Consider the following 57,671-nt stretch of genomic DNA (forward strand, 5'->3'; position numbering starts at 1 on the left):
CGTTGATGTATTAAGGTTCAATACCCGTTTTTCAACGTAAGGTGTTTTTATTTGTCTCATTTTCTTAGGTCAGTGCGTTTCCCAGTCGTATAAAATATCGGGTCTTTTCTTTCACCGGAGATATTAACCATGCTTAATCCAGTTAAGGTATTCTCCACATCACGCACCGTCTCATATGCCGATGATACAATTTTCACGCCAAACGGCAATTGTTCTTGAATGTGCTCATGCAAAACTGGGTAATGCGTGCAGCCTAAAATGGCCGTATCGAACTCCAAATGTGCAATCGGCTCCAAAGTCCTTTTAATAATTGGTTGAATGTCCGTTTGCTTATATGCCCCACTTTCAACAAGAGGAACAAACTCGGGACAGGCAAGCGGAATAACAACCGTATCTGATGAAATTGTAGAAATGGCGTTCTCATATGCCTTGCTTTTGACTGTGCCTATTGTACCTAATACAACAATTTTTCTGTTTGAAGATACAAGCGCAGCTGCCCTCGCACCCGGTTCAATTACACCTAAGACGGGGAAAGGAAACTGTTCACGTAACATATCCAGCGCCACCGCGGTAGCCGTATTGCATGCGACAACTAGCATTTTGATGCCCATTTTTGCAAGAGCAGAAGCCATTTCCAACGTAAATTCCTTTACTTCTTCAACTGAACGTGGTCCATATGGACAACGCGCATCATCGCCTATATAAATAATTGTTTCATTCGGTAAAAAATGTAATATTTCTTTTACGACGGTCAATCCGCCGACACCGGAATCAATGACTCCGATTGGTGCATTATTCGGGATCTTCAATCCTTGATCATCTCTTTGTGCAGTTTAGTCAACAATCGGGAAAACTCGTTTATTTCTACCTCTGAAAAATCCTCGAGAACTGCATTCAAATATTTCCGACGTTTGTCAATCACTTCTTCGATAATACGTTCACCTTCACCTAATAAGTGGATACGTACGACGCGGCGATCCTGTTCATCACGCACTCTTTTCACGAGTCTGTTGTTTTCCATGCGATCGACAAGATCTGTCGTCGTGCTGAACGCTAAATACATCTTATTCGACAAATCTCCAATTGTCATGTCGCCATGCTCGAACAACCATTGCAAGGCAATGAACTGTGGAGGTGTAATCGTATAATTGCTTAATATTTTTCGACCTTGTTGCTTAATGATCCCAGATATATATCGAAGTTCCTTTTCCATCCGAGCAATGTTCTCGGCACCGTCAAGACTCATTGCGTTATGTTCCGCCACATATACCAGCTCCCTGAAAACGAATACTGTCTACTTATTGTCACCTTTTTCATCATAGAACGCAACAGTTTTAAAAAGGATAATAAGTATATCATGTTTTTTCAGGGAACTGAGCATATACATATATATGACGGTTCATAACGAGTCAGCTATTCAAGGAACAACAATAGATTTGTTAATTCAGTTTCAGTTCCCCTAATCGCAACAATTCGACAATCGCTTGTGCCCTTCCGGATACTCCTAATTTCTGAATGGTATTCGAAATATGATTCCGGACGGTTTTTTCGCTAATGCCGAGCCGTCCTGCGATTTCTTTCGTCGTATGATCATCTACTAATAGATGAAAGATTTCTCGCTCCCTTGCTGTTAGCAAAGAACGGTTTTTCATTTCTCCTGTCAAGACGCGCCCCCTCCTATCCACGTTCACTTTACAATATGTGAAGATGGTTTAGGCTGTGCCGGCTCGTTCATCATTTTACAAGGAAAAACCGGATTTTTGATCGTCTTTCCAAGGAACAGATTTGCCTGTTGTCCTATCGATTTGGACAATCGTTCCCCTTCCCGTAAATGCTATTTCTCCCTTTGCATTTTTCCCCAAATAATGGATGTCGACGGAGCTATTGCCGACAGAGGCCGATTTTACATAAATCGACATTTGTTCATCGAAGAATACTTGTTTCATATAGTCACATTGCAGATCAGCGACGACAGGTATTGTCGTTCCATTCGGATTCAGCCAATCTTGCATATGACCGACGTGCTTTAGATATTCAATCCTAGCATATTCAAAATATGCGAAAGTGACTGTATTATTTAAATGACCATACATGTCCGTTTCTGAAAATCGTACGGTTACTGGTACTGAAAAAGTAAACTCCTCAATCCACTTTTCCATGTTTTCAATATAAGCAATCCTCAACATTCCCACTCCCCTTTTTAAAAATGAATGAACATTCATTCTTTTATTATAGCAAATATGTAGCAAACATCCAATATCACATCAGATTTCCAAAATATATGGCTTATTTCAGGCGAGGGATATCTTTATTGGAAAAAAGAACTGTCGCAAAAAGTCATTTTCGACTTTCTGGACAGTTCTTTCAAGAGATTATAATTAGTCAACCATATGGTCGCTTCCGAAGAAGTTTTTGAACATTTGTACTGTCGTTGCACGGTTCATTGCAGCGATGGAAGTTGTCAAAGGAATACCTTTTGGACATGCGACGACACAGTTTTGCGAGTTACCGCATTCGCCGATTCCTCCATCGGACATAATCGTTGCAAGACGTTCGTCTTTGTTCATTGCACCTGTTGGATGCGAGTTGAAAAGGCGGACTTGTGACAATAATGCTGGTCCGATGAAGTTCGTTTTGTCGTTCACGTTCGGGCAAGCTTCTAGGCATACACCGCACGTCATACATTTAGACAATTCGTAAGCCCATTGGCGTTTACGCTCCGGCATACGTGGACCTTCGCCCAAGTCGTAAGTGCCATCGATCGGAATCCAAGCTTTGATTCTTTTGAGTGAATCGAACATGAATTCACGGTCAACGATCAAGTCACGTACAACCGGGAACGTTCTCATCGGCTCAAGGCGGATCGGCTGTGTCAATTGATCGACTAAAGCCGTACAAGATTGGCGAGGACGTCCGTTGATCACCATTGAACATGCGCCGCACACTTCTTCGAGGCAGTTCATGTCCCAGTTGACTGGTGTCGTTTTCTTCCCGTCAGCATTCACCGGGTTACGACGGATTTCCATTAAAGCGGAAATGACGTTCATATTCGGTCTATATGGAATTTCAAAGCTTTCCATATACGGTTTTGAATCAGGTGTATCTTGTCGCTGAATTTCAAATTTGACCGTTTTACCTGCAGTTGGCTGTTCAAGGACAGCAGTTGTTTGCTCAGTCACTTATGTCAATCTCCTTTCTTCGCTGAATAGTCACGTTTACGCGGCGGAATCAAGGATACATCCACTTCTTCATAAGAAAGGATCGGCGCAGATTTTCCATCGAACTCTGCGATTGTCGTTTTCAAGAAGTTTTCGTCGTCACGATTCGGGAACTCTGGTTTGTAATGCGCACCGCGGCTCTCATTACGATTCAATGCTCCCAATGTGATGACACGTGCCAAGTATAGCATGTTTTTCAACTGGCGAGTGAATGTCGCACCTTGGTTGGACCATTGTTGTGTGTCCACGATATTGATGTTTTCGTAACGCTCAAGAAGCTCTTGAAGCTTGTAATCCGTTTCTTGTAATTTATCGTTGTAACGAACAACCGTTACGTTATCCGTCATGATCTCTCCAAGTTCTCTATGAAGCATGTATGCATTTTCATTGCCATCCATCTTCAACGTTGCGTCCCATTTTTGCTGTTCGTCTTTCACAGCTGCATCAAATAGTGTTGAAGGAAGCTCGTCTGCAGAGCGTTTTACACCACGCATATACTTGACCGCTTCCGGACCTGCAACCATACCTCCATAGATGGCAGATAGCAAGGAGTTCGCTCCTAGGCGGTTCGCACCGTGCTGGGAGTAATCACATTCACCAGCTGCAAACAGTCCTGGGATGCTTGTATGCTGTTCGTAATCGACCCAAAGTCCGCCCATTGAATAGTGGACTGCAGGGAAGATTTTCATCGGCAATTTACGTGGATCGTCGCCAGTGAACTTCTCGTAGATCTCAATGATGCCGCCAAGTTTTACGTCAAGCTCATGCGGATCTTTATGAGAAAGGTCAAGGTATACCATATTTTCCCCGTTAATACCCAATTTCTGATTAACGCAGACATCAAAAATTTCACGTGTCGCAATGTCACGTGGTACTAAGTTACCGTAATCAGGGTATTTTTCCTCTAGGAAGTACCAAGGCTTACCGTCTTTATATGTCCAAATACGACCGCCTTCACCACGAGCAGATTCACTCATGAGACGAAGTTTGTCATCTCCAGGGATGGCAGTCGGGTGAATTTGAATAAATTCCCCATTCGCATATTTAGCCCCTTGTTGATAAACTATCGAAGCTGCGGAACCTGTATTGATTACTGAGTTTGTTGATTTACCGAAAATGATTCCGGGGCCGCCAGTCGCCATTATGACCGCGTCAGCAGGGAATGCTTTAATTTCCATAGACTGCATATTTTGCGCTTTGATGCCTCGGCAAATTCCTTCATCATCCATAATGATTCCAAGGAATTCCCAATGCTCGTACTTCTGAACAAGACCCGCCACTTCATGACGACGAACTTGCTCATCCAATGCATATAGAAGTTGTTGGCCAGTAGTTGCGCCAGCAAAAGCTGTACGGTGATGTAACGTACCGCCAAAACGACGGAAATCCAATAATCCTTCAGGTGTACGGTTGAACATGACACCCATCCGGTCCATCAAGTGGATGATCCCTGGTGCTGCCTCAGCCATAGCTTTGACTGGAGGTTGGTTCGCAAGGAAGTCTCCTCCATATACAGTGTCATCAAAGTGGATTGCTGGAGAGTCTCCCTCACCTTTTGTATTCACTGCGCCGTTAATGCCGCCTTGGGCACAAACGGAGTGGGAGCGTTTTACCGGAACGAGTGAGAACAGGTCAACCCCGACCCCTTCTTCCGCAGCTTTGATAGTTGCCATCAAGCCGGCAAGTCCGCCACCGACGACAATCAATCTGCCTTTTGCCATTATTGTTTCACTCCTCATTTTTTTACATGTTCTGTAATTTATCTACGATCAATTAGACAACAAATGCCAATAGGGCTTGAATGCCAATTACCGATAGTACTAAGAAAGCTAGTATTGTAATGTATGAAACAATTTTTTGTGAGTTTGGTGATTGTGCAAACCCCCAAGTAACTGCAAATGACCAAAGGCCGTTTGCCAAGTGGAAAGTTGCCGCAATAACACCAGCAATGTAAAACACGAGCATAAATGGACTAGACAAAATGTTCGCCATCATGTCGAAGTTCACTTCAGTGCCCAAAGCTTTTTGGATTCTTGTCTCCCAAATATGCCACGCAATGAAGATAACAAGAAAAACACCCGTAATCCTTTGCAATAAGAACATCCAGTTGCGGAAAGTTCCGTAGCGCTGAACATTGTTTTTCGCAGTGAAAGCTATGTACACACCGTAAAACGCATGGAACATCAGTGGAATATAGATCACAAACCATTCCAAGAAAAGAACGAATGGCAAGTTCCCCATAAAGTTAGATGCGTTATTGAATGCCTCTTCACCGCGAGTTGCAAAATGGTTAATAACCAAGTGTTGAGTCAGGAACAACCCAACCGGAATAATTCCGAGCAATGAATGCAGTCGGCGCAAGTAAAAATCTGATTCTCTCGACAAGTCTTTACCCTCCCTTATTTAAGAGATATGTCCGAAATGCGTCGTCACTGTTTGTACAAATGAAGGACGTTGACGGCATGCCTCTTAATGGTACAATATGATAACATGTTCATTGTACTCCTCACTTTTGAGGAGGTCAAGGTGATGTGAGCTTTTTACAGGTCGCTGTCAAAAAGTTCAATCCGCAAACCGATTCTCCCGAAAGGACTGTATAATCGTTGGATAAACAAACATATGAAACTCCGACACGATTAGGATATGAAATCATAAAAGACCATGTGCTCCCGAACATTCTAGGTAAACATGAAGATGAAATCCTCTATTGGTCCGGGAAAGACGTGGCAAGGAAGTTCCCAATCTTCTCAATCGACGAACTTCCCGATTTCTTTCAGGAAGCCGGCTGGGGTCCACTTATCGCCTACGAGGGCAAATCTGCGAAGGACGAGGCAATGTTCATTCTTGAGCAATGCGACGCAACTTTGTTAGAAAAAAGATCTTACCAGCTAGAAGCCGGTTTCATCGCTGAACAGTTCCAAATACTGAATGGCTATTTGACTGAATGCTATGGTGAAAAATTCCCGAAAGAAAAACAAGTCCGTTTTCTTGTGAAATGGGATTTGAAAACAAACGTATAATAGCAATTTGCTAAAATCTCTCTTTCAAAAGAAAAATAATCTAGAGGATTCCTAGAAGAGAAGAAGGGCTCATCGACATTCGATATGAGCCCTTTATTTTTTATCTTCCTTGAAATATTCCATCACGGTCTCCGCAACCTTAATCGGAAGGCCTGCCTCGTTCAATTCGGCTGCAGTTGCTTCCCGAATTTTCTTTATGGAACCGAAATGCTTTAATAATTGCTGTTTCCGCTTCGGTCCGACTCCAGGCAAACCATCCAAAACAGATGTCAATGAATTCGAATCTCTGCGTTGTCGATGGAACGTAATGACGAAGCGGTGCACTTCATCTTGTATCCGTTGCAGTAAATAAAATGCCTCGCTCGTCCGTTTCAACGGCACGACCTCTACCGGATTTCCGTACAGCAATTGAGCCGTCTGATGCTTGTCATCCTTCGCAAGTCCCGCAATCGGGATAGATAAGCCAAGCTCATCCTCAATGATTTCACGCGCAACTTCCATCTGACCTTTCCCACCATCAATAATAATCAAGTCAGGCAGCGGCAGCTGATCTCTTAATACGCGGACATATCGTCTGCGGATCACTTCGCGCATAGCCCCATAATCGTCATGTGCTGCCGCAGTCCTCGTTTTATATTTCCTATAGTCTTTTCGGTTCGGTTTTCCATCAACGAAAGAAACCATCGCAGATACCGGATCGACACCGCCCGTGTGGGAGTTATCAAACGCTTCGATTCGCAGTGGAGTAGAAATCCTCATCGCCTCTCCAAGATCTTCACAAGCCCCGATGGTCCTCTGCTCCTGACGATCAATGAGCTGGAATTTTTCACGCAATGAAATTTGAGCATTTTTATTCGATAATTTCACGAGATCTTTTTTCTTGCCTCTTTGAGGGATGAATACATTCACATTCAATAGTTGTTGAACGATTTCCAAATCGATTCCTTCTGGCAGTAAAATTTCTTTAGGCAGAAGATGGCCGCTCTTTCCGTAAAATTGACCGATGAATGTTAGCAGCTCTTCTTCTGGATCTTGATATAAAGGAAATATGGAAACATCCCTTTCAATCAATTTGCCTTGGCGTACAAAAAATACTTGGACACACATCCATCCCTTTTCAACTGCATACCCGAAAACGTCACGGTCTGTGAAGTCGTTCATCATCATTGTTTGCTTCTCCATGACCGCTTCGATATTAGCAATTTGGTCCCGATATTCCTTTGCCCGTTCGAATTCAAGATTTTCAGCAGCCGCCGCCATCTTTTCCGTTAGCTCTTTTTTCACGCTTTTATATCCGCCATTCAGGAAGCGGCTTATATCGTCCACCATTTCTTTATATGTTTCTTGCTTTATTTCATGCACACAAGGGGCTAAGCATTGACCCAAATGGTAATAAAGACAAACGCGGTCCGGCAACTGATGGCATTTCCGGTAAGGATACAAACGGTCTAGCAGCTTTTTCGTTTCGTGTGCCGCTGTAGCATTCGGATAGGGCCCAAAATATTTCCCCTTATCCTTTTTAAGTTGCCTCGTCACAATCAGTTTAGGATGCCGTTCAGAAGTTATTTTTAAGTAGGGGTACGTTTTGTCATCTTTCAGCATGATATTGTACTTAGGGTCATGCTGTTTGATGAGGTTTAATTCCAATATGAGCGCTTCAATATCAGATGTAGTGATGATATATTCAAAGTCCTCGATTTCTCCGACGAGTCGCTGTGTTTTGGCGTCATGGGATCCGGTAAAATAGCTGCGGACCCTGTTTTTCAATATTTTTGCTTTACCGACATAAATGATGGTGCCTTGACGGTCTTTCATTAAGTAACAACCAGGCAAGTCCGGCAGCAAGGATAGTTTATGCTCTATTTTTTCATTCATCTTCTTCACCTACCAAAAAACCGGGTTCCTCTAAAGGTTCCCGGTTTCAAGTAATCCATTACGCGTGTTTTTCGATCAGTTCTGCAAGTTGTTCTTTCGGTTGGAAACCGACAACTTTGTCGACAATTTCTCCGTCTTTGAAGAGGACAAGTGTCGGGATTGACATGATGCCGAATTCTCCAGCAGTCGCTTGGTTCTCATCGACGTCAACTTTGACGATTTTGGCTTTGCCGTTTAGGTCACCGTCAAGCTCTTCCAATACAGGAGCGATCATTTTACAAGGTCCACACCATGTTGCCCAGAAGTCAACAAGCACGAGGCCGTCTTTTGTTTGTTCTTTAAAGTCTTGGTCAGTTGCATGTGTAATAGCCATTTATTCTTTTCCTCCTTTAGTAAATCCAACTATGATTGCATTATAGCATGTCAAATATAGACGGGCGAAACATCTGCTTCAATTAGGAGAAAGGCTCCCGCTTCCGCAGGAGCCTTTTGCTTATTAATTCATTTTGATTTTCTTGATTTCTTCGATCATCATCGGGATGACTTCGAACAAGTCTCCGACGATGCCGTAGTCTGCTACTTTAAAAATGTTTGCTTCTGGATCTTTGTTGATAGCAACAATTACTTTTGAGTTCGACATTCCAGCCATATGCTGGATTGCGCCTGAAATTCCCGCTGCAATGTATAGATCTGGAGTTACTACTTTGCCTGTTTGACCGATTTGCAACGAATAGTCGCAATAATCCGCATCACATGCTCCGCGAGATGCGCCGACTGCACCGCCGAGTAATTGAGCCAATTCTTCCAGAGGTGCAAAACCTTCAGCACTTTTCACACCGCGGCCGCCAGCGACGACAACTTTCGCCTCTGATAGATCAACGCCTTCCGTCGACTTGCGGACGACTTCGCTAATGACGGAGCGTAAGTTCGTGATGTCAACAGAGACGGAAGAAACGTCACCGGAACGGTTTTCGTCTTTTACAAGCGGCTCAATATTGTTCGGACGAACTGTGAAGAATAGAAGACCTTCTTTAATTTTCACTTTTTCAAATGCTTTACCGGAATAGATCGGACGGACGAATACCGCGTCATCGCCTTCTCCTTCGATTGATGTCACATCGGAAATTAAACCTGAAGCTAGTTTACTAGCAATCTTCGGAGATAGATCTTTCCCTAATGAAGTATGACCGAACACGATTGCGTCTGGTTTCTCTTGCTCATAGACAGCCATGAATGCTTGGCCGAATCCGTCTGATGTATAATGTTTCAAATGCGGATGCTCCACAGTGATGACACGATCCGCACCGTATTTGATCATCTCTTCCCCTAATGTTTGAACTGAGTCGCCGAATAGCAAGCCGACGATTTCCCCGCCGTCTGCTACTGTTTTCGCAGCTGCTATTGCTTCGAATGAAACGTTACGCAATGCCCCTTCACGAGCTTCACCAAGTACTACTACTTTTTTAGACATATAGAGTCCCTCCCATTACAATATGAATACACTATGAATTCAATCAAAGCACTTTGGATTCTTTATTAAGAAGTTCAACGAGCTCTTTTACCTGATCGGCCAAGTCTCCTTCTAGGATGCGACCTGCAGCTTTTTGAGGCGGAAGATAGATTTCAATTGTTTCTGTCTTAGCTTCCACATCATCTTCATCAAGGTCCAAATCATCCAATTCCAGTTCTTCAAGCGGTTTTTTCTTTGCTTTCATGATGCCTGGCAAAGATGGATAGCGAGGCTCATTTAATCCTTGTTGTGCTGTGACCAATAATGGCAGGGACGTTTCAATCGTTTCAGAATCCCCTTCAACGTCACGAACGATTTTGACTGAAGTGCCGTCGATTTCAAGGTTTGTAATCGTTGTCACATAATTGATTCCTAATAATTCCGCAACACGTGGCCCGACCTGTCCGGAGCCTCCGTCGATTGCGACATTCCCCGCGAGGATCAAATCCGCATTTTTGTCTTTTAAGTATTCCGCGATGATTTTCGCAGCAGTAAACTCGTCCATCTCATCCAAGTCGTCCTCGGTATTGATCAGAACAGCTTTGTCCGCTCCCATTGCCAATGCAGTACGAAGCTGCTTTTCAGCTTCTTCATCGCCGATTGTGATGACTGTTACTTCACCGCCATGTTCGTCTCGTACTTGGATTGCTTCTTCGATTGCGTATTCGTCATAAGGATTGATAATGAATTCAGCGCCGTCTTCAGCGATTTTACCGTTTGTAACAGCGATTTTCTCCTCAGTGTCAAATGTACGTTTCACCAATGCATAAATGTTCATATTGCAAACCTCCCTGGCTTATTTAATTCCCTTTGAATTGTGGTTCCCTTTTTTCAATGAAAGCTTGGATTCCTTCTTTTGCATCTTCAGAGACAAAAACCTCGCCGAATGAACCGGCCTCCGCCTTCACCCCTTCGTAGAACGAATCTGTTTTCGTATATTGAAGCATACGAAGTGCAGCTTTCATGGCAATCGGACTTTTCTTCGCAATCTTCTTTGCCATTTCCATCGTTTTCGGAAGCAGTTCCTCATCCGGGAAAGCATGATTGGCTAGTCCCCATCGTACCGCTTCTTCCCCAGTGATCGGCTCGCTCGTTAATAACATTTCCGCTGCCTTCGCCACACCTACATATCTTGGCAAACGTTGAGTTCCGGCAAATCCTGGAATCAGCCCTAATTGCAATTCAGGCAACCCGAGTTTAGCTTTTTCGGTGACAACCCGAATATGACATCCCATTGCCAACTCCAATCCACCGCCAAGTGCAGCGCCATGAATGGCGGCAATGATCGGCTTCTTAAAGCTTTCCATTCGTTCAAAAACGTCCTGCCCTGCAGAGGAAAGCTGAGAAAACTGTTCGCCGGACGTCACTGTAGTGAATTCCTTAATATCGGCCCCTGCCGAAAAGAATTTGCCTTCACCGTGAAGTACGATAACCCGGACAGAATCATCATTTTCCACTTCGTCCAATACTTTATCAATCTCTTGAATAAGACTGCTAGATAAAGCATTAGCCGGCGGTCTGTTGATTGCGACAGTCGCCACTCCATCTTCAACATGGATTTTCAAAAACTCCATTCTTCCCCACCCTTTCCGAAATGCACTATTCTGCATCATGAAAAATCGAGATTTAAGCTTTCATTCCGTTTAAAATTAAGCGATGGACTTCTGGTGCCAATTTCATTAAATCATACTTTTGATCATTCATTACCCATGATGTGATTGTTTCGTCGATTGTTCCAAATACCATTTGACGGGCCAACCGAATATCAATCCGCTCGTCAAACTCACCTTTTTCGATTCCTTCCTTTAGGATGGTATCGAGCAAAGTCAAGTACTCCTTCAATACTTCATTGATTCTATACCGAAGTTCTTTGTTTGATTGCCGTAGTTCCAACTGGGTTACAATGGCTAGGTGGCGATCACCATTGAGCAAACTGAAATGGTTTTCAATCATCTTGGCGAGCATTTCTGTAGCAGAGATTTCTTTCTTCAAAATCTCTTTCACATTGTCTACAAAGACGCCCATCTTCTCACGAAAAACGGAAATAAGGATATCCTCTTTATTTTTGAAATAAAGATAGATCGTTCCGTCTGCAACGCCAGCTTCCTTGGCAATCTTGGAGACCTGCGCCTGATGGTAACCGTTTTCAGCAATGACGATGACGGCAGCATCAATTATTTGTTTATATTTAGGTTTATCACGTTTCATTTATTCACCACCAAAAAGAAGAAAATATGAATGATGGTTCATTCATATTTTCATATTAATCGTTTATTCGGTTATCGTCAAGTCTTTCGTCAGGAAGTTTGTAATTCCTGCTCCATCTTCTTTTTCTCCTCATCTATGAGTGCGCGTCGTAAAATTTTACCGACTGCAGTTTTCGGCAGTTCTTTCCTAAATTCATATTTACGCGGTACTTTGAAGGAAGCCAAATGTTCACGGCAATACGCATTTAATTCTTCCTCTGTCACCGATTTCCCTTCTTTTAAAACAATGTATGCCTTTACCGTCTCACCACGGTAAGGATCTGGGACTCCAGCGACTACACATTCTTGGATTGCATCATGCTCATACAGCACTTCTTCGATTTCACGTGGATAAATATTGAAACCGCTCGCAATGATCATATCCTTTTTCCTATCTACAACATAGAAATGACCTTCATCATCCATATAACCTAAATCTCCGGTTAACAGCCATCCATCGCGGAACGTTTCGGCGGTCTCTTCCGGTCTGTTCCAATAGCCCTTCATCACTTGAGGGCCTTTTACAGCTATTTCCCCGACTTCCCCATTCGGTAGGGGATCTGTTGATTCAGGACCTAAAATGCACGCATCCGTATCTGGCCACGGAACACCAATCGACCCTTTTACACGTCTTTCCTCCCATATGAAATTCGCAATGGCGACTGGAGAGGTTTCTGTCAGACCATACCCTTCCACAAGCTTTCCGCCGGTAACCTTTTCAAATTTCTCCTGCAATTCGACTGGCAAAGCAGCAGATCCACTTATACAAGCTTTTATTGAAGAAAGGTCGTACTTCGAAAGCTCTGGATGATTCAACAAGCCAATATAGATTGTCGGTGCACCAGGGAAGAGCGTCGGTTTCTGTTTATCGATTGCTTTGAGCGCAGTATCGAAGTCAAACTTAGGGATTAACACCATTTTATTGCCTGACATTACGGATAAGATAAGAACGGTCGTCATGCCATACACATGGAAGAACGGTAAAATTCCCATGACAATCTCTTTGCCATCTTCGCATTTATAGAGCCATGCATTGCACATTTGCGCGTTGCTGATCAGATTGGAGTGTGTGAGCATGACACCTTTCGGAGGTCCTGTAGTCCCTCCTGTATATTGAAGCAACGCAACATCTTCATCAAAATTAAATTCATATGAAATCGGATCAGGTTTTGCTATCTTCATAATTTCCGTGAAAAGATGGTTCATACCCCTATGTTCCACCTTCACGATAATTCCGTGCTCTCTTTTCTGGATGAATGGATAGATAAGATTTTTAGGGAACGGCAAATAGTCTTTAATCCCCGTTATGATGACATGCTCCAACTCTGTTTCCTTAATGATTTTCGTAATGCGTCCAAAAAGAATGTCAAGTGAAATGATTACCTTTGCCCCGGAATCCACCATCTGATAGGACAATTCCCTTTCTGTATAAAGTGGATTCGTCTGAACGACTATCCCTCCAACATAAAGGATGCCATAGTAAGCGATTGCGCTTTGAGGACAGTTCGGAAGCATAATTGCAACGCGGTCCCCCTTTTCAACACCTAGCGATCGCAAATAGTTGGCAAATTTCAATGCAGATTCATGGAATTCTTTATAACTTATATCCTTGCCCATGAAATGCATTGCCGTCTTTTCAGGAAACTTATTCCCCGATCTCGTTAAGAATTCTTGAAGCGGAATCCGATCATAATCGATCGTTTTCGGTATTTCTGGCGGATACATATCCAGCCATGGCCTTCCTGTCATTGTAACGCCCCCTTTTCCATTACAATACTTAGAAAATTCCTTCTTTAAATATTATATCGATAAATGAATCCGCTTTCAAATAGAATATTGTTTTCATAGAGAAAAAATGCCTTGACTTGAAAATTTAAGTCAAGGCGTATTCTTGAACATCCAATATATTCCTACAAGAACAAAGAGAACACAAACAACAATTAAAATCTTAGACAATTTTTCCATATCATATCTCCTATGAAATGCTGGCACCGATGACAAAGGACAATCCTACCGATATTGTCAGCGAGATGAAGCCGACGGAACGATTATCCTCTTCAATCTCCTTGTCAATGTTGAACTTCGGCGTTAGAAATTCAAAAAGGATGTACGCGATGACAAGCAAGACAAAACCGAATAAGCCCCATCCAATCATTTGCGGCAATGTATTATGCTGCTCAATTGAATAACGAAAAATATTCGAAACACCGAAGATCTTACCGCCGGTAGCCATGGCAACAGCTATATTCCCATTACGGATCTCTTCCCAATTTTTATACTTTGTTACAAGTTCAAAAAGCACCATCGAAACGACGAGGCACAGGACAACTACACTGAAATAACCTGTCGTTTCTACAAGAGGATGGCTCCAAAATCCAGTTTCCGTCATTTATTTGACTCCTTTGAAATTCATTCATCCTAACCTCTACGAATGGAGACGAAGAAAGTTTCAATTTCGTATAACTTTTTATTTTAGTTCAACGACCGTAACCCCATGGCCGCCTTCGCCCGCTTCCCCATATCTGTAACTTTTCACACGCGGATGATTTTTCAAATATGTTTGGACTCCTTGCCGTAAAGCTCCTGTTCCTTTTCCATGAATGATTGATACTTGATGATAATTGGACAACAACGCATCATCCAAATATTTTTCAGTACGGTGCAATGCATCTTCATACCGCTCCCCACGAAGGTCGAGTTCCAGTTTGACGTACGAATCCCTTCCCTTTACAGATGCGGATACGACAGTATCTTTCACTTTTTCAGGTTTAATGTATTCCAGTACGGATTCATCAAGCTTCATTTTCAAGATGCCGATTTGGACGATCCATTCTTTTGCAGAAACCTTTTCAATAAGGGTGCCTTTTTGTCCGTATGTGATGACTTTTACTTCATCACCGACTTCTAATGGCCTCGGAGCCGCTTTCGCTTTCAATGTTTTCTTTTTATCTTCGGGAGCTGCTCCTTCCAGTCGTTTACGTGCATCAATTAATTCATGCTCTTTCACATTCGCACCTGCGTTCAAGCGCAATGCACGCAGGTCGGATATGACAGCCTCCGATTCGACACGAGCCTCGTCCACGATTTTTTTCGCTTTTTCTTTTGCATTCTCGATCAGTTTTTCTTTCATACCATCGAATTCGGAAAGCTTCTCTTCCAATTCCCTTTTCAGTCTTTCTGTTTCGATTAATAATGCATGTGTCTGTTCTGCATCTTTTTCAGATTGAACCCTGCTCGACTCTAATGAAGCGATCATCGAATCTACTTCTCCACGGTCTGTTCCGGTGAACTTTTTCGCGCGTTTAATAATATGTTCATGGAGACCGAGACGGTTAGAGATTTCAAAAGCATTACTTCTGCCTGGAACTCCGATTAATAATCGATACGTTGGGCTCAATGTATCAATATCGAATTCTACGCTTGCATTCGCAACGCCAGGACGATTATAGCCATATGCTTTTAACTCAGGATAATGAGTTGTAGCCATTACACGTGCTCCTGTGCCATGCACTTCATCCAATATGGAAATAGCAAGCGCTGCCCCTTCCTGCGGATCGGTGCCTGAGCCAAGCTCGTCAAATATGAGCAATGAACGCGAGTCAAATTTTTTCAGGATATCGACAATGTTTACCATATGCGAAGAGAACGTACTGAGACTTTGCTCAATGGACTGTTCATCGCCAATGTCCGCATAGACAGAATCGAATACGGCTATTTCCGAACCATCCAATGCAGGAATCGGAAGTCCAGCCTGAGCCATCAATGTGCATAGCCCAACAGTTTTTAACGTAACGGTCTTCCCTCCTGTGTTTGGTCCAGTAATAACAATTGTTGTAATATCCTTACCGAATTCAATTGTATTGGCTACCGCCTGTTCGATCGGCAGCAGAGGGTGTCTAGCTTTCGCTAGACGGATATATCCTTCGTTATTCACTTCGGGCTTTGTACATTTATGCGCAATTCCATATTTTGATTTGGCAAGAATGATATCAATTTCCGATAAAATATCGACTAGCACAAAAAGATCATGGGCTACTTCTTGAACTTTTACGGATAACTCCTGCAAAATCTTTTCAATTTCATCCTTCTCTTTCATCTTCAAGTTACGGATTTCATTATTCGCTTGGACAACAGCATCAGGCTCAATGAATAACGTTTGCCCCGATGATGACATATCGTGGATGACTCCTCCGAAGTGAGAACGGTATTCCGATTTTACGGGAATGACGTATCTGTCGTTTCGGATTGTTACGATGGAATCGGAAAGCATTTTTGAAGCATTTCGTCCTCTTGTATAGCCTTCGAGCTTTTCCCGCACACGCCCCTCCTGGATGCGTAAACTTTGACGGATCGATCGGAGAGTTCCTGAAGCACTATCGACGACATGTCCATTTTCGTCAATGGCAGCATTGATTTCATGCTCAAGTCCCGTGAGGATCGGCAACGCCTCTTTCTTCGTGAGGAAATGAGGAATTTCAATATCTTCATCCTCGTCAACTGATTCAATGAACTGCCTTAGAATTCTGCTTGCACGGATTGTATTCGCTGTTTCCATCAATTCATATGCACTAAGGACACCTCCGATTTGTGCGCGTTTTGCATGCGGGCGGATGTCGCTAATGCCTCCCATCGGTACGTTCCCTCTTACTCTCAATATAGAGAGCCCTTCGTCTGTCTCCTCAAGCAATCGGACAACTTCTTGAAAGTCGCTGACGGGAACTAACTTTTCCATATATGTTCGTCCCGCAGATGACGTGCAATAAGTTGCCACGACATCCCGGATTTTGTCAAATTCAAGTGTTTTCAAGACACGGTTTTCCAATGCCTTACACTTCCTTTCATTTCCGGATAATCTCCCGGATGAATTGTTCAAGCGGCCATGTGTTAACGACCGTCTCTTTTTTCAGCCATGCCTTTTGCGCATACTTTACACCAATTTCCATATGATCCAATTGATCGATTGCATGCGCATCTGTATTCACGGCAATTTTAACGCCCGCTTTCTGAGCCATTTCCAAATAGTCGACGGCTAAGTCAAAACGGTGCGGATTGCCGTTCAACTCAAGTATTTTATTATATTTCTTTGCCCACTCAATCAATTGGGGCACGTCAGGATTATAACCGTCCCTCTGTCCGATTATCCTACCAGTCGGATGAGCGATCATGGAAACATGCGGATTTTTCATCGCAGCATGCAGTCGATTCATAATCTTATCTTGCGACTGATTGAAATTCGAATGGATCGAAGCAATGACAAAGTCCAACTCACTTAAGAGATCATCTTCAAAATCAAGAGATCCATCCGGTAGGATATCCATTTCTGTCCCACAGAAAATTTCGATATCATCGTATTCCGCATTTAACTTCCGGATTTCTGCAATTTGGTCTCGGACACGCTCAGGCGTCAACCCATTCGCCACTTTCAAATATTGCGTATGGTCTGTAATGACCATATGCGAGTAGCCTCTAGCTCTGCACGCTTCCACCATTTCTCGTATGGAATAACCTCCATCCGACCAAGTCGTATGCATGTGGAAATCACCTCGGATATCCTCGAATGCAACAACCTCTGCAATCTCATGTGCCCGGTCGATTTCCGTTCCATCCTTACGCATGGAAGGTGGGATGAATGGCAAATCAAAAAAAGCAAAAAAATCGGCTTCCGATTCAAACGTTTTTACGGTTCCATCTTCCATTTCAACACCGTATTCACTGATTTTCATCCCTTTTGATTTAGCCAGTTGACGCATTTTCACATTATGGTCTTTCGAGCCAGTGAAATGGTGAACCGCTGTCGCAAATTGCTTTTCGGACACGAAGCGGAAATCCGCGTCGACCAAATCCGCCATGTCAAGAACGACGGATAACTTGGAATCTCCAGCCGCTACAGTTTCTTCAATCGGAAGCACTTCCATCAGCTTATCCCGAACTGCCGCGGGCTCATCCGTAACAATTATAAAGTCGACGTCGCTGCTTTCTTCCTCTGCACGTCGGAAACTTCCTGCTACAGAAAAACGAGAAATTTCCTCAACCCCTCGCAATTCCTCTTCAATCGCTTTCACAATGGACTCCACTTGCCAAACGGGCAGTTTCCCTTTTCTGGTACCCAGCTGTTGAAGTTCATGCAATATCTTCTCCTCGGTCTTTTTCCCGAATCCCGGAAGCACGCTCACTTTGTTTGTTTCGCACGCAATTCGCAAAGACTCAATTGAATCGATGCCGATCGATTCCCGCAGTTTCGCAATCCGTTTGCCGCCGAGCCCCGGAACTTTCAATAATGGAATAAGCCCTTTAGGAACTTCTTCTTCAAGCTCCTTCAATAAGTCGGATTCCCCTTTTTCCATCAAGTCGATAATGACCGCTCCTGTCCCTTTGCCAATTCCCTTCAATTTCAAAATATCATCCATCTCAGAGAGGCTTCGCGGGTCAAGCTCAAGCACGTTCGCAGCTTTCCGGAACGCTCCCACTTTAAAGGGATTTTCTCCCAACAATTCCATATACAACGCGATTTTTTCAAATGTACGAATGATTGTTTTCTTGTTCATAAGTAACCACCCCTTCATTTTTTACGGATCCTTCTAGAAAAAAGGCTTCCCTCCAACCAGGGGGGAAGCCGAACAGTTCGTTCATATAGAACAGCCTGCGTTATAATGCAAGCCGGGATACGTCACTTCGTATAAATATACCACCATTTTTTTACCGTTTCTGAAATGATCGGAGTATGTTCAAATATCGCATCAGCTAAAAGCGATCTGCCAATCATTTCTTGGATGAAATCAAGCGGCAGCATTGCCAGTAGATAGAGTAGTAGAAATATAAGAATATAAAACTCTATAAATCCTAAAATCGCTCCTCCAAAACGAGATAAAAATCCCAGTACTGGAAGGAACTTCAGGAAATCAAACATGGACGCAATCAACTGCAATGCGAATTTGACAACGATAAAGATAAGTACAAATGCCAGCATCCTGTAAAACGTCTGATCCAAGTCAAGTTGTTCGACTGTCCAACTCAATTTAGATCCAGCGGTTACCCCCGGGTATGGAATCCATAGAACGAACTTCTCAGACAATGGTTTGTAATATACGTAAGCGAAGATAAGAGCAATGATGAAGCCTGTCATATGTATAAGCTGTACGATAAGCCCCCGTCTAAATCCCGTGATCAATCCCCCTAAAAAGAGGAATAGTATGATTAAATCAAGCATAAACGACCGTCAACCCTTCAACTTATTCAATTCTTCTTCCAAAAGCTCAATACGTTCTTTTAATTTCAAATAGTCATGTACACTATTCACAGCGGTAAGGACAGCAATTTTGGAACTGTCCAAATAAGGATTACGAGAACTAATCTCCTTCATCCTCTCATCGACCATCGAAGCGACGAGCCGGACATGATTGCTCGTTTCACTGCCGACAATCGTATATGTCTGTCCATATATGTCAACCGCTACGCGCGTCTTCTGCTCGTCTGCCAATGATGAAACCTCCTAAGTAGAAACTTATACTCAATCATACCATGAAATCGTTTTAGTTGAAAAGGGAAGGGATGGTTTAACCGTGGATTTCCGTTTCATGCGTATGCTTGTACAAGTACGACAAACAACTTCCCCTTAGGTTGTTGTATAATATGAAAAGATATTACGGAGAGGAAAGAATTTTATGAGCCAAAGTGTTCTTCAATTGGATAAAGCAAAGTTGGAAAAATTAATATCGTATTATACCCCTTTTCAAGTTATACGAAATGCGCCAGGCGTCGTTTTTGCGGCAAAGCTGCCAGATACGGCTGTTACTGCTTATAAATCTGGAAAAGTGCTATTCCAAGGCGGAGGGGCAACACGGGAAGCCGGCATTTGGGGCGGTTCGGATGTCATATCATCTGCTAATAAAACAACAGCGCCAAAAGCGAAAGGCGAAACATTGCCTGAGGGATTCTCGGAGTTGTCAGTCCTCGGCTCTGATGAAACGGGTACTGGTGACTTCTTTGGCCCTGTTACGGTTGCCGCCTGTTTTGTCAGCTCGGATCAAATCGAGCTCGTTCGTGAACTAGGCGTTAAGGATTCCAAGCAATTGAATGATGGTTTAATGAGGGACATCGCCCCTGATCTGCAAGCAACACTTATTCATAGTGTCCTCACGTTAACAAACGAGAAATATAACGAGATTCAAGCAAAAGGGTGGTCGCAAGGCAAGATTAAAGCTTTGCTCCATAATCAGGCTTTAAAACACGTTCTACGGAAAATGAATGACAGGAAGCCAGATTATATTTTGATCGACCAGTTTGCAGAACGTGGAATTTATTATAACCATATTAAAAGTGAGCCGGAAATCGTTCGTGAAAATGTTTTGTTTTCGACAAAAGCCGAGGGGCTGCACGTAGCGGTTGCTGCAGCATCTATTATTGCAAGAGTTGCGTTTTTAGAGGAGATGGACCGGTTGAGCGGGATTGCCGGTGTCACACTTCCTAAAGGTGCAGGAAAAATTGTGGATGAAGCAGCGGCGAAAATTTTATTAAAAAATGGTGAGTCCGCATTAAAATCAATGACGAAATGGCATTTTGCCAATGCCGAGAAGGCGAAAAGAATCGCAGCGAAGAAACGCTGATAGGTCGCTTTGGACACCGACATAAAAAAGACCGCTATTGGAGATGTACTCCATTAGCGGTCTTCGTTTTATCCTCGAAGCTGTGCGCCTGCCTCTATAGTTAAAGCATGCAATACTTTTTCGTGTGCTTTAACGACTTCTTCGTCTGTCAAAGTGCGCTCAGGATCGAAATAAGTCAATGAGAACGCAAGTGATTTCTTGCCTTCTTCTACATTGTCCCCTTCGTATAGATCGAAGAGCTTCACATCTTTCAAAAGTTTGCCGCCCGCCTGTCTTATAGTTTCTTCCAGCATGCCTGCGGAAGTTTCTCTTGCAACAACGAGTGCAATGTCCCGTGAAATGGATGGGAAACGTGGAACAGGAACATAAAGAAGTTCATCCGTATTTATAGAGAGAATGGTTTTCAAATTCAATTCCATTACATACGTTTCTTTCAAGTCACGTTTCTTTTGCTCCGTCGGGTGGATTTGGCCGATCAAGCCGATTCGCTCGCCCTGCAATAGAACATTTGCAGTCCGACCCGGATGCATTCCATCGATTACAGCTTTTTCAAATGATAAACCATGAAGAAGTCCTAAGCGATCCAACAATCCTTCGACTATGCCTTTGACAACATAGAAATCAACTTTTTTCGACTCCGCCTGCCAAGCATGGTCGACCCATTTACCTGTCAAGACTGCCGCTAAATGCTCTACTTCACGTGGAAGGCCATCCTCTTCTTCCCCAAGGAATACGGAGCCTGTTTCATATAGAGAAACTGAGTCGATACGGCGCGCAACGTTATACGTAGCCGCTTCTAACAGATGAGGAATTAGGCTTTGACGTAGTACGCTGCGATCCTCACTCATTGGCATAAGCAATTCCGTTACCGGGGCCGTTTCCAACGCAAATAATTGCGCATGCGCTTTCGATGTCAATGAATAAGTAATTGCCTGATACAGCCCAGCTCCTTCAAGGAACTCGCGAACAATACGGCGTTTTGCCTGGTATGGCGTCAATCCTCCCGGCGTTGACTCTGATACAGGAAGCGTTTTCGGAATTTCATCGTATCCATACATTCGTGCAATTTCTTCAATAATATCTTCCCTGATTTTCAAATCTTGCCTACGTGTCGGAGCATCGATAACAAGCTGCCCATTGATTGCTTCTGTTGGAATTCGAAGGCGATCCAGTATATTGAGCATTTCTTCCATCGAAATTTTCATGCCAAGGCGGCTGTTGATATAATCCGGTGAAACAGTAATTCGCTCAGCTGTTTTGTCAAGTTCATCAAAGATGACTGACCCAGCAAGGACTTCCCCGCCAGCAAGATTAGCCATCAGCTGAGCTGCACGTTCAGCAGCCTCTTGTACACGGTTCGGATCGACTCCTTTTTCGAAACGGGTACTTGCATCGCTTCGAAGGCCAACTTCTCTGGAAGTGCGGCGAACTGATGAAGGTGCAAAATAAGCAGATTCGATAACAACAGTCGTCGTCCCATCATGCACTTCAGAATTTGCTCCACCCATGACGCCAGCTAGCGCTACAGGTTCGTTGCCATTCGTAATGACAAGGTTATGTGCTTGTAATTTCCGTTCTGCATCATCCAATGTTGTTATTATTTCACCCTCTTTAGCATGACGAACGACAATTTCTCCTGTCTCAAGCCGATCATAGTCGAATGCATGCAATGGTTGGCCGTACTCCATGAGAACATAATTTGTAATATCGACTACATTATTATGAGGGCGTACGCCTGCTGCCATCAAAGCATTTTGAAGCCATAATGGCGATTCGGCCACTTTTATATTTTTCACGACTTTTGCGACATACATCGGGTTATCTTCAGCAGCATCGATACGAAGTTTCAACATGTCTTCCGCCTTTTCTGCCGACAAAGGATAATCAATTTTTGGCAGTGCAATCCCTTGGGATAAAATCGCACCGACTTCATAAGCGACGCCTAACATGCTCAGCGCATCTGAACGGTTCGGCGTCAAATCGAATTCAAGCACTGTATCGTCCAATCCAAGTAATGGAAGCGCATTTTCCCCTGGCACTGCATCTTGAGGCAATACGTAAATACCTTCCGCATATGCTTTCGGAACGAGTTTCCCTTCAATCCCTAGCTCTTGCAAGGAACAAATCATCCCGTTCGATTCTTCTCCACGCAGTTTCGCTTTTTTGATTTTCATGCCGCCAGGAAGAACAGCTCCAGGTCGTGCAACGATGACTTTTTGGCCGTCTGCGACATTCGGTGCTCCACAAATGATTTGCGTCGTCTCTTCTCCGACATCCACTTGGCATATGTTCAATTTATCCGCTTCCGGATGCTTCACGCATTCTTTCACATGTCCGACAACGACATTTGTCATTCCTTGTCCGCGATAAATGATGGAATCAACTTCTATGCCTGAACGCGTTATTTTTTCTGCAAGATCTGCAGGATCAATTCCATTTATATTTACATATTCATTCAACCATTTTGTAGATACTAACATGTCTTCTCCTCCTTAAGCTTCCGTCCGATGAAATTGTGATATGAATCGCACATCATTCGTATAGAAATGACGGATATCTTCCACACCATATTTCAACATTGCAATCCGCTCAGGTCCCATGCCGAATGCAAAACCTGTTACGACGGATGGGTCATAGCCTGCCATCTTCAATACGTTCGGGTGCACCATTCCCGCGCCTAAAATTTCGATCCAACCTGTCTTTTTACATACATTACAGCCGTCGCCGCCACATTTGAAGCAAGAGATATCCATCTCTACCGACGGTTCAGTGAACGGGAAGAAACTAGGACGCAAACGAATTTCACGATCAGCGCCGAACATTTTTTTCGCAAACAGGTCGAGTGTCCCTTTTAAGTCACTCATGCGGATATCTTCGCCGACAACGAGTCCTTCGATTTGCGTGAATTGGTGGGAATGCGTCGCATCGTCATTATCCCGGCGGTATACTTTGCCCGGGCAGATGATTTTGATAGCAGTTCCGCCTTTCGCCTCCATCGTTCTCGCTTGAACTGGAGATGTATGAGTACGAAGAAGAACCTCTTCGGAAATATAAAATGAATCCTGCATGTCACGCGCCGGATGCCCTTTCGGCAAATTAAGCGCTTCAAAGTTATAATAATCTTTTTCCACTTCTGGACCTTCAGCGATTTCATAGCCCATGCTGATGAAAAAGTCTTCGATCTCTTCAACAACACGAGTCAATGGATGATGGTTGCCGGTTGGAACGGGACGGCCAGGCAATGTGACGTCAATCGCCTCTTTTTCCAGTTGCGCATTGATCGCTTCTTCTTCAAGCTTTGTCATTTTTGCTTCCAGTGATTCTGTTACCGCTTCACGGATTACATTGACGAGAGCTCCCATTTTAGGACGTTCTTCAGCAGGAAGCTTTCCCATCCCTTTCAATAGATCGGTAATAGGTCCCTTCTTACCAAGGTAAGCGACTCGGACGTCATTTAATTCTTTAACGCTCGTCGCTTCCTGGATTTTCGTCAATGCTTCTTCTTTCAATTGTTGCAATTGCTGTTCCATTGTCATTCTCCTTTCAAAATAAAAAACCCCGCCCCTAAAAAGGGACGAGGACGAGTTCGCGGTACCACCCTGATTATTATGCAACAAAATGCATAATCACTTCATTTGGAATAACGGCCCTCTACCGGCACGCCTTTACAGTTGGCACTGGTCCAAGCGGCAGCTCGCGGGGTGAACTTCAACAGTATTCGCCCATCTGCGCTCTCAGTCAAGGCGCCGATTTCCTGTCGGTTGCAATCTGTTTACTTTTCCCGGTCATAGCTTTTCGAAAGTATATACAGCTTTACTATACCCGATTTCGTTTAGGACATCAACATCGATATCATTGTTTCCCGTAAGTGTATAGCAAGATCCCGGCAGCAATAGCGACATTCAAAGATTCTGCTTTGCCATACAAAGGAATTTTCACAATATCGTCGGCTTTTGATAAGTATTCGGCAGCGACTCCGCTTCCTTCATTGCCGACAATAAGTGCAAATTCCTTCAACGGACCTACATTGTAATGATCGACCGCATTTTGCAATCCAGTACCGATGACTTTAATTCCATCCGCCTTCATTCTGTCAATCCAATCCCCAAGTTCCCCTTTTACTACAGGAATATGGAAATGAGAACCTTGAGCCGATCGGACCGTTTTAGGATTAAAGGGATCCGCTGACCCTTTTCCGAGAATAACGGCGTCCATACCAGCCGCATCCGCTGTCCGAATCATCGTACCGATATTCCCTGGATCTTGTACGGCATCAATGAATAAAAGCTTTTTCCAGCTGACAGCCTCATCATCTGTATATTCCGGCTGACGGCAATGTGCAAATATCCCTTGGGACTGCTCCGTTTCGACCAGCTCCTTAGCGACAGCCTTTGTCACTTGAATCAGCTGGAGATGATCGATTTTCCATTCTGCGGGCAGCTCCAAGTCTTCTCTGACAATCAAATGAAGGATTGTTCCATCTGTGTTAAGCGCCTCTTCAACAAGATGGAATCCTTCCACGATGAATTCTTCCGATTTATCGCGGTCTTTCTTTGAGGTTACAAGCTTTTTCCAATGTTTCACGAGTGCATTTTGTGTCGATTCGATTCTTTTCATGTATTGAGCTACATCCTTTTTCTTCTAGTGTAACAAATGTCCGTATAGTTGGCGATCATTGTGTACAAAATGATATCAGGAGGATGATATGATGAATTTCCAAATTCGTGACGCCATCACCGCTAATATGACGAATAACTCCGCGACCGATATTCGCAACGTCGTGGAAGATGCATTACAGCGAGGCGAAGAACATTTATTGCCAGGTCTAGGTGTATTTTTTGAAAAGCTATGGGTTAATGCCGATGAACAGGAAAAGACGAAAATTAGCGGCGAACTCGCGCAAGCTTTCTCTGCAGGTTAATATTGCAACGTTAAAAGCCACCCATTAGGAGTGGCTTTTATCATTTACTTACAGCAACGATGCCAATACAGCTTTCTGCGCGTGCAGACGATTTTCCGCCTGCTGGAATACATACGAATTCGGTCCGTCAATGACGGAAGTGGCAACCTCTTCTTCGCGGTGAGCTGGCAAGCAATGTAGGAACATATAATCTTTCTTCGCATTGGCAACAAGGGCATCGTTTATTTGGAACCCTTTGAATGCTTCGAGTCGCGCAGCGGCCTCTTCCTCCTGTCCCATACTCGCCCATACGTCTGTATAAACAACATCCGCATTTATTACCGCTTCTACTGGATTATATGTCTGCATAACAGTACCGCCTGTTTCTTCCGCAATTTTCTTCGCTTTGACAAAAAGATCTTCATTAACCTCGAACCCTTTAGGAGTCGCAACAGTGACATGCATTCCCATACGAACTGCCCCAATGACTAATGAATGGGCAACATTATTCCCGTCACCGACATATGCGAGTCTTTTGCCGGCAACAGACCCTTTCACTTCAATAATCGTAAGTAAATCTGCAAGCGCCTGGCATGGATGGTACATATCTGTCAGTCCATTAATGATCGGAATGGATGAATGTTTTGCCAATTCTTCCACCATTTCATGTGAATTTGCACGAATCATGACTGCATCCAAGTAACCGGATAATACATTTCCGGTATCATACACGGATTCTCCACGCCCAATTTGCAAATCCTTCGCGTTCATGTACATCGCATGACCACCAAGCTGGACCATTCCGACTTCGAAGGAAATTCTAGTACGCGTGGAGTGCTTTTCAAAAATCATGCCAAGCGTCTTCCCTTGAAGTATGGGGGGACATTTTCCTACGATTGCGTCTTTCTTCATCACTAAAGCTTTTTGCAATAAATAATCGATTTCTTCGCTCGAATAATCTAGCAGCGTTAAAAGATCGCGGCCTTTAAGTTGACTTTCTATTTTTTTTGCCGTTTTCAATGTGGATATATGCATTTTGACCAAATTGATCATCTCCATCCTGATTATGGTTGTTAGCTTTATTATAAGTACGCATATTTATAAAGTCAAATGAATTATTATGAGTACATTAATAATACTTAGTTAGTCAGGAGTATGCTTAATATAAGGTTTTTTATTCACAATTGAAGAATTCTTCAATATGCATTTATACAATATACAATGTATAAAAAAGACCGTACCTATTGTAGGTACGGTCTTGCTTTATTATTCAAAAATGATTTTATCAACTGTTTCGCGATCCAACTTCTTTATCACTTCGACAATCAATTTCACTGCATTTTCGTAATCATCGCGGTGTAGCATTGCAGCATGCGAATGGATATAGCGCGTTGCGATACAAATCGCTAAAGACGGTACACCGTTCCCACTAACATGAATTGAACCCGCATCTGTTCCTCCGCCAGGAATTGCTTCGAATTGGTAAGGGATGCCGTGTTCTTCTGCTGTATCAACGACAAGATCACGCAATCCTTTATGAGAGACCATGGATGCATCATAAAGTAAGATTTGTGGCCCGTCGCCCATTTTGCTTGTCGATTCCTTTGAAGTTACGCCAGGCGTATCACCAGCAACACCTACGTCAACAGCAAAGCCGATATCAGGCTTCACTTTTGCAGCAGCCGTTTTTGCACCGCGCAAACCGATTTCCTCTTGGACCGCACCAACTCCGAATACGATGTTCGGATGGTTTTCGCCCTTCAATGCTTTCATGACGTCAATTGCAATCGCACATCCAATACGATTATCCCATGCTTTCGCAAGCAAGTATTTGTCATTGTTCATGACAGTGAATTCGAAATGAGGAACGATCATATCGCCAGGAAGAACGCCCCACTCCATTGCTTCATCCTTTGAAGTTGCACCGATATCAACGAACATGTCTTTAATATCTACCGGTTTTTTACGTGCTTCGGCTGTAAGAATGTGCGGAGGCTTTGAACCGATGATGCCCGTCACTGTATCCCCTTTGCGCGTAACGATCGTTACACGTTGAGCAAGCATGACTTGAGACCACCATCCGCCAACTGGTTGGAAGGAAATGAATCCTTTATCATCAATTTTCGTCACCATGAAGCCGACTTCATCCAAATGACCCGTTACCATCACTTTTGGTCCATTGGCATCGCCGCTTTTTTTAGCAATTAATGATCCTAGGCCGTCATATTCGATTTCATCAGCGAACGGCTCGATATATTTCTTCATGACTTCACGTGGTTCACGCTCATTGCCAGGAATCCCTTTCGCGTCCGTCAAGTCTTTTAACATGACTAATGTTTCATCCATTTTCGACATTTATTTCGCCCTCCTAAATAAAAAAACTTCAAATTCAGTATAGATGAAAATTGGTAACAATGGAAGTGCTTTCACACTTATAGCATTTCTTTTCGTAGCGACGCTGCAGATTTCGGAGAAAGCAGTCCTGGAGCGACGTCGAATACAGTTTTCGCACCAGTCTCTCCGTTTTTATTTAGTCTATAAGCAGCGCGCGCGTAAGCAACGAGGACGCTAGATGTGAATTCCGGATTACTGTCCAATTTCAACGAAAATTCGATTACTTGATCGTTTCCTTCTCCAGTTTTCCCGCTGCGGATGACAAATCCTCCATGAGGCATTGCGCTATGCTCCTCTTTTAATTGTTGTTCAGTTATGAAATTGACTGTCGTATCATAATCTGAGAAGTAATTAGGCATCGTTACGATGGCTCGCTCCACTTCCTTAGCGTCAGCGCCTTCCTCCAGTACGACAAAGCATTCACGTGTATGCTTTTCCCGTGTTGTTAGTTCAGGCTGTGATCCACTGCGTACTTTTTCAACCGCTGACTCAACAGGAATCGTATATTGAACGGCCCCTTTCACTCCATCAATTCTTCTGACGGCGTCGGAATGCCCTTGGCTTAACCCTTTCCCCCAAAATGTATACGTAGCACCTTCAGGAAGAATCGATTCTCCGTATAGACGATTGATGGAAAATAAGCCCGGGTCCCATCCGACGGAAATGATTGCCGTTTTGCCATTCGGTTTCGCCGATTCATCGACTGCTTCAAAATATTCAGGAATTTTCGCATGTGTATCGAAGCTGTCGACTGTATTGAATAGTTTCGAAAGCATCGGTCCTTGTTCAGGAAGATCGTCTTTCGAGCCACCGCATAATATCATCACGTCGATATCATCCATGTATTTTTCAATTTCATTCAGCCGTAAAACAGGCGCATTACTATTCACTTTTAAATCTTCCGGTTCTCTCCGGGTGAATACTCCTGCTAGCTCCAGATCATCGTTTTGAGCGATTGCTGACTCGACTCCTCTACCTAAGTTGCCGTATCCTACGATTCCAATTCTGATCTTATTATTCATATTGAACAGCCCTCTCTCTAAAAGTATTCTCTCATTTTATCGTTTTGCGGTTCATTTTGCTAATGATTCTTTTGTTCACAAGCTGTCCTTTTGCCTATTTCTTCATACATGGTAAAGTAGAATATGATTCAACTTAATTGAAATGAGGATTCCACATGCGCGCTTTTGTTTATATTATTGTCTTTTTTTCCTTTTTTGATTTATTTTCTCAACTGCCAATTATGAGTCCTTTCGCCCTGTCGTTAGGTGCATCTTCCTTTATGACAGGATTGGCTGTCGGGATGTATTCATTTTCTAATACAATCGGAAATGTCATTTCGGGTTTCATGACTGATCGCAAAGGACCATTTATTATCTTGCTAATCGGCTTATTTGCATCAGGCGTATCCCTACTCTTCTATTCTTTCGCAACAGGACCTATGTCATTGCTAGGGATCCGGTTCGTCCATGGTTTCATGGAAGGTCTTATCGTTCCTGCCGCTTTTACATTTCTTGCTAATCGTGCGGAAGAATCTAAAAGAGGTCGAAGTGTAGCAATTTCAGGCGCATTTGTTGGGATGGCAGCAATTGTCGGCCCGGCTTACAGCGGAATTGTCGCTTCAAAAACAGGAACTCCTTTCATCATGACAGTGAATGGAGTCATTATGTTCATTCTTGCGATTGCTGCATTTTTCCTCTTGCGTTCTGTTTCATTTAGTAAAAAGAAGAGAACGAAGGATGCGAAACATTTCAGGGTGCGCTATTTGTTCAAACATCCCGGAATGGTCCGCGCATTTGCGGGTGCATTTTTCCTTATGTTCTCTCAAGGTGTATTAGCTTTAGTTTTACCTTTAAAGGTAGAAGCGTTAGGATTTGATACGAAATCAACAGGAATGCTGCTGAGCACATTCGGCATCGTAGCCATCCTTATTTTCCTGCTTCCGATTAACCGCATCTTCGACAAAGCACGACCGATGATAACATTGGCGTTCGGTATATCGATAATGGGATTAAGTATGTTATTTCTCAGTCAAGTTACAGAGTTACAGTTCCTTTACTTGGCAATGGCATTATATGGCGTAGGTTTTGCATTTTTATTCCCTTCCATCAATTCCTTGCTCATCGATTCCTCGTCACCGGAATTCCGCGGAAAGGCTTATGGATATTTCTATGCATTCTTTTCGATTGGAGTTGTAGCCGGCTCCAGTCTTATCGGTTATTTGGACTTGACTTTCAAAGGAGGCTTTATGCTTACAGGCATCATCTTATTAATTGCAGCCGTATATACGGTTTTAGGGATGAAGAAGAGTTTAGCCTTAACAGAGTGACAATGATAGTTTAATTTAATTGCCGAAAAAGCCGGTTCATGAACATTACGATCATTGAACCGGCTTTTCATATTAAGCTCAGCTATTTTGAATAGAAAACGATTTAATTTCCTCTATGAATGCTTCACCGTACCGCTCCAACTTCGCCGCACCGACTCCATTCACTTCCAAAAACGCTTCTTCTGTTATCGGCATTTTCGTCGCCATGTCCCGAAGCGTCTTATCCGAAAAGACAACGAATGGCGGCACGCCAGCTTCTTGAGCAAGCTCCATGCGAAGAGCACGCAGTTGATTGAATAATGGGTCGTCTTTTGTAATCTGTTTCGTTTCGACAGTCCCTTTTCGATACACTTTCACTTCTCCCGTTAAGACATCCTTGCCTTGTTCAGTGACGTAAATGATCGGGAATTGTCCATTTTCTACGCCTAGATAGTTCTCTGATATTATAAATTCGATGAAATCGGACACATCTTTCGCATTCCTATCTTTCATAAGGCCATACGTAGTCAATTTATCGAATCCGAACTCAAGCACTTTTTTATTCCGCGAGCCAGTGAGTACTTGTGCAATCATCGTCTTGCCAAATCGTTGGCCCATCCGTATAACGCAAGACAACACCTTCTGCACGTCAACGGTTACTTCAAAACTTTCCCGGGTGTCTGTACAATTTGCGCAACGTCCACAATCTTGCACATCCGTCTCCCCGAAATACGAAATGATAAACTTTTGTAGACATGATTCCGTATGGCAGTAGTCGATCATCGATTGCAGCTTTTCAAGTTCGGCTGGAATTCGATTTTGATCTTGCGATTGGTCAATAAGAAACCGCTGCGTAATTACGTCTTGTGAGGAAAATAAAAGAGTGCAATCACTGTCAAGTCCATCCCTGCCAGCACGGCCTGCTTCTTGATAATAGCTTTCCATGTTTTTCGGCATTTGGTAATGGATAACGTATCTAATATTACTTTTATCAATGCCCATACCGAATGCATTCGTCGCCACCATAACAGTTGCCTCATCCATGAGGAATCTTTCCTGTTCAGATTGCCTGACAACATCAGATAATCCTGCATGGTATTTTGCAACAGCGACTCCGCTCCTCTCGAGCGTTGCATGGATCTGATCTACCGCTTTACGGGTGGCGGCATAAATGATACCCGCTTCCCCATCATTTTTTTTAATATAGTCTTTGATGAACTTGTCGCGATCCTGTCCTTTTATAACAGAAAAAGTGAGATTGCTTCGTTCAAAACCTGTCATAACTGTATTTTCATGTTCGATTTGCAATTGATCGCAAATATCATCGCGAACAGCTGGTGTTGCGGTTGCCGTCAATGCCAAAACAACGGGCTTTTGATCAAATGAGGATATGACTTTGCTCATCATCCGATAACTCGGTCTGAAATCATGACCCCATTGCGAAATACAATGCGCCTCGTCAATCGCAATCATCGGGATGTCCATTTTGCTGATCTGCTGAATGAAAGAGGGGGATTCAAAACGTTCCGGAGCAACATAAAGCAGACGATACATTCCTTCTACTGCATTTTCAACAGTCCCGAAGTATTCCTCTGTCGACAAAGTACTATTGATGTATGCCGCTGGAATACCAATTTGATGAAGGGCATCGACTTGGTCTTTCATCAAAGAAATCAACGGGGATACAACAAGGACCGTGCCTTCCATGACTAATGCAGGAACTTGGTAGCAGATGGATTTCCCTCCGCCGGTCGGCATAACACAGAGTGTATCTTGTCCGTTTAATACATTTCGAATAGCTTGTTCTTGGCCTGTACGGAAGGAAGAAAAGCCAAAGTAGGTAGTTAAGACGGAAGTTATTTGTTCGATTAGTATCACCTCTTATTGAAAATCAAAGAAAAAAGCACCAATCCTCCGGCGCTTTTTCCATATCCTTTACTCCAGCAGCATCCGTTCCTCGTCTCGGCTATGTATTTCATTAATAACCAAAAGAGCATAAAACTTTTGTAAAACGGTTGGGCTAAGCTTTTCTGTTTTTCGTAGCGTTTCAATGTCTTCTACGATAATCCTAAGTAGGTCGTGGTCTCTCGTCAACTGGATGATTGCCTCTTCCAATTCAGGATTCTCATTTTTAATATCTTGGTATAGCCCTTCCTCTTCTGCATCAGCATGGCTGATCACTCTTGATTTCCAATAATCAATTAATTCACCGGCCGCACGATCTGCTAATTCCATATCACCTTTTTGTAGAAAATCAATGAGCAATTCTGTCTTACTTACAGCTCCTGATAGTCCGCCTTCATGGATAGCACGATGAGCTTGTAGTTGCTTCAATGCAGGACCTGACATATGACTCATCCTTTCAATACAATGCTTTCTTATAGAATAACAGACATTTGGACAAGTCACCAATTGAAATACATATTCCAAGTGGATTTCCACTATAGGCGGACGCCTTCCGCTACAATTCCGGAAAGCCAACTACTGATGTTTTCTTCATAAAAAAAGTCGTACTCTTAATAGAGTACGACTGCATATACGGAGACGAGAGGATTTGAACCCCCGCGACGCGTGAACGCCCTAGCTGATTTCGAGTCAGCCCCCTTCAGCCTCTTGGGTACGTCTCCATTTACTATATAAATTATTATACAAAAACAAGAAAAACATGTAAAGAGGTACCTGTAAAGAGGACAGCTTCCATTTTTATTTTATGCAATTGTAGTGTATACCATTGAATTTGTTTACTGCACAGGTATCAAAAAAGCAGGTACCCACAAAAATCTGCAAAAAAACAGGTGAAGGAATGCCCCCACCTGTTGATCTTATACCTTTGCAATTCGAACATTGCTGATCATTGCAAATCCAAGGATGACCATGATGATTACAAAAAACTGGGGTTCGATATATGGACTTAGGAAGTAGCATAAAGTTAAGAGTACACCCGCCACTGTAATTGGCACGCCATAAAAAACACCATCGAATTCCTTGACGTTATAACGAGCTAATCGAATTGCTCCTGCAACTATATAAAATACAGTAGCTGCAATTCCTACCCATAGCATCTCGGATAAGTCAGTCATATAAATCAGAAGTGCCGGAGCTACACCAAATGAAACCAGATCACTTAACGAATCCAGCTCTTTACCGAACAAAGACTCTGAATGGAAATGACGTGCCACCATTCCATCAAAACGATCGAAAAGAGCTGCAAGGAAAATAAAAACTAAACTCATATGGCTGAGTTCACGTGCAATAAGGATTATGGCAATAATACCAAAGCTCAGGTTTATAACAGTAATTGCATTAGCCAATTGACCTTTAATTTTAGTATAATCGAAGTATCTCGATAAAAACATAATGATTCCTCCATCTTGTGTAGTTATCAAAGCATTGGAGACTGATAGAATGAAAAAAGCACTATTTAAATACTTTGTCGAACTAACCGGGCATCCAGTTTCTTCATCGGTGTTGAAGTCCGTTACTAGCTCTCGTCTAAGTCGAAAGCTGATTAAACCTTTTGCACGAACATATCATATCAATGAGAGTGAAGCTGAGTTCCCCATTGAACGATATGAAAGCCTTCAAGCCTATTTTACGCGAAATTTAAAGCAAGGTGCACGTCCAATCGACTCTCAACATGAAATATTAATATCCCCGGTAGATGGGTATCTAAGTGCTTCGGGTACAATCGAGAAAGATCAAACTTTCATCATAAAAGAATATTTATATAGTATAAAACAAATTTTGGGAGATGAAAAGATATCAAATGCCTATGAGGGTGGATTCTTTTACGTATTTTACCTTTCACCAAGCCACTACCATCATTTTCACTACCCATACGACGGTAAACTGGTTTCACGCTATGCTCTTGGCTCCACTTCATTTCCAGTAAATGATTTAGGACTCCGGCTTGGTAACCAACCTTTTGCTACGAATTTCCGTCTCATCTCTGAACTATCGACTGAGCACGGCAAAATGGCAATCATTAAGGTAGGGGCACTTAATGTCAACAGCATTCATATCAATGACTCCTCCAAAGAATGCAGAAAGGGAGAAGAGTTCGGTTATTTCTCGTTCGGATCAACGGTGATACTTTTACTAGAGAAAAACCACTTATTCCAACCTACAATCCCTACAAACACTGAGGTGAGGATGGGACAGTCGGTCGGAAAATGGAATTTAGCTCCCCGCGACTAAGACAACGGAAAACTTCATGAGAAGAGCGAGGGAATGATATGCTGCAGTTCAATGATTTTATACTTCATTATGGTTATTTTGCTGTCTACTTCTTTTTAGCTTTAGGTATATTCGGCTTGCCCTTGCCCGATGAATTCGTTGTTGCATTCATTGGACACCTAACTTCAATTGGCACCTTGAATTTTCCTATCGCATTAATCATTACCGTTTTGGGCGTAATGTCAGGAACTATTTTCACCTATGCACTCGGTCGAAATATAGGAAAGCCGCTGCTAATAAAATATGGGAAATGGGTTCGACTTTCCCCTAATCGACTTCAGCTAGTTGATAGATGGTTTGAAAAATACGGTCCATGGGCAGTGACGTTGGGGTATTTTGTACCTGGCATGAGACATATCATCTGTTATCTATCTGGCAGTGTAGGAATGGGAATACGAAGATATCTAATTTTCGCTTCAATTGGCACTGCTGTTTCCACTGTCCTTTGCTTGTCGATTGGATATTTAATCAAACTTCCATTTTAATAATAAAAAAACGAAGGTCCACTAATAAAGTGACTTTCGTTTTTTTATTGAAACCAATTTGATAACTTAAAACCTTTATATTCTTCAGATAGAAATATAAATTCTTTATCAATAATTATTATAAATAACTATAGTATTCAAGAACTTCATATGCTATAGTTGTTGTTGAAGATAGAAGATTACTTATCAAGGAGGCATTATCAATGACTAACAATGATAATCATTCTCAAAAAAAGTTAACTACCGCAGCTGGAGCTCCAGTAGTTGACAACCAAAACTCAATGACTGCAGGTCCACGCGGCCCAGTCCTATTACAGGACGTATGGCTAATTGAAAAACTAGCTCATTTTGATCGTGAAGTTATTCCTGAACGCCGTATGCACGCAAAAGGATCTGCCGCTTATGGAACTTTCACAGTGACGAATGATATTACACAATATACAAGAGCGAAAATCTTCTCTGAAGTTGGCAAAAAGACAGACATGTTTGCCCGTTTTTCAACAGTTGCCGGAGAACGTGGTGCGGCTGATGCTGAACGCGACATTCGCGGTTTCGCACTTAAATTTTACACAGAAGAAGGTAACTGGGATTTAGTAGGCAATAACACCCCTGTCTTCTTCTTCAGAGATCCGCTTCAATTCCCTGACTTGAACCATGCAGTTAAAAGGGATCCGCGCACAAACATGAGAAGCGCAACAAACAACTGGGATTTTTGGACTTCTCTTCCTGAAGCTTTGCACCAAATTACAATCGTTATGAGCGATCGAGGAATTCCGAAATCTTATCGTCATATGCACGGCTTTGGAAGCCATACGTATAGCATGATCAATGCAGATAATGAACGCGTTTGGGTTAAGTTCCATTTTCGTTCCCAACAAGGGATTGAGAACTTGACGGACGAGCAAGCTACTGAGTTGATCGGTACAGACCGTGAATCCCACCAACGCGATCTATTGGAAAATATCGACAACGGCAACTTCCCGAAATGGAAGATGTATATCCAAGTCATGACTGAGGAACAAGCATTGAACATGCCTTACAATCCGTTTGATTTAACGAAAGTATGGTATAAGGGCGACTTCCCTCTTATCGAAGTTGGAGAAATTGAATTGAACCGCAATCCAGATAATTATTTCGCGGAAGTTGAACAAGCGGCTTTCACACCGGCAGCAATCGTTCCAGGAATCGGCTTCTCGCCTGACAAAATGTTGCAAGCGAGACTATTCTCATACGGTGATGCCCAGCGCTACCGCCTTGGTGTCAATCATCATCAAATTCCGGTCAACGCACCAAAATGTCCGGTCCATAGCTTCCACCGCGATGGCGCAATGCGTGTAGATGGCAACCATGGAAGTAGAACTTCATATGAACCGAACAGCTTTGGTGAGTGGAAGCAACAGCCTAACTTCATGGAGCCGCCACTCAAAATCTATGGCGATGCAGCGCACTGGGATTTCCGTGAAGACGATGACGATTATTTCACACAACCAGGCAAATTGTTTAATCTGATGAGTGACGAACAAAAAGAATTGCTCTTTGGCAATACTGCCCGCAATCTTGGAGACGCTCCAAACGAGATTAAATATCGCCACATCCGCCACTGCTACCAAGCAGATCCTGCTTATGGAGAAGGTGTAGCAGCTGCACTAGGCTTCTCGATGGATGACGTTTTAGTGAAAGAGGAAGTAACTAGTAAATAAAAAAATGCCAACGAAAGAAATTTCTCTTTCGTTGGCATTTTTATTGTCGGAAATCGATATTTATAGATAAGCGAATAAACTTTCTATCGCCCTTTTGAATAAATCTTTCATCCTCTCCATATCCTAACTGATACATTCTAAATGCCAATTATGTCAGGAGTGATACAAATGGAGACGGTTAAGGCGCTTCCAGCTTCGAAAGACCGGTTATTGAATACATGTTTTCTTCTATTTTGCTTATGCATGATCGATGCGATTTTTACTGATTTTGGAATCCGATTCGGGCATATACAAGAAGCTAACCCATTCGTGCGCTCCATTTATGACATGAACGTCATTGCATTCTATTTGATGAAGGCGAGTCTTCCAATACTGCTTTTCATCCTTATGCATTATATGAAACCATCAGTTGTTGTTAAAAATGTACTCGCCATCGCACTCATCATCTATACGCTCGTCATCCTCATCCATATTTCATGGATTATTATTGTCCTTGCATTCATTTAGTAGTAGTTGGGTTGGCCGTATTAAACATGTTTGCGACAATTAACCCGGTAATGAGAGCAATGACACTCATAACAAATGGCGTCCCACTTTCCGGTATCCCCGGGTATATAACGAAAATGGAACCGATGATCAAGCCAATTATAATCGCAAACATGACATTGGTGAATCTATCCAACAAGAAATGGATGGCCCTGCTACTTACGATAAAACCGACAATGACTCCAGCGCCGATGACGATAATAATCGGAAAGTTCAACGTTGAAAGCGCATTGATGGCTGTCGCATATACACCTAATAATAGTAAAACAAACGATCCGCTCACACCCGGCAAGAGCATTGCCATACTGCCAGCCCAACCAGCCAAAAATAAACCGATCGTATTTTGCATTGTTAATGATGTAATCACACTTGCATCCGCCGGTTTAATGAATGCCGTTGATGCTAAAGCTGCGCCGACTACGAGCAATAAGAGAAAATGACCTACCTTGAAATTTTTTCTTACATTCGCCTGTTTTGAAATAAAAGGTATAACGCCGATAATTAATCCTAAAAAGAAAAATTGAGTCGGCTGTGGGTATTCTTTCAATAGGAAGTCAATGAATCGGCTGAATAGCAATAACGTCAGTCCAATCCCTATACCTAAAGGTAATAAAAAGCCAATATGCTTTTTCCAATCACGGCTGAAAAAGCCGCTAATCGCCACTAATAATCGGTCATATATACCAAGAATGAACGCAATCGTTCCCCCGCTCACTCCCGGAATCAAGTCGCTGATTCCCATAAGGAATCCACGATAAATGTTCTTCCATTCCATACTGCAGTTCCTCCAATATCTTTTCAATGATAGTAGTATACCATTTACCTTTTGCCATGAGCCATATTAAGTCCATTCCAATGTTTTTTTATTCTCCGAAAACTATTTTATTTACATGCCAAATATAAAACACGCCCGGGCGTTGTATTACCACCCGAGCGTGAATTGATTTTTTACAATGCAGCAGTTGCCTCGCTGCGCTTATTCTCAATAGCCTCAATCCGTTTGTTGAATTCCTCAACTGTCAAGTTTTGTTCTACAAAATAACGGTTACGCGGATGTGTCCGACATTCATCCGAACAGCTGCGCATATAGAAATGCTCATTTTCTTCAGAGCATAGAATTTTTTTATTGCAGTCAGGGTTTGCACAGTTTACGTAACGTTCACAAGGCGTTCCATCAAAATGATCTCGACCGACGATGACATGCTCGACCTGATTCACAGGTACAGCAATCCTTTCATCGAATACATAACATTGACCGTCCCATAGTTGACCTTTCGCTACTGGGTCTTTTCCGTATGTTACGATTCCGCCTTCTAAGTGTGCAACATCTTCAAAACCTTCACGCTTCATCCATCCTGTGAACTTCTCGCATCTGATTCCACCAGTGCAATACGCAAGAACTTTTTTACCTTCAAATAGTTCTTTATTTTCACGGACCCATTCAGGAAGATCACGGAAATTCTCAATATCCGGACGAATCGCCCCTCTGAAATGTCCCAGATCATATTCATAATCATTTCTAGTATCAAACACAACTGTGTTTTCATCTTGCATGGCTTTTAGGAATTCTTCAGGCTTCAAATATTGGCCTGTCAATTCCAATGGGTTGATGTCATCCTCAAGGCTAAGGTTGACGATTTCCTTACGATGGCGAACGTGCATCTTCTTGAACGCGTGTCCATCCGCTTCATCGATCTTGAACCAAAGATCTTTGAATCGCTCATCGCTATGCATCATCTCCATATAAGCATCCGTCTGTTCTACAGTTCCAGAACATGTACCGTTGATGCCTTCCTCGCCGATAAGAATACGGCCTTTCAATCCAAGTTCCTTACAAAAAGCCAAATGTTCTGCAGCAAATGTTTCTGGGTCTTCGATGTGTACGTATTTATAGTACAACAATACCCGATATGCTTCTGTTTCCATTTCTTCGACCACCTTCTGTTTGTTTTCTTTGCAGTAGAAATAACAGCTTGATCGGTTTAACAATATTCGATTGTAAACACTCATCTGCTCGCCCGTATTTGCAAGATCCGGACCATATGACAGTATATCACAATACCGTGTTTTGAAAAAGTGGTATGAATTCATTCTTTTTATTCAGTTGTTATTTCATTCGTCCTTTTTTACCTATCCCAAACTTGGGCAAAAGTGTTGTATACTAATAGTATAAAAGAATCGACATTTTTCTTGATTATCCGAAACTATTTAAAGAGTCGCCCCGTCTAACTTTACAGGTAGATCGAGCAAGAAGTTTGCCAGATTTCTGAATCACAAAAATTACAAGGGAGCCGCGCAACATGAAAAGAAAGCGTCATAAAGCACGTTCGGTATGGATTGACATCACTTTTTCCGCAGCCATTGTCCTATTGACACTAAGTGCCATTTTTCTCGTTTTCATGACAGAGAATGGCCATACCGCCTCACAGTCCGAGAAGGAAACAAAGTCCTCATCCCCACTCGAAACGGAACAAATAGATTCAAATTATCCTGGTATCAAAATCGTTACAAAAACATCAAATGATAAAAATGCTCCTTTTGCCATTCAATATCCGCAAAGCATACATAGCTCTTTCAATTCGGAAGTTAAAAACTATATTGACGAAGTTCAAGTACGGTATTTGGATACGCTGACCAAGAAAAAACAACAAGATAAAAAAACGACTGGAGAATTGAACATCTCTTATGAAACGTTGCCGCATGCTTCCGGGAACTATTCCTTTGTCCTCGTTACGAGCAGTAGATATAGCGATACCGACACTGGAAAGACCGAAATACGCTCGTTCCATTTAAATCCGGAAACGGGCGAAAGCTTTACAATTCGGGATCTATTCGAAGATGACTCCGATCGTTTACAAAGCCTTTCTTCGTTAGTCAGGGCTGAGATTTTAAAGGATGAATCATTAAAGGGACATCTTATCCAAAAAGATATGGAAAGATTTACTGAGCCCCGATGGATGAATTATAGGAACTTTTCTGTAACCGACGATGCACTTATCTTCTACTTTGACGAAAACACAATTGCTAATAACATTGTTGGACCACCTATCATTGCTGTTTCGATTGATGCAGTTAAAGAACTGTTAGCCACAACTTTTAAGCCTGAAGATAAAGAAGAAACGGTCGATATCGTCGATAAAGATAAGGGAGAAGAGATCGCAGAAGAAAACATCGAAGAAAACTCAACTGTTCCATCGTCCGAAACGGAAGTTTCTAAAGAAAATGATGAAACCGAAACTACACTTCCTGAGACATCTCTCCGAAAAAAAGTCGCGTTGACATTTGACGACGGTCCTGATCCAAAAGTGACAAGACAAATTTTGAATACGCTACAAAAACACGATGCAAAGGCAACGTTCTTCATGCTCGGAAGCCGTGTCGAATATTATCCCGATATCGTCAATGAAATGATGGAAGCTGGTCATGAATTAGGCAACCATACTTGGACTCATGCCGACTTGACAAAATTAGGTCCTGACCGTGTCGCTAAAGAAATCGAGAAGACTTCCGCCATTATTGAAGAAGTGACCGGACAAAAAGTTGAAGCTTTCAGACCTCCTTATGGGGCTGTCAATGATGCCGTCCATAATATGACGGGATTGCCGATCATTTTATGGGATGTCGATACTCTCGATTGGAAGTATCGTGACTCCGCAAGGATTCTTCAAGTAGTAAAAGAGAATGTGAAAGATGGAAGCATCATTTTAATGCACGATATTCACCAATCGACTGCAGATGGTCTAGATGCAGTACTGACATATTTAAGTAACGAGGGGTATGATTTTGTTACCGTTAAAGAGTTAGAAGAAACTTCCTCCTGAACTATTTGTTCAGGGGGTTTTTCCTTTTCGAGGTATATTTTAAGCGCGACTTCTGTTATAATGTTATTAGAACAGAATGGAGGGATAACATGTTCATCCAAATCGAACCAACTTCAGAAATACCGATATATACTCAACTTGCAAATCAGTTGATCGAATTGATTGCAACCAGAACATTGAAAGCATCCGAGGTATTGCCATCCGTCAGGTCCCTCGCTGCAGATCTTGGCGTCAATATGCATACAGTAAACAAAGCCTATCATGAGCTCGAGAAGAAGAAAATTATTGAAATCATTCCGAAGTCTGGCGCAGTCATTAATTCAATATCTGCAAAAGGACCGAGCGACTTGCAAATGGAACTCATTAAACTACATTTGAAACCGCTCGTTGCAGAATCAATTGTGTATGGCATGAATAAAGAACAGATTTTATCAATTACCTCATCTATCATTTCAGAATTAACGGAGGGATGACAATGGTACTTACAATATTTTTGGCTATCATTCTATTTTTAACTGTTATGCAGGCGGCGATTCCTTTCCTCCTGAAGAAAACGATCGTTTTCGGAGTAACGATACCTGAAGGCCATACAGATGATACGATGCTCACCACCTATAAGAAAACCTATTCGGCAATGATCTTTCTAATAGGCGCAGTTGGTTTTCTAGTTCTTCTTTTTTGGGGATTGGGGAATCAATTAGAAGAGGAACGCATCGTCTTCATCGGATTGATTCTTCAATTTGGAATTCTACTCATTAGCATGGCTCTGTACTTGTACTTTCACGTGAAAACGATGAAAAGAAAGCGCGAGCATAAATGGGGGGGGAATTTGAAAAAGGTTCGAGTAGCTGACTTGACGAACCGCTCCAATAATGAAATGCTACCCTCTTTCATGTTTGCATTGCCAATACCGATTACACTCGGTTTAATCGGCTATACTGCGACTCAATACGGTGCGATGCCGGATCTTATTCCTACCCATTGGGGGCCAAATGGACAACCGGACGCATTCACCGATAAAAGCCCTTTTTCCGTCATTGCCCTTCTCATCATTCTTCTCGTCATGCAAGGGATGATGCTAATGATCAATGTCTCTACGAAGAAGTCTGGTATGAAGCTAAATGCATCGAAGCGGAGTTCTTCGCGCATTCAGCAGTTATCGTTTAGGAAGTACACAAGCTGGTTGCTCTTTTTAACGTCAATATCATTAACAATTCTTTTCGGCTTCCTCCAACTGACAACAATCCACGGGAACATAGGAGGACCATTTCTCATGATGGCAATGCCTTTAGGATTCCTTCTTATCATATTGTTCACAACAGCAGTGTACGCATTCAAAGTAGGTCAAGGGGGATCCCGTGTTCAACTGGAAATTGAAGAGGAACCTGTTCCCGGAGTGACGGACGCCGATGATGACGCACATTGGAAAGCAGGCGTATTTTATGTAAATAAAAATGACCCCTCCATCTTTGTTGAAAAGAGGTTCGGGGTCGGTTGGACGATGAACTTCGGAAATCCGCTTGGATATTTAATTATCATCGGTCCATTGCTCATCATATTAGGAATTGCCTTATTATTATAATGAGGAAATGCCTTCCCATTGCCGATTGCCTATAAAAAAAGTGTAGACAAAGTCAAAGAACGACTTCGTCTACACTTTTTTTAGTTGAAAACACTCGTGCTATGCAATGGTTGCAGTCTTGCTTTCGGATCGATGAATGCTTTTGCATGGTTCACGGCAGTCGGAGCTTCCCCTAAGCCGACTGCAATAAGCTTCACTTTTCCGTCATAAGACGTAACATCCCCTGCTGCGTAAATGCCTTCGATATTCGTTTCCATTCGGGAGTTGACGATGACCGAGTTGCGATCCATTTCAAGGCCCCACTCTTTAATTGCGCCCAGAGAAGATATATTGCCATAGTTGACGATGACGTGGTCAACATGCAACGCTTCTTCCGATCCATCCTTTTGGGCTATAACGACTTCTTTGACGATGCCATCTTCCCCAGCAATCGACTTAACAGCACGGGAAGTAAGCACATTTACTTTCGATGACATCAATTGGTTCACACTTGTTTCATGCGCTGTGAAACGCTCACGACGATGGACAAGCGAAACATTCGAAGCGATATCTTCAAGCATCAACGCCCAATCCACTGCTGAGTCTCCCCCGCCGCATACGAGAACATCTTTATCTTTGAATAGAGAGAGGTCTTTAATTCCGTAATGCAATGTCTTGCCTTCAAATTCAACTTCTTCAGCTAAACCGATTTTACGCGGTTGGAATGCTCCGATTCCAGCAGTCAAAAGGATTGTGCGAGTCAAATGTACGCCTTTATCCGTTTGGAGGATGAAGTGATCACCATCGCGTGTCGCTGAAAGAGCTGTTTCTCCTAGATGAATTTCAGGCTTCGAATAATGCGCTTGTGTAACAAGATTTGCTACTAAATCTTTAGCAAGAATTTTTGGAAACCCACCCACGTCATAAATATATTTATCAGGATACAGTTCAATTAACTGCCCGCCAAGTTGTGGTAGGCTGTCAATAATTTTAACGGACATTTCACGCATGCCTGCGTAGAAAGAAGCAAAAAGTCCTGTTGGTCCCCCGCCAATAATTGTAATGTCGACAATTTCATTGCTCATCTATAAACACTCCAATGTATTTTAAATTTAGCTGATGTACGAAAAATCCATTTTATCATAATCCCCTACATATCTACTCTACACATTATCTACTATTTTTCAATAAAAAACACATAATTTGACTTGGTACCAAAAAAAATTAATCACAAATTCATCCGTTGCTTCCTAAATATTTTTAATTTTTGTATAGTATTATTTTCTCAAACAAGTATAATAGTATGTATGTACTGTATAGAGAGATTTTTGGGGGGACTAATTTCATGAGTTTATCAGTATCAAAAAAGATTTGGGCGGGATTTTCCATTCTTCTTGCCATTATGCTCATCATGGGGGGTGCATCTTTCTTTGCAACGAAGAAGATGAATGATGAGTTTGCGAAACTAATCGATGACCGAGCCCATAAAGTGAATTTATCCGATGAACTGATCAGCGCACAAAAGGAAAGATATATTGCGATCAGCAGTTATGTTTTATTTAAAACATCGGAGTTTGTCGGCCAACGTGATGAATCGACGGCAAATGCAACTGGATTAATTGAAGAGTTGGACGTTGCCTTTAATAGCTCAAAAGATAGCGAAACGGTCGAAGAAATTAAACAATTACATATGCAATTCAGCGAAATGGTTGATGAGATCAGCTATAGTCTAATGAGGGCAAATGAAACGCAGAACAGGAACCTTTTACGAGAAGCAAATAATGTTAACTTGCAAATAATGGAGAAGGCAACAGCGTTGAAAGAGAATCAAAAGGTAGAAATGCAAAATTCCCGCGATGACTTATTGCAAATGACAAACTTTATCCATTTGCTTACTTTTATTTTCATCGGATTAGCAATTATAATTTCGTTGTTTGTTGGCTATATGATCAGCCGCAGTATAGCAAATCCTGTTAAGAGGATGACGACTGCCATTGAAAAGATTGCAACAGGTGATTTGTCAGTAGAACATGTTAACATCCGCAGTAAAGATGAGATTGGTATCATGGCAAACGCATTTAATAAAATGACTGATGATTTAAAAAGTCTAATGGAGCAAATACAATTTTCTTCACATCAGTTGGCTGCGCAAGCGGAGCAATTATCAGCAAGTTCCGAAGAGAGCCTCGCTTCGTCTGAAATGGTCGCTTCCGCATCAGAGAAAAATATGCGAGACAGTGAAAACCAGTCTGATTTGGTGAATGAAACTGTCGATTCAGTCACTCAATTGACTAAAGACGTCAATCAAATCGCAGACAGCAACTTGACAATGCTGGAAGCAATGCAAACAGTCATTTCTCATGTGGAAGCAGGCTCTTCCACGATTGAAAGGTTATCCGGTCAAATGTCGGATACCGACACAATCATTCAAGAAGCATCAACGATTATCCAGTCGATGGCAAAACAGTCTGCGGAGATTCAACAAGTTACTTCTTTAATTACCGCTATTTCAGAACAGACGAATCTTTTAGCATTGAACGCAGCAATCGAAGCGGCTCGTGCAGGAGAACATGGAAAAGGTTTCGCGGTAGTCGCCGAGGAAGTGCGCAATTTGGCGGAGCAGTCTAAATCATCCGCTTCAGATATCGGCGTCATGATCCATTCCATCCAAGACGCGACCAAAAAGGCAGTGAATGCGATTAATTCGGGAAGTAACAGTGTGAAAGACGGCTTAACGGTCACTCATCATTCATTGAATACATTCACTGAAATCGAGCAATCCGTAAATGCGGTAAATGAAAACGTATCGATCGTTACAGAAGCAATTAAGCAAATTCGTTCCATGACCGACACGATTGCCCACTCATCGATGGAAGTAAAAAAACTAGCAGAGTCAACCGCTTTCACAGCCCAGGAAACGGGTGCCGCAACAGAAGAACAACTGGCAGTCAACGAAGAGATTTCCACCAGCTCACAAACTCTTGCCGGTCTTGCGGAAAACCTTCAAAAAGAAGTGAATCGCTTTACTTTTTAAATTGAAAATCGTTGAAACTGGTATGTCCTTTGAAAGGATGCCGTTTCAACGATTTTTTGTTATTTTATGAGCATGCTGGCGGGTTTATGATCACTTGTGGCGATTTATGATCACTTGCAGACATTTATGATCACTTGCAACGATTTATGATCACTTGCAGTCATTTATGATCACTCACAACGATTTATGATCACTTGCAGTCATTTATGATCACTCGCCACGATTTATGATCACTTGCAGACATTTATGATCACTTGCAGACATTTATGATCACTCATCACGGTAAATCATCTACGCTTACTCTTCTTCTAATTGTTCCCTACAAAATACGGCCAGCTCAGCGACTTCCTCATCCTCCAAGTCAAAATCGAGAACTTCGTCTGTCGCACGGTCGAAAAGATGATAGGAAGCCACTTTCCCTACTCCTTCATTTACCGCATAAATCACTCGGATGCCCGTCCCTTTTTCATTATAGACCTCATCTTCCTCATCGAATTTTACATAAATGCGAAATTCAAATCGGTTCCCTGACAAAATGCCTGTCGGATCAATGAGTTCAATCATGCTATATTCAATAATTTCCACGTAATCTCATCCTCACATAATGTTTTCATTCCCATCTTACAGCAAACCGCACTAACTGGTCACGTATTCCCTATCGGCGAAATATTTGCTCAAACTTGCAATCTTTCTTTTGCATTTTCACAATGGTTAGTTAACAATGAAGATAGTGAATTGTATTCACACTAACAGATTACGGGGGAATGAACATGCTTACATTTGAAGAATTCAAGTACAAAAGACCTGACATGGAAAGCATTAAACAAGAATTCGATAGCTTGCTAGAACAATTCCGTTCTGCAGAGTCCTTTGATGAACAAAATGAAGTCATTGAAAAGTTGAATGCCATCGGTAGCAACTATTCTACACAGTCTAATTTGATGTATATCCGTTCTTCCATCGATACGAATGATGAGTTCTATCAGAAAGAACGGGAATACTTCGATGAAATCGGTCCTGAATTCCAGGAACTTGGAACCGCTTTCTACAAAGAGCTTGTAAAAACACCTTACCGTAAGGAGCTTGAAGAGAAATGGGGCACGCAGCTGTTCGCTCTAGCCGACAACGCAATCAAATCCTTTTCGCCGGAAGTACTTCCGCTCCTTCAACAAGAGAATAAGCTTACTTCTGAGTATGCTAAGCTTGTCGCTTCAGCTCAAATCGAGTTTGACGGAAAAACATTAACCCTTGCACAACTCGGACCGTACGCCGAATCTACTGACAGAGGTGTGAGGAAGTCCGCTATGGAAGCTTCCTACTCTTTCTATGCAGATAACGGCGATGCGTTTGACCGTATTTATGATGATCTCGTGAAAGTGAGACACGAAATCGCTACAAAATTAGGTTTCAAAAACTTTGTGGAACTTGGATATGCGCGTATGAACCGAATTGGATATGACGCGGATATGGTGAAAAACTTCCGTGATCAAGTACGAGACTATATTGTACCGCTTGCTACAAAGTTATACGAACGTCAAGCTGAGCGGATCGGCGTCGATGAATTAAAATTCTACGACCAGTCCCTAAACTTCTTGAGTGGGAATGCAACACCGAAAGGTTCCCCTGAATGGATCATCGAAAACGGTAAAAAGATGTATGAAGAGCTTTCACCTGAAACGGACGAATTTTTCAAATACATGACAGACAAGCATCTTCTTGACTTGGAAGCGAAGAAAGGGAAAGAGACGGGAGGTTATTGTACGTTCATTGATGATTATGATTCGCCTTTCATCTTCTCGAACTTTAATGGTACATCAGGTGATATCGACGTGCTGACTCACGAAGCGGGTCATGCTTTCCAAGTGTATTCCAGCCGTAATATCGGCATTCCTGAATATGTATGGCCGACTCACGAAGGGGCTGAAATCCATTCAATGAGCATGGAGTTCTTCACTTGGCCATGGATGGAACTATTCTTCGAGGACGATACGGAAAAATACAAATTCGCACACTTAAGCAGCGGCCTGCTATTTTTGCCTTACGGTGTAGCGGTAGATGAATTTCAGCATGCAATTTACGAGAATCCAGAAATGACACCCGCTGAACGTAAAGCGGAGTGGAAGCGGATTGAGAAGACATATTTGCCAATGCGTGATTACGACGGTAACCCTTATTTGGAAGCAGGATCAATTTGGCAACGTCAGTCGCATATTTATGAAGCTCCTTTTTACTATATCGATTACACATTGGCACAAATTTGCGCATTCCAGTTTTGGAAGCGTTCATTAGAAGATCGCGAAGCTGCATGGGAAGATTATTTACATCTATGTAAGCTTGGCGGGTCGAAGCCGTTTACGGAGCTTGTAAAAGAGGCGAATTTGATTTCGCCGTTTGAAGATGGATGTGTGGAGTCTGTCGTTGGTACAATCGAAGCATGGTTGAATTCTGTTGATGACAAAGCTCTATAATAAGAAGGGACTGCCGATATCCGGCAGTCCCTTTTTTATGTCGTGAATTCAAAGACGTTATATTGATTTTTGCCGTTTTCTTTAGATTGATATAGTGCCTTATCAGCCTTTGCGTAAAGTGATTCAAAATCGTCATTTTCAGTTGCGATAGCAACCCCAATACTAATTGAAGTTTGAATACTTTTTTCATTCAAGTGAAATTCCATTTTTTCATTAATCCGTTGAAGTAAATCATCCGCGAGCGATTTTAAATTAGGTGTTTCATCTGAATCAAGTAAAATTAAAAACTCATCGCCACCGACTCTTGCTGCAAAATTACTGGCCCCCACTGTTTCTTGGATAGTTGCTGCCGCTATTTTCAATATCCTGTCACCTTCGCCATGCCCTAAATAATCATTAATCGCTTTGAAATTGTCCAAATCGACCATCATTAAAGCTACTTTCCGATTTTTCCGTTCAAGCCTTTTTGAAATTTCGTCTTCAAAGGCCGCCCTGTTTTTCAAACCTGTCAAACTATCGTGAAAGGCAAGATGTATCGGCATCGCAACAAGCCTAGCGATAAGGAAGGATAGGATGATCGATCCAATAAGGATGACAAATAATTGTAGAAGAAATTGATTCTTATATCCTGCAAGCAAACCTGTCATTACTTTATTATTATAAGCTATCTCGACAACTCGATCTGTGGAAAATCCCTTCCGCTCGTCTGCTGAATAAGGGATATATCTGTATGTTACCTGTTTTCCGTCTTCAACTAAAACCAATTCATCAGGCTCTCCACTTCCCCGCACTTTTTCAAAAACGTTTTTATGCGGCTGTTGGATATATTGCTGTTGAAAGTTTTCAGTTTTTACTCCTAACGCATTTCCTCCAGAATTATAGACCTTTATGGAATTAATATCATCATATTCTTGGACGAGTTCATCAATTGTTTGCAGGAAATTGAATTGCCTAAAAATCTCATGGTCTTCTAGTAGAAACCCTAACTCAATTAAATACTTATGATCCGGCGTAGGTGTATAACTGAACTTTTTAACTTCCCCTGTTTTCGATTGAATATCCATTCCATCAGCTGTAAACGAGTCGCCTACTCGCCTTTCATCCAACAGACTAGAAAATCCCGGACAACATTCTTGGAAATCCAATCCAATATCTTCAGTGAAGCTGCTATGTATGACCGTATTTTTATCATTGAGAATAAATATGTCCATTTTATATTGCTCTTTTAACGATGTGAAATCCCATTTTCGGAAATCGGGCTCTTCCTTATATTTTTCAAGAAGCTCCTTTGAATATGATTTCATCTTTTCCGCAGTCTGTTCATCAAATAAGTCATATACTTTATCGATTGTTGCTAGGTTTTTAACTACTTTGTCCTCTATCATGGAAATCTTCGTGTCTTGAGCCTCTAAGACAGTTTTCCGTAACTTGTTATAGTCAAATAACGCTATAAACAATGAAAGAATAAGCGAAAACACAATCAGGACAATCGTCAATTTCCATCTGAAGTTATTGAACACACTTATCGTACCCTTTCCACTCTCAATTCCTTTGAATCATTATAGCCCATACTCTTCCAAATCACCATGCTATTTTACCTATTTAATCTAAATAAAAGAGCTATCACTTGTAAAAAGTGACAGCTCTTTGACTTTATTGCTATAGAAGCGATTACATGAGGCCAATCGCATTTCCTTTTTCGTCGATATCCATTTGAAGGGCCGCCGGTTTTTTCGGCAATCCCGGCATCGTCATAATATCCCCCGTCAGACAAACGAGGAAACCTGCGCCAAGCTTCGGAATGATTTCACGAATTGTAATCATAAAATCAGTAGGTCTTCCAAGCTTCTTAGGGTCATCTGAGAAAGAGTATTGCGTTTTCGCCATGCAGACCGGCAGGATATCCCACCCATTCTGTTCGATTTGCAATAAGTCCTTTCTCGCTTTCTCTGTAAGGATTACTCCTTTTCCGCCATATGCCTTTTGGACAATCGCCGTAATTTTATCAATGACCGGCTGCTCTACATCATAAAGGGGAGCAAAATTATTTGGCTCTTCTAACAGCTCGAGAACTTGTTTCGCTAGTTCCTGGCCGCCAGCCCCCCCTTGCCCCCAAACGTCCGTTACAGCTGCTCGAACACCTTTTGAAGCGCACCAATTCATAATGAAGTCAAGTTCTGCAGCGGAGTCTGTAATGAAGCGGTTTAATGCTACGACAGGCTGCACGCCGAAAGAACGGACAGTTTCCACATGCTTTTCTAGATTGACAATTCCCTCCGTGACAGCTTGAACATTTTCTTTTCCAAGATCCGTCTTCGCAACCCCTCCGTGCATTTTCAAAGCACGAATCGTTGTCACAAGTACGACAGCATCCGGGGCAAATCCACCTTTTCGTGCTTTAATATCCATGAATTTCTCAGCGCCTAGATCGGATCCGAATCCTGCCTCCGTTACAACGATATCAGCCAATTTTCTAGCTGTATTTGTAGCCATTAACGAGTTGCAGCCATGTGCTATATTTGCGAAAGGTCCGCCATGAATTAAAGCAGGGGTCCCTTCAATCGTCTGAACGAGATTCGGCTTGAATGCTTCTTTCAATAGAAGTGTCAAAGCACCTTCTACGCCTAAATCCCTTACGGTAACAGCTTCCTTTTCATACGTATATCCGATTACCATTTGTGATAGACGCTCTTTCAAGTCAGTTAAACTTGTTGCCAAACAGAATACTGCCATAATTTCAGAAGCTACTGTAATATCGAAGCCGTCTTCCCGCGGTACACCTTGTCCGGGACCCCCTAGACCAATAGTGATGTGGCGCAATGCACGATCATTCATATCCATTGCACGCTTCCAGGTAATCCTGCGCGGGTCAATCCGCAATGCATTTCCTTGATGAATATGATTATCAATCATCGCACTTAGTGCATTATTTGCAGTTGTGATCGCATGGATATCGCCATTAAAATGCAAATTGATTTCTTCCATCGGCAATACTTGTGCGTACCCACCGCCCGCAGCGCCGCCCTTCACACCCATAACGGGTCCGAGGGAAGGCTCGCGGAGAGCGATCATCGAATTTTCTCCTAATCTTGCTAACGCATCCGCAAGGCCAACAGTCACTGTTGATTTCCCTTCACCTGCAGGCGTCGGGCTTGTCGCTGTTACAAGAACGACTTTTCCGAATGATTTCGTAGCCGGCAATTTAGATACATCGATTTTTGCTTTGTATCGTCCATAGGGTTCAACCGCCTCTTCGGGAATCCCCACTTTTCTTGCGATATCCGCTATTGGCTGCATCACAGCAGAAGCAGCGATTGCTAAGTCCGTTAATGGTTTTGCTTTTTCAGTCAAAATGGCCACACCCTTCTTTTATCAATACATGCTAATACAAAATGATTTTATAATAAAAACCCCAAAGCTGCTCATTTTTCTATGCGCAATACAAGCTTTCCAAACTGCTCGCTGTTTTCCAGCGCCTTGAATGCTTCCAAACCATCTTCGAGACGATATACTTTGTCAATGACAGGTTGAATGCCGAATTCTTCAACATGCTTCAACATTGCCCGCAACTCATCCCGGCTTCCCATCGTCGAGCCAAATAGCTGGTATTGTCCGTAGAAAAACTTCCGTAAATCCAGCTCGACGACGTCCTCGGTCGTTGCGCCAAATACAACAATTCTTCCGCCCTGTTTCAATACTTCCAACGAACGGTTAAATGTTGCTCTTCCAACGCTTTCGATTACGAGATCGATTGTTTCATTCGCTAGGTCCTCTTTCCAATCACCGTTCGTATTAATTGCCAAATCAGCGCCAAGCTCTAGCGCTTTCTGTCGTTTCTCTTCAACCCGCGAACTGACGATGACGCGCGCCCCAACATTTTTGGCAAACTGAATCATATATGTCGCGACACCGCTTCCCGCTCCCGGAATAAAGACCGTATCGCCCTTTTTCAACTCGCCTTGCGTAAATAATGCCCGGTATCCTGTCAATGCTGCTAACGCTAAAACAGACGCTTCATCCATTGAAAGATTCGCAGGTTTTTTCTCAATCTGTTCAGCAGGAATAACAATTTTCTCTGCGAATGTTCCGTTGTCCGGCATACCTAAAATATCAAATTCTGCAGGAGGTGCAGCACTTTGTGTAAACCAACGTAAAGATGGATTAATGATCACTTCATCACCAATCTCCCAATTGTCTACCCCTTCCCCGATAGACTCGATGACACCAGCGCCATCGGAACCAAGAATTAACGGTTCCTTTACATCCCCGCGGCGATCAGGTATTTTAATATCCCTTCGATTCATCCCCGCGGCATGAAGTGCTACGACGACTTCACCATTACTTGCAATCGGCTCTTCCATCTCATCTATTTCCAATTGACCATTTACATGAATGAACGCCTTCACACAACAACCTCCCGTTTAAAATATTCTATGAATTATATACTATTCTATCATACAACATCCGCCAATAATTATCACATTCATAATAATGAAAAAAAAACGCAAAGAATAGATCTCCTTTGCGTCTACAGCTAGCTATTCATTTGATGATTTCAAAGTTACGACAACTACTTCCGGGCGATTAAACACTCGTATGGGAACGATGCTGTTTCCGAGGCCGCGACTTACGATCATAGTTGTTCCATCCATTTCATGGATACCTGATGTGAATTTAGGGAACCATCCTTGACCAGGAGCTACTAAGCCTCCAATGCCCGGAATCCGAACTTGGCCGCCATGGGCATGCCCACTGAAAACGAGATCTATTTGCCGGTCAACGTATACGTTGAACTGTTCAGGTCGATGCGATAAAAGGATTTTGAACAGATCATCCTGGACATCTTTTAATGCATAATCTATGACTTGTTCAACATACGTCTCTTCAACGAGATTGCTGGACAATGGATCTTCAATCCCGGATATAACAATCTGTTCCCCTTCTTCGCTTGCAATTGTCATCGATTCATTTGTTAAAACTTGCACGCCTAATCCAGATAGTTCATCTTTTATGTGCTTTTCGTCATTTGTAGAAATTTCATGATTGCCGGTAACGAAATAGAATGGTGCTACATCATGCAGTTGCTTGACGATTTCCAAACTTTGCTCAAGATCATAACGGTTCCGATCAATAAAATCTCCAGTAATGAAAATGGCATCTGGCGATAATAATTTCACTTTACTTACTAAATCTGAGTGATTATCCCCAAACATCGAGTCATGGATATCTGACAGTTGAACAATTCGATAATTATTAAAGCTATTCGGAAGACCGGGAGCTTCGAGCTCCACGAAGGTCACTCCTATGGTCGTATTCTCTTTATATAAATAAAGTCCAAATAGCAATATGAGAATGAAGAATAATAGGATGCCGTTGCGTTTCCTTCTTTTTCGTACAGGCATTCAGCTTACTGCCAACGTTTCTTTATTTTTGCGAGCTCCAATAATTCGAGTACGTCCTTTTTCGGTAATTCAGTTAAAATGGATAGAAGTTCTCGCTCAGCAAGCCTTCTTCCTCTGCCACTCCGATAGCGTTCTTTATTCTCCGCATCTAGAGTGCTATATAGCTGATCTAGTTTTTCGTCCTGCTCATCCACTTCTTTAGCGATAATCAAATTTTCACGCAGCCGTTCATAAAGCATATCGACGTTTGAAGAACCGCTTGCAGTGAATGCGCGTGAAGTTTTAGGGTCTCCTAAAATCAACTCATCTGTAGAGATATTGAATCTCTCGGATATCTTTGCAATCCATGCAGCGGAAGGGGCATTTTTACCTTTCTCCCAATCTTTGATTCTGCTGGCGGATGTGCCGATTGCCGCTCCAAACGCCATCATTGATAGGCCTCTTTGCTCTCTCAGGGCCTTTAATCTAATACCAAAGTCTTCTTTACTCCAATCGTTCACGCTGATGCCTCCTCCTATTTACTTATCTCTATATTATTTTTCTTAGTTCCTTCTGTCAATCTTAATTTATTTTTCTATCAAATTATTAATAGCCAGTTTGCTGGCGTTTGTAATTTTCCTCGTTCTTTTCCAAATAGGCCTTCATTATTTCACTATAAGAAATACCAATCCTGTTCGCTATTGCTCCATAATGAATCCATACATTTTCATAACTTTCCATATCAGTTTTCAATAAAAACTGTTGGATAGAGCTGATTGTCTGCAAAAAGACATTCGTCAAATCGCCTTCAACTTCGCCTTCTGGCCATACTTTCAATCCATCCAAATCTTTTTCGATGCCGAGTGACAAGAGAAAATGAATGGAGTCCACATATTCTTCTAAAATAACTTCTCGTTCTGAAGGTCCCTTTGCACTCCAAAATTTAAAGCATCTTGTTTCATTAGCTAGCTCTGCAAGTTCAACAAGAAGGGCCAACCCTTTTTCTTTGAAAACATCCTTGTTTACAACTTGATTCGTTTGGATGTATGTATCCAATTCACGCTGCATCGTAAATAATGTCGTCAACTCCATAAAAAAACCTCCAAAATTTTAAATATCTTGAAACCAAACCGATTCTCGCCCGTATAAGTAGAAGACTATATCTATTTTTGTGAGGGGATGCTGTTATGGGATTACTGATCCGCTTTGTTATTATTGCATTCATCGTCTATTTATTTTATCGCGGTATCCGCTATTTATTGGATCCGAAGCGAAAATTGGACGAGGCGTATGAAAAAGAGCAATATTACTTTTATGATGATGTAAAAAATGTAAGAAAAAACTTCTTTATCACATATAAAGGTGCCCTCTTTGAAGGTGAAAAATATTTAGGAACTACGGAAGACTCCTTTGATGTCGTTTCTATTTTCGTTTGGGTCAAAGATGAAACGAAGCTTCAAGGCTTTACGAAAGATGATTTTTATTTCTTATCCTCCGAGATCACTTCCAATTATCCAAAAGCTGAAATCAGCTGGAAAAATCCAATTGAAGAATTGATGAAAGCCCGTTGAAGAGCGGGCTTTTCTTATTTCCTTTATGCACGATTCACGCCGAATGGATCGATGCCTAGAAGATAGATGATAACGCCTATGTAGATTAATGCGAGCAGTAGAAAACCAATCCGGAATTCTGTGTGTCTTGTTTTATGGCTGAATACCATCATACCCAAATACGAACCGATCCCACCGCCGACGATGGCAAATAGCCATAATGTCTTTTCTGGCACTCTGCGTGCTCGCTTCTTTGATTGTTTCTTATCATAGCCCATCATTATGAAGGACCAGATTGATATAAATATGATCCAAGTGATCATCATACTATTCATATATTCAACTCCCTACTTCCTATTCTACACTTTATTGATTGGACTTAGGAAGAAGAACTATAGTAAGTTTAGAAGTTTTCTTTTTTATTTTCCCCCAACAGAAAAAGCCTCGCCGCCGATTAACGGCGCGAGGCTTTTAGTTGATCAATCACTTATTTTGCAACTGATTTTTTCGCTGTTTCTGCAAGTTGTGCAAATGCTTGTGCATCTGTTACTGCAAGATCAGCAAGCATTTTGCGGTTTACTTCGATGCCAGCCAATTTAAGACCGTGCATCAATGTGCTGTATGAAAGACCATTCATACGTGCTGCCGCGTTGATACGTGTAATCCAAAGTTTACGGAAGTCACGTTTTTTCTGACGGCGGTCACGGTATGCATAGTTGAATGATTTCATGACCTGTTGGTTTGCTACTTTGTAAAGTCTATGTTTTGAACCAAAGTAACCTTTGGCTAATTTCAATACTCGATTACGGCGCTTGCGCGTCACTGTTCCACCTTTTACGCGTGGCATAGTTCATTACCTCCTGCTATTCCTAAAGAATGTGTTATGGTTCAAAGATTATTTCATGTAAGTGATCATTTCACGGATACGTTTGTAGTCGCCTGAAGAAACAAGTGCAGCTTTACGCAAGTGGCGTTTCGCTTTAGTAGACTTGTTGGCAAAAAGGTGACTTGTGTATGCACGGCCGCGTTTCACTTTACCAGTTGCAGTTTTCTTGAAACGTTTTGCGGATCCGCGGTGAGTTTTCATTTTTGGCATGATCTGTTCCTCCTAAATCGTTCGCGTTACTTTTTTTCGGCAGTCGGGGCAAGTATTAGGAACATGCTCCGTCCTTCCATTTTCGGTTTAACTTCAACCGTTGAGAATTCCTTGCATTCTTCTGCAAACCGGTCTAAGACACGTTGTCCAATTTCCTTGTGCGTAATTGCACGACCACGGAACCGGATGGACGCTTTAACTTTGTCCCCTGCCTGTAGAAATTTGATACCGTTGCGAAGTTTTGTTTGAAAATCATGTTCGTCAATTGTTGGGCTTAGGCGCACTTCTTTGACGTTGATGATTTTTTGGTTCTTTCTCACTTCACGTTCTTTCTTTTGTTGCTCAAACTTGAATTTACCATAGTCCATTACACGGGCTACTGGTGGCTTTGCTGTTGGTGCGACTAGGACAAGATCCAAATTTGCACGCGCTGCGATTTCAAGAGCCTCGTTGCGTGATTTGATTCCAAGCTGGTCACCATTGTGGTCAATAAGGCGAAGCTCGCGGGCACGGATGCCCTCATTTACGTACATGTCTTTGCTAATAGTAATCCACCTCCGAATGTTGTCTCGCGAATACACGGTTTGGGTACACCGTCCAGCAATCCGACGGTCCCATAGTTCATTCGTTTTATAAGAGCCGGACAATAAAAAAAGTAGACAAAAGTAACTTTTGTCTACCCGCTTATGTGTACGTGCATTAGCATGCACGGCACGTTCACTCATGTGCTGACCTGTCAACAACGGTATGCGTCGATCAGGTGAGAAGCGGGCAGCTCCTTCTTATACCACAAACTGTATTCATTAACCTTAATAAGTCTATCATCTTGAATATTGATTGTCAACATATAAATTTACAACGGTTGATTTCCGCTTCAGGTGGACGCTTTCCGGGGGGCGGGCGGTGAGCCTCCTCACTTCGCTTCGCTACGTTGCGGGGTCTCACCTGTCCCGCTAATCCCCCAGGAGTCGCCACCTTCCGCTTCAATCAACGGTAATTCCTATTAATCAACACGATGGATACCTAGTCATTTTTTAAACTTTAAAACGCCATTCAATAACCATAATTATTAATTATCGTGTGATACGTCAGCTTTTATTAGCTTCACGAAATCTTCAAATGGCATGCTTTCTGATTTTTGTTCGCCGTATTTTCTTACGTTCACTTCGCCGGATTCTACTTCTTTGTCTCCTAAGACGAGCATGTAAGGGATTTTTTGGACTTGTGCTTCACGGATTTTATAACCAATCTTTTCATCACGGCTATCAAGATCTACACGGAATCCTTCTGCTACTAGTTTTTCTTTCACTTCATTTGCATAATCGAAATGGGCTTCAGGTGATACCGGGATTACTTCGACTTGAACTGGTGCAAGCCATGTTGGGAATGCGCCTTTATATTCTTCGATCAGGAATGCAACGAATCTTTCCATTGTAGAAACGACGCCTCGGTGGATAACGACTGGACGATGCTGCTTGCCGTCTTCCCCAACATATGTGAGATCGAAACGTTCAGGTAGAAGGAAGTCAAGTTGGACAGTTGAAAGTGTCTCTTCCATGCCGATTGCTGTCTTCACTTGTACGTCGAGTTTCGGACCGTAGAAGGCAGCTTCGCCGTCGGCTTCGACGTACGGAAGACCCATTTCATCCATCGTCTCTTTCAGCATGCTTTGTGCGCGTTCCCACATTTCGTCATCGTCAAAATATTTTTCAGTGTCTT

The 57,671-nt window shown here is 42.4% G+C and carries 57 protein-coding genes, 1 tRNA gene and 1 other annotated feature (1 of these 59 running past the window's edge); of the genes, 14 read left to right on the top strand and 44 right to left on the bottom strand.

The window, feature by feature from the left end:
• Window positions 1–56: 56 nt before the first annotated feature.
• The 7 genes from murI to ACR65H_RS14855 form a co-directional block, all read right to left on the bottom strand.
• Complete coding sequence (gene murI, locus ACR65H_RS14825; protein ID WP_440501265.1) at window positions 57–809, bottom strand: glutamate racemase; 753 nt, start codon at window positions 807–809, stop codon at window positions 57–59.
• On the bottom strand, window positions 806–1,246 hold the full coding sequence (locus ACR65H_RS14830; protein WP_440501512.1) for a MarR family winged helix-turn-helix transcriptional regulator: 441 nt from the start codon (window positions 1,244–1,246) through the stop codon (window positions 806–808). Before ACR65H_RS14830 ends, murI begins: the two co-directional genes overlap by 4 nt.
• Before the next feature lie 193 nt (window positions 1,247–1,439).
• Window positions 1,440–1,652, bottom strand: coding sequence for a helix-turn-helix domain-containing protein (locus ACR65H_RS14835; protein ID WP_060204861.1), 213 nt, complete (start codon window positions 1,650–1,652; stop codon window positions 1,440–1,442).
• Window positions 1,653–1,739: 87 nt separating this feature from the next.
• Window positions 1,740–2,186 carry an acyl-CoA thioesterase gene (locus ACR65H_RS14840; protein WP_440501266.1) on the bottom strand — a complete coding sequence of 149 codons (447 nt, stop codon included), beginning with the start codon at window positions 2,184–2,186 and terminating at the stop codon, window positions 1,740–1,742.
• Between the two features lie 192 nt (window positions 2,187–2,378).
• Window positions 2,379–3,179, bottom strand: a complete 801-nt coding sequence (sdhB, locus tag ACR65H_RS14845) for a succinate dehydrogenase iron-sulfur subunit (RefSeq protein ID WP_440501268.1) — start codon at window positions 3,177–3,179, stop codon at window positions 2,379–2,381.
• 5 nt (window positions 3,180–3,184) lie between these two features.
• Complete coding sequence (gene sdhA / locus ACR65H_RS14850) at window positions 3,185–4,939, bottom strand: succinate dehydrogenase flavoprotein subunit (RefSeq protein WP_440501269.1); 1,755 nt, start codon at window positions 4,937–4,939, stop codon at window positions 3,185–3,187.
• Between the two features lie 52 nt (window positions 4,940–4,991).
• The gene (locus ACR65H_RS14855; protein ID WP_440501270.1) at window positions 4,992–5,603 is read right to left on the bottom strand and encodes a succinate dehydrogenase cytochrome b558 subunit; all 612 of its coding nucleotides are present in this window, start codon (window positions 5,601–5,603) and stop codon (window positions 4,992–4,994) included.
• A gap of 218 nt (window positions 5,604–5,821) precedes the next feature.
• Here ACR65H_RS14855 and ACR65H_RS14860 point away from each other — a divergent pair, with 218 nt between their 5' ends.
• On the top strand, window positions 5,822–6,238 hold the full coding sequence (locus ACR65H_RS14860) for a DUF2507 domain-containing protein (protein WP_440501271.1): 417 nt from the start codon (window positions 5,822–5,824) through the stop codon (window positions 6,236–6,238).
• A 93-nt stretch (window positions 6,239–6,331) separates the two neighbouring features.
• Here ACR65H_RS14860 and uvrC read toward each other — a convergent pair whose 3' ends face one another.
• From uvrC to zapA, 12 genes are all read right to left on the bottom strand, one after another.
• Window positions 6,332–8,113 carry an excinuclease ABC subunit UvrC gene (uvrC, locus tag ACR65H_RS14865; protein WP_440501273.1) on the bottom strand — a complete coding sequence of 594 codons (1,782 nt, stop codon included), beginning with the start codon at window positions 8,111–8,113 and terminating at the stop codon, window positions 6,332–6,334.
• A gap of 58 nt (window positions 8,114–8,171) precedes the next feature.
• On the bottom strand, window positions 8,172–8,486 hold the full coding sequence (trxA, locus tag ACR65H_RS14870) for a thioredoxin (protein WP_440501274.1): 315 nt from the start codon (window positions 8,484–8,486) through the stop codon (window positions 8,172–8,174).
• Between the two features lie 123 nt (window positions 8,487–8,609).
• Window positions 8,610–9,584, bottom strand: coding sequence for an electron transfer flavoprotein subunit alpha/FixB family protein (locus ACR65H_RS14875; RefSeq protein ID WP_440501276.1), 975 nt, complete (start codon window positions 9,582–9,584; stop codon window positions 8,610–8,612).
• A gap of 43 nt (window positions 9,585–9,627) precedes the next feature.
• Window positions 9,628–10,401 (bottom strand): electron transfer flavoprotein subunit beta/FixA family protein, encoded by a 774-nt coding sequence (locus ACR65H_RS14880; protein WP_440501277.1) that lies wholly within the window; start codon window positions 10,399–10,401, stop codon window positions 9,628–9,630.
• A gap of 22 nt (window positions 10,402–10,423) precedes the next feature.
• A complete protein-coding gene (locus ACR65H_RS14885) occupies window positions 10,424–11,197 on the bottom strand; it encodes an enoyl-CoA hydratase (RefSeq protein ID WP_440501278.1) in 774 nt (257 codons plus the stop codon).
• Window positions 11,198–11,249: 52 nt separating this feature from the next.
• Window positions 11,250–11,831: a fatty acid metabolism transcriptional regulator FadR gene (gene fadR, locus ACR65H_RS14890; protein ID WP_440501280.1), complete on the bottom strand. Its 582-nt coding sequence runs from the start codon at window positions 11,829–11,831 to the stop codon at window positions 11,250–11,252.
• An 89-nt stretch (window positions 11,832–11,920) separates the two neighbouring features.
• The gene (locus tag ACR65H_RS14895; RefSeq protein WP_440501281.1) at window positions 11,921–13,618 is read right to left on the bottom strand and encodes a long-chain-fatty-acid--CoA ligase; all 1,698 of its coding nucleotides are present in this window, start codon (window positions 13,616–13,618) and stop codon (window positions 11,921–11,923) included.
• A gap of 226 nt (window positions 13,619–13,844) precedes the next feature.
• Entirely contained in the window at window positions 13,845–14,258 is a 414-nt protein-coding gene (locus ACR65H_RS14900) for a DUF350 domain-containing protein (protein ID WP_440501283.1), read from the bottom strand.
• Between the two features lie 78 nt (window positions 14,259–14,336).
• Window positions 14,337–16,691 (bottom strand): endonuclease MutS2, encoded by a 2,355-nt coding sequence (locus ACR65H_RS14905; RefSeq protein WP_440501284.1) that lies wholly within the window; start codon window positions 16,689–16,691, stop codon window positions 14,337–14,339.
• Window positions 16,692–16,707: 16 nt separating this feature from the next.
• Window positions 16,708–18,414, bottom strand: coding sequence for a DNA polymerase/3'-5' exonuclease PolX (gene polX, locus ACR65H_RS14910; RefSeq protein WP_440501285.1), 1,707 nt, complete (start codon window positions 18,412–18,414; stop codon window positions 16,708–16,710).
• Between the two features lie 122 nt (window positions 18,415–18,536).
• Window positions 18,537–19,076 (bottom strand): CvpA family protein, encoded by a 540-nt coding sequence (locus ACR65H_RS14915; RefSeq protein WP_440501286.1) that lies wholly within the window; start codon window positions 19,074–19,076, stop codon window positions 18,537–18,539.
• A gap of 9 nt (window positions 19,077–19,085) precedes the next feature.
• Entirely contained in the window at window positions 19,086–19,346 is a 261-nt protein-coding gene (gene zapA / locus ACR65H_RS14920; protein ID WP_440501288.1) for a cell division protein ZapA, read from the bottom strand.
• Window positions 19,347–19,530: 184 nt separating this feature from the next.
• On the opposite strand from zapA, the gene rnhC reads away from it, so the two are divergent.
• Window positions 19,531–20,472: a ribonuclease HIII gene (gene rnhC, locus ACR65H_RS14925; protein ID WP_440501290.1), complete on the top strand. Its 942-nt coding sequence runs from the start codon at window positions 19,531–19,533 to the stop codon at window positions 20,470–20,472.
• Between the two features lie 68 nt (window positions 20,473–20,540).
• Here rnhC and pheT read toward each other — a convergent pair whose 3' ends face one another.
• The 3 genes from pheT to ACR65H_RS14940 form a co-directional block, all read right to left on the bottom strand.
• The gene (pheT, locus tag ACR65H_RS14930) at window positions 20,541–22,952 is read right to left on the bottom strand and encodes a phenylalanine--tRNA ligase subunit beta (RefSeq protein WP_440501291.1); all 2,412 of its coding nucleotides are present in this window, start codon (window positions 22,950–22,952) and stop codon (window positions 20,541–20,543) included.
• A gap of 12 nt (window positions 22,953–22,964) precedes the next feature.
• A complete protein-coding gene (gene pheS, locus ACR65H_RS14935) occupies window positions 22,965–24,002 on the bottom strand; it encodes a phenylalanine--tRNA ligase subunit alpha (RefSeq protein WP_440501293.1) in 1,038 nt (345 codons plus the stop codon).
• A 37-nt stretch (window positions 24,003–24,039) separates the two neighbouring features.
• Window positions 24,040–24,270: a binding site (T-box leader), on the bottom strand.
• A gap of 54 nt (window positions 24,271–24,324) precedes the next feature.
• Window positions 24,325–25,089, bottom strand: a complete 765-nt coding sequence (locus ACR65H_RS14940; protein ID WP_440501294.1) for a TrmH family RNA methyltransferase — start codon at window positions 25,087–25,089, stop codon at window positions 24,325–24,327.
• A 91-nt stretch (window positions 25,090–25,180) separates the two neighbouring features.
• On the opposite strand from ACR65H_RS14940, the gene sspI reads away from it, so the two are divergent.
• Complete coding sequence (gene sspI / locus ACR65H_RS14945; protein WP_440501296.1) at window positions 25,181–25,393, top strand: small acid-soluble spore protein SspI; 213 nt, start codon at window positions 25,181–25,183, stop codon at window positions 25,391–25,393.
• Window positions 25,394–25,441: 48 nt separating this feature from the next.
• Here the strand turns inward: sspI and argF are convergent, their stop codons facing one another.
• The 3 genes from argF to ACR65H_RS14960 all read right to left on the bottom strand — a co-directional run bounded on the left by argF (window position 25,442) and on the right by ACR65H_RS14960 (window position 28,788).
• On the bottom strand, window positions 25,442–26,407 hold the full coding sequence (argF, locus tag ACR65H_RS14950) for an ornithine carbamoyltransferase (RefSeq protein ID WP_440501513.1): 966 nt from the start codon (window positions 26,405–26,407) through the stop codon (window positions 25,442–25,444).
• 231 nt (window positions 26,408–26,638) lie between these two features.
• Entirely contained in the window at window positions 26,639–27,727 is a 1,089-nt protein-coding gene (locus tag ACR65H_RS14955; RefSeq protein ID WP_440501297.1) for a M42 family metallopeptidase, read from the bottom strand.
• 77 nt (window positions 27,728–27,804) lie between these two features.
• Window positions 27,805–28,788 (bottom strand): diaminopimelate dehydrogenase, encoded by a 984-nt coding sequence (locus ACR65H_RS14960; RefSeq protein WP_440501298.1) that lies wholly within the window; start codon window positions 28,786–28,788, stop codon window positions 27,805–27,807.
• Window positions 28,789–28,943: 155 nt separating this feature from the next.
• Between ACR65H_RS14960 and ACR65H_RS14965 the strand changes: the two genes are divergently transcribed.
• On the top strand, window positions 28,944–30,095 hold the full coding sequence (locus ACR65H_RS14965; protein WP_440501299.1) for an MFS transporter: 1,152 nt from the start codon (window positions 28,944–28,946) through the stop codon (window positions 30,093–30,095).
• A gap of 78 nt (window positions 30,096–30,173) precedes the next feature.
• On the opposite strand, the gene recQ is transcribed toward ACR65H_RS14965, so the two are convergent.
• The 4 genes from recQ to pssA all read right to left on the bottom strand — a co-directional run bounded on the left by recQ (window position 30,174) and on the right by pssA (window position 33,430).
• Window positions 30,174–31,952 carry a DNA helicase RecQ gene (gene recQ, locus ACR65H_RS14970; RefSeq protein WP_440501301.1) on the bottom strand — a complete coding sequence of 593 codons (1,779 nt, stop codon included), beginning with the start codon at window positions 31,950–31,952 and terminating at the stop codon, window positions 30,174–30,176.
• Between the two features lie 57 nt (window positions 31,953–32,009).
• Entirely contained in the window at window positions 32,010–32,423 is a 414-nt protein-coding gene (locus ACR65H_RS14975; protein WP_440501303.1) for a hemerythrin domain-containing protein, read from the bottom strand.
• A gap of 190 nt (window positions 32,424–32,613) precedes the next feature.
• A tRNA-Ser gene (locus ACR65H_RS14980) sits at window positions 32,614–32,701 on the bottom strand.
• Between the two features lie 195 nt (window positions 32,702–32,896).
• Complete coding sequence (pssA, locus tag ACR65H_RS14985) at window positions 32,897–33,430, bottom strand: CDP-diacylglycerol--serine O-phosphatidyltransferase (RefSeq protein WP_440501304.1); 534 nt, start codon at window positions 33,428–33,430, stop codon at window positions 32,897–32,899.
• Between the two features lie 49 nt (window positions 33,431–33,479).
• Between pssA and ACR65H_RS14990 the strand changes: the two genes are divergently transcribed.
• From ACR65H_RS14990 to ACR65H_RS15005, 4 genes are all read left to right on the top strand, one after another.
• Window positions 33,480–34,271, top strand: a complete 792-nt coding sequence (locus ACR65H_RS14990) for a phosphatidylserine decarboxylase (protein WP_440501306.1) — start codon at window positions 33,480–33,482, stop codon at window positions 34,269–34,271.
• Between the two features lie 38 nt (window positions 34,272–34,309).
• Window positions 34,310–34,795, top strand: coding sequence for a DedA family protein (locus ACR65H_RS14995; RefSeq protein ID WP_440501308.1), 486 nt, complete (start codon window positions 34,310–34,312; stop codon window positions 34,793–34,795).
• Between the two features lie 203 nt (window positions 34,796–34,998).
• Window positions 34,999–36,495 (top strand): catalase, encoded by a 1,497-nt coding sequence (locus tag ACR65H_RS15000; RefSeq protein WP_440501310.1) that lies wholly within the window; start codon window positions 34,999–35,001, stop codon window positions 36,493–36,495.
• Window positions 36,496–36,663: 168 nt separating this feature from the next.
• A complete protein-coding gene (locus ACR65H_RS15005; protein ID WP_440501312.1) occupies window positions 36,664–37,002 on the top strand; it encodes a DUF5658 family protein in 339 nt (112 codons plus the stop codon).
• On the opposite strand, the gene ACR65H_RS15010 is transcribed toward ACR65H_RS15005, so the two are convergent.
• Window positions 36,995–37,816 (bottom strand): DUF368 domain-containing protein, encoded by an 822-nt coding sequence (locus tag ACR65H_RS15010; protein WP_440501313.1) that lies wholly within the window; start codon window positions 37,814–37,816, stop codon window positions 36,995–36,997. The genes ACR65H_RS15005 and ACR65H_RS15010 overlap by 8 nt on opposite strands.
• A gap of 173 nt (window positions 37,817–37,989) precedes the next feature.
• Window positions 37,990–38,967 carry an oxygen-dependent tRNA uridine(34) hydroxylase TrhO gene (gene trhO / locus ACR65H_RS15015; RefSeq protein ID WP_440501315.1) on the bottom strand — a complete coding sequence of 326 codons (978 nt, stop codon included), beginning with the start codon at window positions 38,965–38,967 and terminating at the stop codon, window positions 37,990–37,992.
• A 374-nt stretch (window positions 38,968–39,341) separates the two neighbouring features.
• Between trhO and ACR65H_RS15020 the strand changes: the two genes are divergently transcribed.
• From ACR65H_RS15020 to ACR65H_RS15030, 3 genes are all read left to right on the top strand, one after another.
• Window positions 39,342–40,862 carry a polysaccharide deacetylase family protein gene (locus ACR65H_RS15020; RefSeq protein ID WP_440501317.1) on the top strand — a complete coding sequence of 507 codons (1,521 nt, stop codon included), beginning with the start codon at window positions 39,342–39,344 and terminating at the stop codon, window positions 40,860–40,862.
• An 89-nt stretch (window positions 40,863–40,951) separates the two neighbouring features.
• Window positions 40,952–41,335, top strand: a complete 384-nt coding sequence (locus ACR65H_RS15025; protein WP_440501318.1) for a GntR family transcriptional regulator — start codon at window positions 40,952–40,954, stop codon at window positions 41,333–41,335.
• A gap of 2 nt (window positions 41,336–41,337) precedes the next feature.
• Window positions 41,338–42,444 (top strand): DUF1648 domain-containing protein, encoded by a 1,107-nt coding sequence (locus tag ACR65H_RS15030; protein WP_440501320.1) that lies wholly within the window; start codon window positions 41,338–41,340, stop codon window positions 42,442–42,444.
• Window positions 42,445–42,524: 80 nt separating this feature from the next.
• Here ACR65H_RS15030 and ACR65H_RS15035 read toward each other — a convergent pair whose 3' ends face one another.
• Window positions 42,525–43,508, bottom strand: coding sequence for an NAD(P)/FAD-dependent oxidoreductase (locus tag ACR65H_RS15035; RefSeq protein ID WP_440501321.1), 984 nt, complete (start codon window positions 43,506–43,508; stop codon window positions 42,525–42,527).
• A 260-nt stretch (window positions 43,509–43,768) separates the two neighbouring features.
• On the opposite strand from ACR65H_RS15035, the gene ACR65H_RS15040 reads away from it, so the two are divergent.
• Entirely contained in the window at window positions 43,769–45,457 is a 1,689-nt protein-coding gene (locus ACR65H_RS15040) for a methyl-accepting chemotaxis protein (RefSeq protein WP_440501323.1), read from the top strand.
• Window positions 45,458–45,754: 297 nt separating this feature from the next.
• Here the strand turns inward: ACR65H_RS15040 and ACR65H_RS15045 are convergent, their stop codons facing one another.
• Window positions 45,755–46,042, bottom strand: a complete 288-nt coding sequence (locus ACR65H_RS15045; protein ID WP_440501324.1) for a DUF6509 family protein — start codon at window positions 46,040–46,042, stop codon at window positions 45,755–45,757.
• Window positions 46,043–46,227: 185 nt separating this feature from the next.
• Between ACR65H_RS15045 and ACR65H_RS15050 the strand changes: the two genes are divergently transcribed.
• Window positions 46,228–47,925, top strand: coding sequence for a M3 family oligoendopeptidase (locus ACR65H_RS15050; protein ID WP_440501326.1), 1,698 nt, complete (start codon window positions 46,228–46,230; stop codon window positions 47,923–47,925).
• Between the two features lie 35 nt (window positions 47,926–47,960).
• Here ACR65H_RS15050 and ACR65H_RS15055 read toward each other — a convergent pair whose 3' ends face one another.
• The 6 genes from ACR65H_RS15055 to ACR65H_RS15080 form a co-directional block, all read right to left on the bottom strand.
• Window positions 47,961–49,445, bottom strand: coding sequence for a GGDEF domain-containing protein (locus tag ACR65H_RS15055; RefSeq protein WP_440501328.1), 1,485 nt, complete (start codon window positions 49,443–49,445; stop codon window positions 47,961–47,963).
• 151 nt (window positions 49,446–49,596) lie between these two features.
• Window positions 49,597–51,276, bottom strand: coding sequence for a formate--tetrahydrofolate ligase (locus ACR65H_RS15060; RefSeq protein ID WP_440501329.1), 1,680 nt, complete (start codon window positions 51,274–51,276; stop codon window positions 49,597–49,599).
• 71 nt (window positions 51,277–51,347) lie between these two features.
• Window positions 51,348–52,331, bottom strand: a complete 984-nt coding sequence (locus ACR65H_RS15065) for a zinc-binding dehydrogenase (RefSeq protein WP_440501330.1) — start codon at window positions 52,329–52,331, stop codon at window positions 51,348–51,350.
• 132 nt (window positions 52,332–52,463) lie between these two features.
• Window positions 52,464–53,216: a metallophosphoesterase gene (locus ACR65H_RS15070; RefSeq protein ID WP_440501332.1), complete on the bottom strand. Its 753-nt coding sequence runs from the start codon at window positions 53,214–53,216 to the stop codon at window positions 52,464–52,466.
• A 116-nt stretch (window positions 53,217–53,332) separates the two neighbouring features.
• Window positions 53,333–53,827, bottom strand: coding sequence for a helix-turn-helix domain-containing protein (locus tag ACR65H_RS15075; RefSeq protein WP_440501333.1), 495 nt, complete (start codon window positions 53,825–53,827; stop codon window positions 53,333–53,335).
• Between the two features lie 85 nt (window positions 53,828–53,912).
• The gene (locus tag ACR65H_RS15080) at window positions 53,913–54,398 is read right to left on the bottom strand and encodes a dUTP diphosphatase (RefSeq protein ID WP_440501335.1); all 486 of its coding nucleotides are present in this window, start codon (window positions 54,396–54,398) and stop codon (window positions 53,913–53,915) included.
• A 95-nt stretch (window positions 54,399–54,493) separates the two neighbouring features.
• On the opposite strand from ACR65H_RS15080, the gene ACR65H_RS15085 reads away from it, so the two are divergent.
• Complete coding sequence (locus ACR65H_RS15085) at window positions 54,494–54,877, top strand: sigma-w pathway protein ysdB (RefSeq protein WP_440501337.1); 384 nt, start codon at window positions 54,494–54,496, stop codon at window positions 54,875–54,877.
• A 23-nt stretch (window positions 54,878–54,900) separates the two neighbouring features.
• Here the strand turns inward: ACR65H_RS15085 and ACR65H_RS15090 are convergent, their stop codons facing one another.
• The 5 genes from ACR65H_RS15090 to thrS all read right to left on the bottom strand — a co-directional run.
• On the bottom strand, window positions 54,901–55,191 hold the full coding sequence (locus tag ACR65H_RS15090; RefSeq protein WP_440501338.1) for a DUF1294 domain-containing protein: 291 nt from the start codon (window positions 55,189–55,191) through the stop codon (window positions 54,901–54,903).
• A gap of 152 nt (window positions 55,192–55,343) precedes the next feature.
• Window positions 55,344–55,703: a 50S ribosomal protein L20 gene (gene rplT / locus ACR65H_RS15095; protein ID WP_440501339.1), complete on the bottom strand. Its 360-nt coding sequence runs from the start codon at window positions 55,701–55,703 to the stop codon at window positions 55,344–55,346.
• A gap of 48 nt (window positions 55,704–55,751) precedes the next feature.
• Window positions 55,752–55,952, bottom strand: a complete 201-nt coding sequence (gene rpmI / locus ACR65H_RS15100) for a 50S ribosomal protein L35 (protein WP_252502652.1) — start codon at window positions 55,950–55,952, stop codon at window positions 55,752–55,754.
• Between the two features lie 26 nt (window positions 55,953–55,978).
• A complete protein-coding gene (gene infC / locus ACR65H_RS15105) occupies window positions 55,979–56,485 on the bottom strand; it encodes a translation initiation factor IF-3 (protein ID WP_440501341.1) in 507 nt (168 codons plus the stop codon).
• 536 nt (window positions 56,486–57,021) lie between these two features.
• Window positions 57,022–57,671: the final stretch of a threonine--tRNA ligase gene (thrS, locus tag ACR65H_RS15110; RefSeq protein ID WP_440501342.1), read on the bottom strand. 1,288 nt of this gene lie beyond the right edge of the window; only the last 650 of its 1,938 coding nucleotides appear in the window; its start codon lies off the right edge, out of view; its stop codon occupies window positions 57,022–57,024.

Source organism: Sporosarcina sp. SAFN-015, assembly GCF_059415085.1.

Excerpts from the sequence above, each read along its gene's own strand:
- ACR65H_RS14830 (WP_440501512.1), bottom strand. The coding sequence starts at position 1,246 with ATGAGTCTTGACGGTGCCGAGAACATTGCTCGGATGGAAAAGGAACTT.
- ACR65H_RS14835 (WP_060204861.1), bottom strand. The coding sequence starts at position 1,652 with ATGAAAAACCGTTCTTTGCTAACAGCAAGGGAGCGAGAAATCTTTCAT.
- ACR65H_RS14840 (WP_440501266.1), bottom strand. The coding sequence starts at position 2,186 with ATGTTGAGGATTGCTTATATTGAAAACATGGAAAAGTGGATTGAGGAG.
- sdhA (WP_440501269.1), bottom strand. The coding sequence starts at position 4,939 with ATGGCAAAAGGCAGATTGATTGTCGTCGGTGGCGGACTTGCCGGCTTG.
- uvrC (WP_440501273.1), bottom strand. The coding sequence starts at position 8,113 with ATGAATGAAAAAATAGAGCATAAACTATCCTTGCTGCCGGACTTGCCT.
- trxA (WP_440501274.1), bottom strand. The coding sequence starts at position 8,486 with ATGGCTATTACACATGCAACTGACCAAGACTTTAAAGAACAAACAAAA.
- ACR65H_RS14875 (WP_440501276.1), bottom strand. The coding sequence starts at position 9,584 with ATGTCTAAAAAAGTAGTAGTACTTGGTGAAGCTCGTGAAGGGGCATTG.
- ACR65H_RS14880 (WP_440501277.1), bottom strand. The coding sequence starts at position 10,401 with ATGAACATTTATGCATTGGTGAAACGTACATTTGACACTGAGGAGAAA.
- ACR65H_RS14885 (WP_440501278.1), bottom strand. The coding sequence starts at position 11,197 with ATGGAGTTTTTGAAAATCCATGTTGAAGATGGAGTGGCGACTGTCGCA.
- fadR (WP_440501280.1), bottom strand. The coding sequence starts at position 11,831 with ATGAAACGTGATAAACCTAAATATAAACAAATAATTGATGCTGCCGTC.
- ACR65H_RS14895 (WP_440501281.1), bottom strand. The coding sequence starts at position 13,618 with ATGACAGGAAGGCCATGGCTGGATATGTATCCGCCAGAAATACCGAAA.
- ACR65H_RS14900 (WP_440501283.1), bottom strand. The coding sequence starts at position 14,258 with ATGACGGAAACTGGATTTTGGAGCCATCCTCTTGTAGAAACGACAGGT.
- polX (WP_440501285.1), bottom strand. The coding sequence starts at position 18,414 with ATGAACAAGAAAACAATCATTCGTACATTTGAAAAAATCGCGTTGTAT.
- ACR65H_RS14915 (WP_440501286.1), bottom strand. The coding sequence starts at position 19,076 with ATGCTTGATTTAATCATACTATTCCTCTTTTTAGGGGGATTGATCACG.
- rnhC (WP_440501290.1), top strand. The coding sequence starts at position 19,531 with ATGAGCCAAAGTGTTCTTCAATTGGATAAAGCAAAGTTGGAAAAATTA.
- pheT (WP_440501291.1), bottom strand. The coding sequence starts at position 22,952 with ATGTTAGTATCTACAAAATGGTTGAATGAATATGTAAATATAAATGGA.
- pheS (WP_440501293.1), bottom strand. The coding sequence starts at position 24,002 with ATGGAACAGCAATTGCAACAATTGAAAGAAGAAGCATTGACGAAAATC.
- ACR65H_RS14940 (WP_440501294.1), bottom strand. The coding sequence starts at position 25,089 with ATGAAAAGAATCGAATCGACACAAAATGCACTCGTGAAACATTGGAAA.
- sspI (WP_440501296.1), top strand. The coding sequence starts at position 25,181 with ATGAATTTCCAAATTCGTGACGCCATCACCGCTAATATGACGAATAAC.
- argF (WP_440501513.1), bottom strand. The coding sequence starts at position 26,407 with ATGCATATATCCACATTGAAAACGGCAAAAAAAATAGAAAGTCAACTT.
- ACR65H_RS14955 (WP_440501297.1), bottom strand. The coding sequence starts at position 27,727 with ATGTCGAAAATGGATGAAACATTAGTCATGTTAAAAGACTTGACGGAC.
- ACR65H_RS14960 (WP_440501298.1), bottom strand. The coding sequence starts at position 28,788 with ATGAATAATAAGATCAGAATTGGAATCGTAGGATACGGCAACTTAGGT.
- ACR65H_RS14965 (WP_440501299.1), top strand. The coding sequence starts at position 28,944 with ATGCGCGCTTTTGTTTATATTATTGTCTTTTTTTCCTTTTTTGATTTA.
- ACR65H_RS14975 (WP_440501303.1), bottom strand. The coding sequence starts at position 32,423 with ATGTCAGGTCCTGCATTGAAGCAACTACAAGCTCATCGTGCTATCCAT.
- pssA (WP_440501304.1), bottom strand. The coding sequence starts at position 33,430 with ATGTTTTTATCGAGATACTTCGATTATACTAAAATTAAAGGTCAATTG.
- ACR65H_RS14990 (WP_440501306.1), top strand. The coding sequence starts at position 33,480 with ATGAAAAAAGCACTATTTAAATACTTTGTCGAACTAACCGGGCATCCA.
- ACR65H_RS14995 (WP_440501308.1), top strand. The coding sequence starts at position 34,310 with ATGCTGCAGTTCAATGATTTTATACTTCATTATGGTTATTTTGCTGTC.
- ACR65H_RS15000 (WP_440501310.1), top strand. The coding sequence starts at position 34,999 with ATGACTAACAATGATAATCATTCTCAAAAAAAGTTAACTACCGCAGCT.
- ACR65H_RS15005 (WP_440501312.1), top strand. The coding sequence starts at position 36,664 with ATGGAGACGGTTAAGGCGCTTCCAGCTTCGAAAGACCGGTTATTGAAT.
- ACR65H_RS15010 (WP_440501313.1), bottom strand. The coding sequence starts at position 37,816 with ATGGAATGGAAGAACATTTATCGTGGATTCCTTATGGGAATCAGCGAC.
- trhO (WP_440501315.1), bottom strand. The coding sequence starts at position 38,967 with ATGGAAACAGAAGCATATCGGGTATTGTTGTACTATAAATACGTACAC.
- ACR65H_RS15020 (WP_440501317.1), top strand. The coding sequence starts at position 39,342 with ATGAAAAGAAAGCGTCATAAAGCACGTTCGGTATGGATTGACATCACT.
- ACR65H_RS15025 (WP_440501318.1), top strand. The coding sequence starts at position 40,952 with ATGTTCATCCAAATCGAACCAACTTCAGAAATACCGATATATACTCAA.
- ACR65H_RS15030 (WP_440501320.1), top strand. The coding sequence starts at position 41,338 with ATGGTACTTACAATATTTTTGGCTATCATTCTATTTTTAACTGTTATG.
- ACR65H_RS15035 (WP_440501321.1), bottom strand. The coding sequence starts at position 43,508 with ATGAGCAATGAAATTGTCGACATTACAATTATTGGCGGGGGACCAACA.
- ACR65H_RS15040 (WP_440501323.1), top strand. The coding sequence starts at position 43,769 with ATGAGTTTATCAGTATCAAAAAAGATTTGGGCGGGATTTTCCATTCTT.
- ACR65H_RS15050 (WP_440501326.1), top strand. The coding sequence starts at position 46,228 with ATGCTTACATTTGAAGAATTCAAGTACAAAAGACCTGACATGGAAAGC.
- ACR65H_RS15080 (WP_440501335.1), bottom strand. The coding sequence starts at position 54,398 with ATGGAGTTGACGACATTATTTACGATGCAGCGTGAATTGGATACATAC.
- ACR65H_RS15085 (WP_440501337.1), top strand. The coding sequence starts at position 54,494 with ATGGGATTACTGATCCGCTTTGTTATTATTGCATTCATCGTCTATTTA.
- ACR65H_RS15090 (WP_440501338.1), bottom strand. The coding sequence starts at position 55,191 with ATGAATAGTATGATGATCACTTGGATCATATTTATATCAATCTGGTCC.
- rplT (WP_440501339.1), bottom strand. The coding sequence starts at position 55,703 with ATGCCACGCGTAAAAGGTGGAACAGTGACGCGCAAGCGCCGTAATCGA.
- rpmI (WP_252502652.1), bottom strand. The coding sequence starts at position 55,952 with ATGCCAAAAATGAAAACTCACCGCGGATCCGCAAAACGTTTCAAGAAA.
- infC (WP_440501341.1), bottom strand. The coding sequence starts at position 56,485 with ATGTACGTAAATGAGGGCATCCGTGCCCGCGAGCTTCGCCTTATTGAC.